The sequence below is a fragment of the Amycolatopsis sp. CB00013 genome (assembly GCF_001905755.1).
In the GTDB taxonomy this organism is placed as follows: domain Bacteria; phylum Actinomycetota; class Actinomycetes; order Mycobacteriales; family Pseudonocardiaceae; genus Amycolatopsis; species Amycolatopsis japonica.
In genome coordinates this window covers 57,022-113,512 of record NZ_LIWC01000004.1, presented here as the reverse complement: position 1 = coordinate 113,512, position 56,491 = coordinate 57,022, and the positions used below count along the sequence as shown (strand labels likewise).

57 protein-coding genes and 1 tRNA gene (2 of these 58 running past the window's edge) are annotated in these 56,491 nt (G+C 69.1%); 44 read left to right on the top strand and 14 right to left on the bottom strand.

Annotated elements, in window-relative coordinates; translation table 11 throughout:
* The 24 genes from AMK34_RS27070 to AMK34_RS26960 all read left to right on the top strand — a co-directional run.
* A protein-coding gene (locus AMK34_RS27070; protein ID WP_073847274.1) for a hypothetical protein crosses the window boundary here: on the top strand, nucleotides 1-28 show its 3' portion. 179 nt of this gene lie to the left of the window's left edge; the window shows 28 of its 207 coding nt (coding positions 180-207); the start codon falls outside the window, past its left edge; the stop codon is at nucleotides 26-28.
* Between the two features lie 11 nt (nucleotides 29-39).
* Entirely contained in the window at nucleotides 40-411 is a 372-nt protein-coding gene (locus AMK34_RS27065; protein ID WP_143202618.1) for a hypothetical protein, read from the top strand.
* 64 nt (nucleotides 412-475) lie between these two features.
* The gene (locus tag AMK34_RS27060; RefSeq protein ID WP_073847272.1) at nucleotides 476-1,000 is read left to right on the top strand and encodes a transglycosylase SLT domain-containing protein; all 525 of its coding nucleotides are present in this window, start codon (nucleotides 476-478) and stop codon (nucleotides 998-1,000) included.
* A 172-nt stretch (nucleotides 1,001-1,172) separates the two neighbouring features.
* Complete coding sequence (locus AMK34_RS27055; RefSeq protein ID WP_073847271.1) at nucleotides 1,173-1,352, top strand: hypothetical protein; 180 nt, start codon at nucleotides 1,173-1,175, stop codon at nucleotides 1,350-1,352.
* Nucleotides 1,353-1,456: 104 nt separating this feature from the next.
* Nucleotides 1,457-1,810, top strand: coding sequence for a hypothetical protein (locus AMK34_RS27050; RefSeq protein WP_073847270.1), 354 nt, complete (start codon nucleotides 1,457-1,459; stop codon nucleotides 1,808-1,810).
* A 38-nt stretch (nucleotides 1,811-1,848) separates the two neighbouring features.
* Nucleotides 1,849-2,031: a hypothetical protein gene (locus AMK34_RS27045; protein ID WP_073847269.1), complete on the top strand. Its 183-nt coding sequence runs from the start codon at nucleotides 1,849-1,851 to the stop codon at nucleotides 2,029-2,031.
* A gap of 6 nt (nucleotides 2,032-2,037) precedes the next feature.
* Complete coding sequence (locus AMK34_RS27040) at nucleotides 2,038-2,298, top strand: hypothetical protein (protein WP_073847268.1); 261 nt, start codon at nucleotides 2,038-2,040, stop codon at nucleotides 2,296-2,298.
* 28 nt (nucleotides 2,299-2,326) lie between these two features.
* Nucleotides 2,327-2,518, top strand: a complete 192-nt coding sequence (locus AMK34_RS27035) for a hypothetical protein (RefSeq protein WP_073847267.1) — start codon at nucleotides 2,327-2,329, stop codon at nucleotides 2,516-2,518.
* Nucleotides 2,519-2,653: 135 nt separating this feature from the next.
* Complete coding sequence (locus AMK34_RS27030) at nucleotides 2,654-3,553, top strand: hypothetical protein (protein ID WP_143202617.1); 900 nt, start codon at nucleotides 2,654-2,656, stop codon at nucleotides 3,551-3,553.
* 122 nt (nucleotides 3,554-3,675) lie between these two features.
* Nucleotides 3,676-4,869 (top strand): hypothetical protein, encoded by a 1,194-nt coding sequence (locus AMK34_RS27025; protein WP_073847605.1) that lies wholly within the window; start codon nucleotides 3,676-3,678, stop codon nucleotides 4,867-4,869.
* A 134-nt stretch (nucleotides 4,870-5,003) separates the two neighbouring features.
* Nucleotides 5,004-7,355, top strand: a complete 2,352-nt coding sequence (locus AMK34_RS27020; RefSeq protein WP_143202616.1) for an ATP-binding protein — start codon at nucleotides 5,004-5,006, stop codon at nucleotides 7,353-7,355.
* Nucleotides 7,356-7,697: 342 nt separating this feature from the next.
* Nucleotides 7,698-7,853, top strand: coding sequence for a hypothetical protein (locus tag AMK34_RS43035; RefSeq protein ID WP_158073308.1), 156 nt, complete (start codon nucleotides 7,698-7,700; stop codon nucleotides 7,851-7,853).
* Nucleotides 7,854-7,868: 15 nt separating this feature from the next.
* A complete protein-coding gene (locus AMK34_RS27015; RefSeq protein WP_073847265.1) occupies nucleotides 7,869-8,207 on the top strand; it encodes a hypothetical protein in 339 nt (112 codons plus the stop codon).
* Between the two features lie 22 nt (nucleotides 8,208-8,229).
* A complete protein-coding gene (locus tag AMK34_RS27010; protein ID WP_073847264.1) occupies nucleotides 8,230-9,039 on the top strand; it encodes a hypothetical protein in 810 nt (269 codons plus the stop codon).
* The gene (locus tag AMK34_RS27005; RefSeq protein WP_073847263.1) at nucleotides 9,039-9,317 is read left to right on the top strand and encodes a hypothetical protein; all 279 of its coding nucleotides are present in this window, start codon (nucleotides 9,039-9,041) and stop codon (nucleotides 9,315-9,317) included. The genes AMK34_RS27010 and AMK34_RS27005 overlap by 1 nt, the downstream gene beginning before the upstream one ends.
* Entirely contained in the window at nucleotides 9,314-9,526 is a 213-nt protein-coding gene (locus AMK34_RS27000; RefSeq protein ID WP_073847262.1) for a hypothetical protein, read from the top strand. Before AMK34_RS27005 ends, AMK34_RS27000 begins: the two co-directional genes overlap by 4 nt.
* Nucleotides 9,527-9,619: 93 nt before the next feature.
* The gene (locus AMK34_RS26995) at nucleotides 9,620-10,114 is read left to right on the top strand and encodes a hypothetical protein (RefSeq protein ID WP_073847261.1); all 495 of its coding nucleotides are present in this window, start codon (nucleotides 9,620-9,622) and stop codon (nucleotides 10,112-10,114) included.
* On the top strand, nucleotides 10,111-10,653 hold the full coding sequence (locus tag AMK34_RS26990) for an AAA family ATPase (RefSeq protein WP_073847260.1): 543 nt from the start codon (nucleotides 10,111-10,113) through the stop codon (nucleotides 10,651-10,653). The genes AMK34_RS26995 and AMK34_RS26990 overlap by 4 nt, the downstream gene beginning before the upstream one ends.
* Nucleotides 10,650-12,239, top strand: coding sequence for a DNA cytosine methyltransferase (locus AMK34_RS26985; RefSeq protein WP_073847259.1), 1,590 nt, complete (start codon nucleotides 10,650-10,652; stop codon nucleotides 12,237-12,239). The genes AMK34_RS26990 and AMK34_RS26985 overlap by 4 nt, the downstream gene beginning before the upstream one ends.
* Before the next feature lie 55 nt (nucleotides 12,240-12,294).
* Nucleotides 12,295-13,014, top strand: a complete 720-nt coding sequence (locus tag AMK34_RS26980) for a DUF4417 domain-containing protein (RefSeq protein WP_083650008.1) — start codon at nucleotides 12,295-12,297, stop codon at nucleotides 13,012-13,014.
* On the top strand, nucleotides 13,014-13,610 hold the full coding sequence (locus tag AMK34_RS26975; RefSeq protein ID WP_143202615.1) for a hypothetical protein: 597 nt from the start codon (nucleotides 13,014-13,016) through the stop codon (nucleotides 13,608-13,610). Before AMK34_RS26980 ends, AMK34_RS26975 begins: the two co-directional genes overlap by 1 nt.
* Nucleotides 13,611-13,723: 113 nt before the next feature.
* The gene (locus AMK34_RS26970) at nucleotides 13,724-15,307 is read left to right on the top strand and encodes a YfjI family protein (protein WP_083650007.1); all 1,584 of its coding nucleotides are present in this window, start codon (nucleotides 13,724-13,726) and stop codon (nucleotides 15,305-15,307) included.
* Nucleotides 15,308-15,738: 431 nt separating this feature from the next.
* Nucleotides 15,739-15,987, top strand: a complete 249-nt coding sequence (locus tag AMK34_RS26965; RefSeq protein ID WP_083650006.1) for a helix-turn-helix domain-containing protein — start codon at nucleotides 15,739-15,741, stop codon at nucleotides 15,985-15,987.
* A complete protein-coding gene (locus AMK34_RS26960) occupies nucleotides 15,984-17,351 on the top strand; it encodes a tyrosine-type recombinase/integrase (RefSeq protein ID WP_073847257.1) in 1,368 nt (455 codons plus the stop codon). The genes AMK34_RS26965 and AMK34_RS26960 overlap by 4 nt, the downstream gene beginning before the upstream one ends.
* A 133-nt stretch (nucleotides 17,352-17,484) precedes the next feature.
* Here AMK34_RS26960 and AMK34_RS26955 read toward each other — a convergent pair.
* Nucleotides 17,485-17,566, bottom strand: a tRNA-Tyr gene (locus AMK34_RS26955).
* A 119-nt stretch (nucleotides 17,567-17,685) separates the two neighbouring features.
* On the opposite strand from AMK34_RS26955, the gene AMK34_RS26950 reads away from it, so the two are divergent.
* Nucleotides 17,686-18,177: a YajQ family cyclic di-GMP-binding protein gene (locus AMK34_RS26950; protein ID WP_007030975.1), complete on the top strand. Its 492-nt coding sequence runs from the start codon at nucleotides 17,686-17,688 to the stop codon at nucleotides 18,175-18,177.
* Nucleotides 18,178-18,226: 49 nt separating this feature from the next.
* On the opposite strand, the gene AMK34_RS26945 is transcribed toward AMK34_RS26950, so the two are convergent.
* On the bottom strand, nucleotides 18,227-18,901 hold the full coding sequence (locus AMK34_RS26945; RefSeq protein ID WP_083650005.1) for a hypothetical protein: 675 nt from the start codon (nucleotides 18,899-18,901) through the stop codon (nucleotides 18,227-18,229).
* Nucleotides 18,902-19,085: 184 nt separating this feature from the next.
* Between AMK34_RS26945 and AMK34_RS26940 the strand changes: the two genes are divergently transcribed.
* Nucleotides 19,086-20,234 carry a sialidase family protein gene (locus AMK34_RS26940; protein WP_073847256.1) on the top strand — a complete coding sequence of 383 codons (1,149 nt, stop codon included), beginning with the start codon at nucleotides 19,086-19,088 and terminating at the stop codon, nucleotides 20,232-20,234.
* Between the two features lie 53 nt (nucleotides 20,235-20,287).
* Nucleotides 20,288-21,169 (top strand): glucose-1-phosphate thymidylyltransferase RfbA, encoded by an 882-nt coding sequence (rfbA, locus tag AMK34_RS26935; protein WP_038519953.1) that lies wholly within the window; start codon nucleotides 20,288-20,290, stop codon nucleotides 21,167-21,169.
* Here rfbA and AMK34_RS26930 read toward each other — a convergent pair.
* The 3 genes from AMK34_RS26930 to htpX all read right to left on the bottom strand — a co-directional run bounded on the left by AMK34_RS26930 (nucleotide 21,159) and on the right by htpX (nucleotide 24,608).
* A complete protein-coding gene (locus tag AMK34_RS26930; protein WP_073847255.1) occupies nucleotides 21,159-22,475 on the bottom strand; it encodes an NtaA/DmoA family FMN-dependent monooxygenase in 1,317 nt (438 codons plus the stop codon). The two genes, rfbA and AMK34_RS26930, sit on opposite strands and share 11 nt — an antisense overlap.
* Before the next feature lie 3 nt (nucleotides 22,476-22,478).
* Complete coding sequence (locus AMK34_RS26925; RefSeq protein ID WP_073847254.1) at nucleotides 22,479-23,549, bottom strand: LLM class flavin-dependent oxidoreductase; 1,071 nt, start codon at nucleotides 23,547-23,549, stop codon at nucleotides 22,479-22,481.
* A gap of 192 nt (nucleotides 23,550-23,741) precedes the next feature.
* Nucleotides 23,742-24,608 carry a zinc metalloprotease HtpX gene (htpX, locus tag AMK34_RS26920; protein ID WP_038519963.1) on the bottom strand — a complete coding sequence of 289 codons (867 nt, stop codon included), beginning with the start codon at nucleotides 24,606-24,608 and terminating at the stop codon, nucleotides 23,742-23,744.
* Between the two features lie 133 nt (nucleotides 24,609-24,741).
* Here htpX and AMK34_RS26915 point away from each other — a divergent pair, with 133 nt between their 5' ends.
* From AMK34_RS26915 to AMK34_RS42335, 17 genes are all read left to right on the top strand, one after another.
* Nucleotides 24,742-25,710, top strand: coding sequence for a YncE family protein (locus tag AMK34_RS26915; protein ID WP_073847599.1), 969 nt, complete (start codon nucleotides 24,742-24,744; stop codon nucleotides 25,708-25,710).
* 24 nt (nucleotides 25,711-25,734) lie between these two features.
* The gene (locus tag AMK34_RS26910) at nucleotides 25,735-26,922 is read left to right on the top strand and encodes a BtrH N-terminal domain-containing protein (protein ID WP_073847253.1); all 1,188 of its coding nucleotides are present in this window, start codon (nucleotides 25,735-25,737) and stop codon (nucleotides 26,920-26,922) included.
* Nucleotides 26,923-26,985: 63 nt separating this feature from the next.
* Nucleotides 26,986-27,447, top strand: coding sequence for an acyl-CoA thioesterase (locus tag AMK34_RS26905; RefSeq protein ID WP_228694745.1), 462 nt, complete (start codon nucleotides 26,986-26,988; stop codon nucleotides 27,445-27,447).
* A gap of 135 nt (nucleotides 27,448-27,582) precedes the next feature.
* On the top strand, nucleotides 27,583-29,508 hold the full coding sequence (locus tag AMK34_RS26900; RefSeq protein WP_073847252.1) for a S8 family serine peptidase: 1,926 nt from the start codon (nucleotides 27,583-27,585) through the stop codon (nucleotides 29,506-29,508).
* A 377-nt stretch (nucleotides 29,509-29,885) separates the two neighbouring features.
* Nucleotides 29,886-31,121 carry a class I SAM-dependent methyltransferase gene (locus AMK34_RS26895; protein ID WP_073847251.1) on the top strand — a complete coding sequence of 412 codons (1,236 nt, stop codon included), beginning with the start codon at nucleotides 29,886-29,888 and terminating at the stop codon, nucleotides 31,119-31,121.
* A complete protein-coding gene (locus tag AMK34_RS26890; protein ID WP_038519972.1) occupies nucleotides 31,118-31,909 on the top strand; it encodes a sugar phosphate nucleotidyltransferase in 792 nt (263 codons plus the stop codon). The genes AMK34_RS26895 and AMK34_RS26890 overlap by 4 nt, the downstream gene beginning before the upstream one ends.
* Nucleotides 31,906-32,559 (top strand): PIG-L deacetylase family protein, encoded by a 654-nt coding sequence (locus AMK34_RS26885; protein ID WP_073847598.1) that lies wholly within the window; start codon nucleotides 31,906-31,908, stop codon nucleotides 32,557-32,559. Before AMK34_RS26890 ends, AMK34_RS26885 begins: the two co-directional genes overlap by 4 nt.
* 5 nt (nucleotides 32,560-32,564) lie before the next feature.
* The gene (locus AMK34_RS26880; protein ID WP_016331014.1) at nucleotides 32,565-33,587 is read left to right on the top strand and encodes an NAD-dependent epimerase/dehydratase family protein; all 1,023 of its coding nucleotides are present in this window, start codon (nucleotides 32,565-32,567) and stop codon (nucleotides 33,585-33,587) included.
* Nucleotides 33,587-34,861 (top strand): DUF4910 domain-containing protein, encoded by a 1,275-nt coding sequence (locus AMK34_RS26875; protein ID WP_073847250.1) that lies wholly within the window; start codon nucleotides 33,587-33,589, stop codon nucleotides 34,859-34,861. Before AMK34_RS26880 ends, AMK34_RS26875 begins: the two co-directional genes overlap by 1 nt.
* A gap of 2 nt (nucleotides 34,862-34,863) precedes the next feature.
* Complete coding sequence (locus tag AMK34_RS26870) at nucleotides 34,864-36,138, top strand: membrane protein (RefSeq protein ID WP_038519978.1); 1,275 nt, start codon at nucleotides 34,864-34,866, stop codon at nucleotides 36,136-36,138.
* Nucleotides 36,135-37,085, top strand: coding sequence for a glycosyltransferase family 2 protein (locus AMK34_RS26865; protein WP_038519981.1), 951 nt, complete (start codon nucleotides 36,135-36,137; stop codon nucleotides 37,083-37,085). The genes AMK34_RS26870 and AMK34_RS26865 overlap by 4 nt, the downstream gene beginning before the upstream one ends.
* Nucleotides 37,082-38,269 carry a polysaccharide pyruvyl transferase family protein gene (locus AMK34_RS26860; protein WP_073847249.1) on the top strand — a complete coding sequence of 396 codons (1,188 nt, stop codon included), beginning with the start codon at nucleotides 37,082-37,084 and terminating at the stop codon, nucleotides 38,267-38,269. Before AMK34_RS26865 ends, AMK34_RS26860 begins: the two co-directional genes overlap by 4 nt.
* Nucleotides 38,266-38,814, top strand: a complete 549-nt coding sequence (locus AMK34_RS26855) for a dTDP-4-dehydrorhamnose 3,5-epimerase family protein (RefSeq protein WP_073847248.1) — start codon at nucleotides 38,266-38,268, stop codon at nucleotides 38,812-38,814. The genes AMK34_RS26860 and AMK34_RS26855 overlap by 4 nt, the downstream gene beginning before the upstream one ends.
* Nucleotides 38,815-38,818: 4 nt before the next feature.
* The gene (locus AMK34_RS26850; protein ID WP_073847247.1) at nucleotides 38,819-40,135 is read left to right on the top strand and encodes a glutamate-1-semialdehyde 2,1-aminomutase; all 1,317 of its coding nucleotides are present in this window, start codon (nucleotides 38,819-38,821) and stop codon (nucleotides 40,133-40,135) included.
* Nucleotides 40,132-41,631: a right-handed parallel beta-helix repeat-containing protein gene (locus AMK34_RS26845; RefSeq protein WP_241832872.1), complete on the top strand. Its 1,500-nt coding sequence runs from the start codon at nucleotides 40,132-40,134 to the stop codon at nucleotides 41,629-41,631. Before AMK34_RS26850 ends, AMK34_RS26845 begins: the two co-directional genes overlap by 4 nt.
* A 56-nt stretch (nucleotides 41,632-41,687) precedes the next feature.
* The gene (locus AMK34_RS26840) at nucleotides 41,688-43,124 is read left to right on the top strand and encodes a right-handed parallel beta-helix repeat-containing protein (RefSeq protein ID WP_083650004.1); all 1,437 of its coding nucleotides are present in this window, start codon (nucleotides 41,688-41,690) and stop codon (nucleotides 43,122-43,124) included.
* 491 nt (nucleotides 43,125-43,615) lie between these two features.
* Complete coding sequence (locus AMK34_RS42335) at nucleotides 43,616-44,221, top strand: hypothetical protein (RefSeq protein WP_241832871.1); 606 nt, start codon at nucleotides 43,616-43,618, stop codon at nucleotides 44,219-44,221.
* Here AMK34_RS42335 and AMK34_RS26830 read toward each other — a convergent pair.
* The 9 genes in view from AMK34_RS26830 to AMK34_RS26790 are tightly spaced (at most 15 nt apart) and all read right to left on the bottom strand, a layout consistent with a single transcriptional unit that may run on beyond the window.
* On the bottom strand, nucleotides 44,205-44,840 hold the full coding sequence (locus AMK34_RS26830; protein WP_073847245.1) for a phosphatase PAP2 family protein: 636 nt from the start codon (nucleotides 44,838-44,840) through the stop codon (nucleotides 44,205-44,207). The two genes, AMK34_RS42335 and AMK34_RS26830, sit on opposite strands and share 17 nt — an antisense overlap.
* Nucleotides 44,837-46,018, bottom strand: a complete 1,182-nt coding sequence (locus AMK34_RS26825) for a glycosyltransferase family 4 protein (protein ID WP_073847244.1) — start codon at nucleotides 46,016-46,018, stop codon at nucleotides 44,837-44,839. Before AMK34_RS26825 ends, AMK34_RS26830 begins: the two co-directional genes overlap by 4 nt.
* Nucleotides 46,015-47,223, bottom strand: coding sequence for an O-antigen ligase family protein (locus AMK34_RS26820; RefSeq protein ID WP_073847243.1), 1,209 nt, complete (start codon nucleotides 47,221-47,223; stop codon nucleotides 46,015-46,017). The genes AMK34_RS26825 and AMK34_RS26820 overlap by 4 nt, the downstream gene beginning before the upstream one ends.
* Nucleotide 47,224: 1 nt before the next feature.
* Entirely contained in the window at nucleotides 47,225-48,748 is a 1,524-nt protein-coding gene (locus tag AMK34_RS26815; protein WP_073847242.1) for a right-handed parallel beta-helix repeat-containing protein, read from the bottom strand.
* On the bottom strand, nucleotides 48,745-50,691 hold the full coding sequence (locus AMK34_RS26810; RefSeq protein ID WP_073847241.1) for a heparinase II/III family protein: 1,947 nt from the start codon (nucleotides 50,689-50,691) through the stop codon (nucleotides 48,745-48,747). The genes AMK34_RS26815 and AMK34_RS26810 overlap by 4 nt, the downstream gene beginning before the upstream one ends.
* Nucleotides 50,691-52,871: a bi-domain-containing oxidoreductase gene (locus AMK34_RS26805; protein WP_073847240.1), complete on the bottom strand. Its 2,181-nt coding sequence runs from the start codon at nucleotides 52,869-52,871 to the stop codon at nucleotides 50,691-50,693. Before AMK34_RS26805 ends, AMK34_RS26810 begins: the two co-directional genes overlap by 1 nt.
* Before the next feature lie 15 nt (nucleotides 52,872-52,886).
* Nucleotides 52,887-54,782 carry an asparagine synthase (glutamine-hydrolyzing) gene (gene asnB / locus AMK34_RS26800; RefSeq protein ID WP_073847239.1) on the bottom strand — a complete coding sequence of 632 codons (1,896 nt, stop codon included), beginning with the start codon at nucleotides 54,780-54,782 and terminating at the stop codon, nucleotides 52,887-52,889.
* Nucleotides 54,783-54,797: 15 nt separating this feature from the next.
* On the bottom strand, nucleotides 54,798-56,396 hold the full coding sequence (locus tag AMK34_RS26795) for a Wzz/FepE/Etk N-terminal domain-containing protein (RefSeq protein WP_073847238.1): 1,599 nt from the start codon (nucleotides 56,394-56,396) through the stop codon (nucleotides 54,798-54,800).
* Nucleotides 56,393-56,491, bottom strand: partial view of an exopolysaccharide biosynthesis protein gene (locus tag AMK34_RS26790; RefSeq protein ID WP_073847595.1) — the 3' end only. The gene runs 1,182 nt beyond the window's last position; 99 of the gene's 1,281 nt are visible here — the last part of the coding sequence; the start codon falls outside the window, past its right edge — the gene reads right to left on this strand; its stop codon occupies nucleotides 56,393-56,395. Before AMK34_RS26790 ends, AMK34_RS26795 begins: the two co-directional genes overlap by 4 nt.

The following is a 56,491-nucleotide window of genomic DNA, read 5'->3' as shown; positions in this document are numbered from 1 at the left end:
CGTCCCGGCCCCGCAGGAGACCGGGTGAAGGGAGAAACGATGGCAGACAACGAGATCCGTCACCGGGACCGCGGTGACCTGGCCGCCCCGGAGCTGGGCGGGCCGAGGGTGGACCGGGCGATCGCCCGGGTCGGATGGTGGCTGCCCGAGGCCGCCGCCGCCGGGCTGCTGGCCGGGCTCGCCGCCTGGGCCGGATGGGACTGGGCACTCTGGCCGATCGGGTTCGGCCTGGCGGTGCGGATCGGGTGGGAGTGGGCCCCGGCGCGGCGCTCGGCCCGGTTCATCACCACGGTGATCGGCTGGCTCGCCGGCCACATCCGCCGCTGGCGGCAACGCCACCACGACCGCTCCAGCTCGCTCGCCACACCGGACGCGCGCGACGCGGAACAGCGGGACGAGGTCGCCTCATGACCGCCCGCACACCGCACTCCGCGCCGGATGCCGGTTTGAGACGCAGGACGGGAGGTGAATACCCATGACCCTGTTGGGGAAAGTTGGCGCGGCCGCCGCGCTGTTCGTGATCGCCGCGGTCGCCGTCGGCTACACCAAGGACGAAGGCCTGTTCGGCGATGACGTGGGCCTGGCCGCCGAGGCCGGGCCCGGGGTCGCGGACATCCCGCCCGCCTACCTGGCCCGCTACCGGGCGGCCGCCGGAACCTGTCCCGACCTGGACTGGGCGCTGCTGGCCGCGATCGGGAAGGTCGAGACCAACCACGGCCGCCTCAAAGCACCGGGCGTGTCGTCGGGGGCGAACTTCGCCGGGGCGGCCGGTCCGATGCAGTTCCTGCCCGCCACCTTCGCCGGAGTCCGCAAGCGCCACCCCGGCCTCGGCGGCAACCTCTACGACCCCGACCATGCGATCCCCGCGGCCGCGCACTACCTGTGCGACTCCGGCCTCGCCCGGGGCGATGCCTATCGGGCGATTTTCGCCTACAACCACGCCGACTGGTACGTCGACAAAGTGCAGGCCCAGGCCGCCGCCTACCGCCGCGCCGCCTGACCCTGCTCGGTTCACGCCGAACGTCTTCCGGCACCTGTACCGGCGCTGTTCTTGCGCCGTAGCAACCGTTCCACTGTTTCAGCCGCTTCACCGCTCGACGGGGCGCGGTCGCATCGTGGCGCCCGCATCCCGGCTCCATCCCTTGTGTCACAACAACCCTTGGAGAAATCCCATGAAGCTCCTCGCCTTCGTCGTCGCCGTCATCACCGCGTGGCTCACCTGGGGCGCGACCAGCCTGCACCAGAAGAACCCGGCCGAGTACGGCCTGACCCTGCCGCTCGTCCTCGGCGCGATCACCGTGCTCGCGCTGGCGGTCACCTTCTCCGGCAAGGCCAAGGCCAAGGCCAAGTAACACCGCTTCACCACGTTCACGGGACCCGGGTTCCGGGCGGCCGCACACCGATGCCCGCCCGGAACCCGACCCGCCAACACACTGACCTGCAAAGGAAAGCCTCTATGCCCTCATCCGCACCTGCAGCCCGTCGGGGCGCGCTGCGCTGGCTGGCGCTGCTGGCCGTGCCGATCACGGCCGCGTCGCACGCCGCCTGCACCGCCACCGGTGACACCCGCCCCGACGGTCCGGCCTCGCCGGCCACCGCCGGGCCGTGGCTGATCGACCACTTGACCGGCGAGGAAGACGCGACCACGTCGCTGGAGCGCTACGTCGCGTTCTGCGCGCCGCCGGACGCGTTCGGCCCCACCCGCACCCCGGCCGCCGACGAGCTGGTCCCGGTGGCCATCACCGCGGCCGACTTCACCCGGCTCCGACCGGGCGTCCCGTGTCCGGCCGACCTGCGCGGCACGCGATGACCGGATCCGAGCAGGTACCGGGCGATGGTGTTCCTCCGGTGGCCGAGCCCGCGAGGGCCTACCCGATCACCCCGGAGGCGTCGGACACGCGGTTCACGTTCGGGCTGGTGCTCGACGTCGCCGCCGTGCTCACCGCGCACGGCTACCCGCCGCTGGCCGGGGGCGCCGATCACGTGGACCTGCAACAGGCGCTGTTCTCGTTCCTGTACCGAAAGGACTGATGCCCGGTGCGCATCATCATCGGCCTGGTCGTGTTCGTCGCCCTGTGGGCGATGTTCTTCCTCGGCTACCGCGTCACCCCGCCCGCCGTGAGCCCGCCGCCCCCGCGCACGTCGGCGCCGTGCCCGACACCGCGCACGGATCCCGACGGCACCGCTCCGATGGTGCCCGGCACGACCGCCGGGCCGACGGCGAACGCACGTCCGGCGCGAGACGCGGCCTGCACGGCGACCACCACCGTCACCGTCACCGCGGCGCCCACCCCGTGACACACCCTGACCCCGCGGGGAGTGCCTGATGCCGTGGTGGCTGTGGCTGCTGCTGGTGCTCGCCATCGTCACGGTCGTGTGTGTCGCGACCGTGGCGGTGGCGGTGTGGCGGATGTTGTGGCGGGTCCGCAATCAACCCGAGTTCGCGCCGTATCGGCCGACCGGAGTGGTTGGGGACGCGGCCGCCCGTGTCGCTGAGCAACGCCGCAACGACATCTGACGCAATCCCCGCTCGCTCCGTGATCCCGGCCGTGATCCAGGCCAACCCCAACAGCCCCACACGAAATGAGTCAGTGACCACTGTGGACACCCGGCCCCTTTGCCGCTGGTGTTTTCCGGCCACGAGAGGTTGATCATGTTCGAGATCTTCAAGAGGAAGACCAAGTCCGCCAAGAAATCCGGCACACGCAAGGCCGCTCCCAAGCGCGCCGTCCCCCGCAAGACCGCCAGCGCGAAAAAGGCCACCACCGCCCGGAAACCGGCCACGCCGCGCAGGACGCGGGCGCTGTGCGTGGTGTGCAGGGAACGGTTCCAGACCAACCCGGCACTGCGGATCTGTGGCCGGAAACGCTGCGCCGCCGAGCTACGGCAGCGGTCGCGGACCACGTCCACACCGGCCAAGCCGCCCGCGCCGCGTCGGGCGCCGCGCCGCCGGGCGGCACCGTCCACACCGGCCCGATCGCAGACCGCGTCTGCCCCGGGCGCCGCGCCGAAGATGACCGCGGCTGACCTGGCCGCCTGGTGGGGGAAAGCCAAGGCCAGCGGCCAGCAGTCCCAGATCAGGGACTGGAACCACCACCACCCCCGGTGGCGGGACGAGATCGTGCGCAACGCCGCCGCGCTCAACCAGGCCGCCGCGCTGCTGTCCGGGCCCGACCGGGCCGCGCTCAACGACATCGCCCGCGCCGCCTCGGCCATCACCGACGACCAGATCCGCCGGGCCGCCGAGGCAGACACTCACGCCAACCGACCGAGCAGCATCGCCCACCGGCTCATGGCCCTCGGCGACCAGCTCACCGCGCTCACCACCAAGTACGAGCGTGCCGGGGTCATCCAGGTGAAGCGCTCCGGCGCTGCCAGGACGACCCCGCCGGCCGGGACCACGGTCACCAACGTCAACCACGCCGCCCCCGGATCCACGGTCGGCTCCCAGCACGACGTGACCACCGACCGCACCCGAGTCACGCGCAACGTCGCCGACGGCAACGACGTCGTGGACCGGCAGGTCGGCATCGACCTCCGCCGCGACCAGTAGGCCACGCACCCACCGACGCCCCGGCGCCACGGTTGCCGCGCGCAGCAACAGAAACACGTCACTGCCCACTGTGGACACCCGGCCCCGTGCCGCTGGTGTTCCCCGGCGAAGAGAGGTTGACCATGAGCTGGCAGGAAGAGATCCGGGCCAACCGCAAGGCCAAGGCCGAGGCTGCTCGGTTGGACGAGACCGCGCGGACCGGGAACGAGATCGCGCTGATGAAGGCGGCGGCGGATGTGGCCCGCGCCGACCGTGACCAGGACGCCGCCCACGCCGAACGCGAACGGGAGATCCGGGAGAAGGAGCGGGAGAAGCGCCGCGCCGACCGCAAGGCCAAGTGGGGCAAGGTCACCGCGTTCGCGAAGGCGCATGTGGTGGACGGGCTGATCTACGGGATCGCGCTGGTGTCGTTCGCGATGGCGGCCCCGGCGATGTCCGGCTACGGCGAGGACGTCTACCGGTCCCCGCTCGGCGGGTTCCTGCCGCTGATCACCGAACTCGGGATGTGGGCGTTCGCGATCGCGGTGCTCGTCGCCCGCGTGAAGGCCCCGGATCGGCCGGTGTGGGGATTCCAGGCCGGGGTGTGGGTGTTCGGGACGCTGGCGTTCCTCACCAACGCCGTCCACGGCTGGTCCCGCGGCTTCGACGCCGCGCTGATCATGGGCGTGGTGTCGGTGGCCGGGGTGGTCGCGCACCAGCTGGCGATCGCGACCCCGCCGAGGTCGAAGGCCCAGCGGGCGGCGGACAAGCTCACCGCCGCCCGGGTCGCGAAGACCCACGCGGCGGCCCGCGCGGCGCTCAAGGCCGCCGCCGCGCAGATCGACGCCGACGGCAACGCCCGCCTCACCTACGCCCCCGGCACCTTCGAGATCCGCCGGTTCCGCCGCCGTCTGATCCCTGTCGCGCCCGATCTGGACGTCGTCGGCCCGCCGGACGCGTTCGATGCCGAATTGGCGAACCTGCTCGGTTCGAGCCACCTCGACCCCGAACCGGGACCGGGTGGTGGGGTCGCCACCGATCCCGGGCCGCCGGACGGTGTCCCGGGCCCGGCATCCGAGGGCCCGCCGGCCGCACCGGATCCCGCAGCACCCCGCCCGGCCGGTTCGCCGGGGCCGGGGAAGAAGACCGGGAAGCGGTCGCGCCCGGCGGCTCGCAAGGCGGGACGGGACGCGCACTGGGAGTCGGTGCAGGCCCGGTTCAGCGAGGCCGTCGCGGCCGGTGACCTCGACCCCGGAACCGACTCGATCTACAAGATCGCGAAACAGCTGCGGTGCGGGAAGACGTTCGCCAAGCGGCTCAAGCAGACCGGCGGCTGATCCCGGCCCGATCCGGCCCGTCCCGCACCCCGGCCCGTCGATGGGCGGGTGCGGGACGGGACCGGTCCGCGCCGGGGTCGCGCCGTCCCCTTCACTCCCCGCCCGGCGCGAGTTCGAGAAAGGAACAACCGATCATGAGTCACGACACCCCCGCACCCCCCGGGACCGGGGACAACAGCACTGACGGGCCGGTCTGGACCGGCCCGCTGAACGAGGGTTCCGGACCGGCCGGAACCGGGCCCGGGACGGGCACGACCGTCGTCCCGTTCCGCCGTCCCGAGACGCCCGCCGACCCGGACACGATCGACGGGGAAGTGATCGAGGACGGACGATGGATCGAGCGGTCCGAGACCCGGCAGACGTGGGGCACCCGGGTGCTGCACGGCACCGGGCGGGTGCTGGCCGGACCGTCGGACGAGACCCGCGCACGGCTGGCCATCGCGACCGTGGATGCCGCCCACGTGACCGGGTCCGGGATCCGGTCCGGCGCGCGGGCGCTCAAGCGCGGCGGCCGGGTCCTGCACCGGCACGCCTCGATCATCGGCGCCGGGATCGAGGCCGCCCGGCAGCGTCGCCGTGCCGACCACGACCACACCGACCTCAAGGCCGCCCGCGCGGCGGCCAACGAACGCGGCGACGCCACCGCGGTCGAGGCCCTGACCCGGCAGCACAACGAATCCCGCCACGTCGGGGTGGACGCGGCCGCGAAGAAGTTCGCCCTGGCCTGGTCGATCCTGTGGCGCGGCAGTGCCGCCCTGGGAGTGCTGTTCGTCGTCTCGGTGATCGTGGGCGGGATCAACGGGTTCGGCCGGTGGCTGGGGGTGTTCAACGCCAACGACGTGCTCGCCGTCTGGCGCGACGCCCTCGCCATCGTCTACACCATCGCGGTGGTCATCGTGACCTGGTGGTGGGCCGTCCCCACCGGCTGGATGCTGCTGAAGCTGTCGCGCTGGTGGCGGGACGGGAACCGGCTCGGGGAACAGGTTCTGCCCGTTCACCTGCGGAAACAGGCCGTGGGGAATCTGCGGGTGGAGCTGTCGGAGTCCGCGATCGTGCAGGCCTTGGGCAACATCGGCAACAGCAAGCTCAACTCGGTGATCAAGGCCGGGTGGCCCAACCGCGAGACCGAGAACCCGTGGGTGCAGCCGCCGATGGTCGATGGCAAGGGCTGGTCGACCAAGATCCGGCTCCCGCAAGGGGCGCCGGTGTCCCAGGTGGCGAAGGCCAAGGAGATGCTCGCGCACAACCTGGCCTGCCGCCCGATCGAGCTGTTCATCCGGCCCGACGCCGAAGACCCCACCGTGATGGACCTGTTCCGGCTCAACCACGGGGTGTTGCGTGAGCCGGTCGATCCGTATCCGCTGCTGCATGACGGTGCCACCGACTACTGGAACGGAGGTTTCCCGGCTGGAGTGAACCTGCGCGGTGAGCCGATCACCACGACCATGCTTGAGCGGAACTTCGCGTTCGCCGGGGCGCCGGGGTCGGGCAAGTCCACGCTGATGATCGCCCTGACCGCCGGGGCGATCCTCGATCCGCTGGTGGACGTGGATGTGTTCGTGTTCGCCCAGAACAACGACTACGAAGCGTTCAAACCCTGCCTGAACACGTATTCCGCCGGTGTGGAGCCGGAAAAGGTGGATGCCGCGCTGGAACACCTGCAGGCCCTCTACGACGATCTCACCGTGCGGGGCCGTCTGCTGCAGAAGCACAACGTGAGCAGCGTCCAGGAGGCCGGCCGGGCGATCGTGGCGAAGGAGCCGGGGTTGCGGCCCCGGATCGTCGTGCTGGAGGAGTGCCAGAAGCTGTTCCGCCAGGACAAGGCCGAAGATCGCCGCAAGGTCGTGAACCTGGTGGTGAACCTGTTCATGGCGGCCCGGAAATACGCCGTCCACATGGCGTTTCTCACCCCGAGCCCGTCGGATCAGTCGTTGCCGCGGGACCTGATCGCGGTCACCACGAACAAGGCGTGCGGGGCGATCGGCGACAAGACCCGCAACAACGTCGTGCTCGGGGAGAAAGCCCACGAGAACGGCATTTCCGCGCTCAGCCTCAAACCCAAGACCGAGACCGCACTGAACGACGTCGGGACGCTGGTCACGGTCGGGTTCATGGACGAGCCCGGCGCGCTGCGCTCTTACCACCTCACGTCCGCGCAGCGTGAACAGATCGCGGCCCGGGCGGCCGAGGCGCGCGGCGCCAGCGCCGTCACCGAGATCGAGGTGGTGCGCGATCCGCTGGCCGACATCCTCACCGTGATCGCCGACATCACCCCGCGCGAGGGAGAGCAGCACCCCCGCGCGGCGGCGATCGCCGCCGCGCTATCCGCCCGCTGGAACCACTACAGCAAGTGGAAGAGCAAGCAGGTTCTCGACGTCCTCGACGCCGCGAACTACAAGGTTCCGACTACCGACCGTATTTTCCCGGTCGACCCGGTCCGGGTCGCCGACGCTCTCGCCGCCCGGGAGACCCTCCCGGGCGAATGAGCCCCGGCCCGGGGCCGCTCACACCCCGAAACCGGGGCTTCGAGCGGCCCCGGGACCGGCGACTCATCCCGCTCATTCACTTCATTCCCGCTCATTTTCGCTGATCAGCGCCCCGACCTGCGAAGTCGCCCCGAAAATGAGCAAGCTCATTCGCTTTCGCAAAACTCATCCGGAAACTCATCCCGGACTCATTCGCCCGCCCGCCCCGGCGCGGGCGGGTTCCCCGATGCCGCGACCCGCCAGAAAGTCACGATCAGTGACCAACCGGCGGGTGCGCTGCGTTCTCACCCGGCGGGCCGTCGACCCGCGTGTCGCTCACTCACCGTGAAGGGAAGCCCCGTCATGACTTCTCCCGTTTCGCTGCGCCTGCCCGCTCACGGCACCACCGGTACCCGCCTGCCGCCCCGGACCCGGTGGGCGTGCCGCTCGTGCGGGGCCCGCAACCGGATGCGGCAGCGCTGCTGCCACCACTGCCGCCAGATCCGCCCCCGCCGCTGAAAGGAGTGATATCGCGTGGACGAGACCGACACGGTCCGCGTGCCGATGCTCGAATATCGGGCGCTGATCGCGGACGCGGGCGCCTGGCGGTTGCTGAACACCAGCCCGCATGTGGCGCACCTGCTGGCCGAGTGGGTCGAGTGGGACCGCCGCGCCACCGCCCGCGCCACCTCGAACGCCATCTCCGGGGGCGCGGCCTGGCGGGCGATCGCCGGCGGGCCCAGCTACGCCGAACTCGCCCGCCGCCGCGCCGTGCACACCACCGAACCGCTGACCCCGGACCAGATCCGGGCCCGCGCCACCGCGTCCTGGGCCCGGGTCGAGCACTGGATCGCCGCCCGTACCGCCGCCTGACAACAGAGAGGACTTCTTCGCCATGACCATCACCGCACCGCCCGCCGCGAACACCAGGCGGGCCCGTCGCGACCAGTTCCCGCGCCATCCGATCCCCGCGGCCGAGACCGCGCTCGCCGAGCTCGCCCTCGCCAACAGCAACGGACTGGCCCCGATGGTCGGGGAACGCGGCTCGCTGCCCGGGCTGGTCCTCACCCCGCACACCGCCGGGAAAGTGCTGCGCTACACCGGCAAATGGGTCCTGACCCACGTCCGGTCGGGGCGGCGGGTGTCTCCCTCCGCGAGCTTCCTGCACACCCACGAAGCCATGGCGTGGCTGGAAAACCAGGACGTCGACTGGGACCGGCCCACCGAGGACATCCTCGCCGACCCGGCCGCCAAGTCCGCCTTCCACGATCTGTACTTCGCGATGCGTCGCGCTCAGGACGACGGCCGCCCGCTGGTGTACGCCCGTTCGTCGTGGCTGTTGCGGCCGCCGCTGTGGCGGATCCGTCACCGCTACGTGGTCTCGGCCGAAGGGTTCGAGACGTTCGAGGACGCCGCCGCGCTGGCCGAGGCCGCGTGTGAGTACCCGGGCAGCGAGCCGCTGTTGTACCCGGCCGCGGTCATCCTCCGCGATCTCCAGCCCGCCGGGTGGGGACTGCGGTGTTCCTCGATCGGCTGTGCCGGTGGCGAGACGTGGATCCCCGACGACTGGACCGGCAACGCCGCCACCGGGACCCGCGCCGAGCTGGCCGCCCAGGCCCGTGCCCGGGGATGGGCCGAACACGACCCGGGGCACTGGACCTGCCCGGCCTGTGCCTGCCACTACCCGCAGACCTGGGAGGCGTGATGGCCGCGATCGCGCACCGCTGTGCCTGCGGGCACCTGGACTTCTTTCACAGTTCGGTCACCGGCGCGTGCACCACCGGCGGGTGCCCGTGCCAGACGCTGAACTCCGGGCCGCCGGAGGTCATCGCGACCTGGCGGGCCGACGGGTCGCCGACCGGGCCCACGGTCGAGGAACCGGCCGTGATCGTGCCGGGCACGCGCGGCGCCGGGATGGGCGAGCTGTGCGGCTGCGACGCGTGCCAGACCCTCTACGCCTCGGTCGCCGGGAACGCCGCGTGATCCGCACGACCGCCCGCCGAGCCCGCACGTATCACCGGTGCGAGGGCTACTGCCACCGTCCGATCACGCCGGGCGAGGTCTACGTCGAACACGTCGTCCTGCCGAACCACGACGTCCTCCCGGCGTGGTGGCGGTTCGCCGAGTGTTGCCACTGCGCCGCCTCGGCCAACCGCGGCGGCCTTGTCGACGCCAGGGAGGCGGCTCCCTGACTGACCACTTCGGACAGACGAGTAGGGCCGGACACCACCGAGTGTCCGGCCCTGCTCTGTTCGCGCCACATGCCCGTGAAAGCGAGTGTTGCCATGACCACCAACCCCGTGGCCAACCCGGCCACGTTCCCCGTGCTGATCGAGGTGGCCGCCGAACGCGGCCGCCAGGACGCCAAGTGGGGCCGCCAGGACCACGCCGACGGCACCGGCCCGGACGAAGCGAACCAGGTCCGGTTCTGCGTGACCACGGCCGAAGCCGCCGACTTCGCCCGCTGGCGCACCGACCTCGCCGCCCGCCACGACGGGCCGACCTTCGCCGACCTGCTCACCGAAGAGACCTTCGAGGCGCTCGCCGAGGCTGACCCGGCCGCACTGCGCGCCGAGCTGGTCCAGGTCGCCGCCGTGGCGGTGTGCTGGATCGAGGCCATCGACCGTGGCACCCAGCGGTCACGGCTCGGGTTCGCCCCGGGTGACGTGGTGCGCGACCGGGACACCGGCGAGCTGCTGACCGTCACCGGCGACCCCGACCCGTGGGACACCCGCGACTACGAGCCCGCCGACACCGCCGGTGGCGGGGAGGTCGCGTGAGCCCCACTCTGATCGCCACGATCGGCCCGTGCGGGGCCGGGAAGACCAGGTGGCGCACACGGCACGCACCGCCCGGGGCGGTGGTGGTGTCGCTGGACGAGTCTCGCGCGGCGCTCTCGCCCTGTGGCTGCTCGGGAAACCCGGCCGTCAACGCGGCCGCCGTCGCCGCCGGGTACGCCACGACCCGCGCAGTGCTGGCGGCCGGGGGCACGGTGGTGTGGGACGTCACGAGCTTCCTGCCCCGATTCCGTGCCTCGCTGCTCGACATCGCGGCCGCCTACCGCGCCCGCACCGTGGGGTTGGTGATCTTGCCGCCGCTGTTGCGCGTGCTCGCGCAGAACGGCCGCCGCGACGGGAACCGTTGCCCTGACTGTGGAACCGCCCGCCGTGTCCCGGAACCGGTGGTGTGGCGGATGCACCACGACATCACCGCGGCGCTTCCGCGCCTGCACACCGAGGGCTGGACCGAGCTGCACTACCTGGCCCTGCCGCCCTACCTCCGTCCCCACACGCACCGACGATTCGAGGAGGCACGATGACCTGGACCACCTATCACGAGTTCGCCGGGTTCGGCGGGGACACCATCGGTGTGCTGCGGGTGCCCGGCACCCGGGGCGTGCTGGCCGCCAACCACAACGCGGCCGCGATCGCCACGCACGAGCTGAACCATCCCGACATGGACCACTACTGCGGGGACATCGCGAAGGAGGACATCGGGAAGTTCCCGCGCGTGGACTTCTTCGCCTCCACGCCATCGTGTCCGCCGTGGACGGACGCGCGCGGGGTCAAGCGGGACTTCGACCAGTCGACGCAAGGCGTGCTGTTCGACCCGGTGCGCGGGCCGAAGGCGCTGAACCCGGACACCGCGCGGGCACGAGCCCTGATGGAGGAGATCCCGCGCTACCTGCAAGCGATGAACCGGCGCGGCAAGCCTGTCCTCGGCGGCCTGGTGGAAAACGTCGTGCAGGTCGTGAAATGGGACCAGTTCAAACGCTGGCGCCAGGAGATCGTGGCCGAGGGCTACCGCACCCGCATGATCGCGCTCAACGCCATGCACGTCACCGGCCCCACCCTCGGCAAGATCGCCCAGTCCCGCAACCGGTTCGTCCTCGCCTACTGGCACGAGATGCTCGGCCGCGACCCGGACTGGGACAAGTGGCTGCGTCCCAAGGCGTACTGCCCGGTGTGTGACGAGATGGTGGCCGCGGTGCAGGTGTTCAAGAACCCGCGCACCAAGATGGGCGTCTACGGGATCCGGCACGGCCAGTACGTCTACCGATGCCCGCACCGCTCGTGCCGCCACCAGATCGTGGAACCCGGCGTGCTGCCCGCCTCGTCCATCATCGACTGGTCGCTGGATCCCGGCCCGAAGATCGGCGAACGCGCCAGCTACGGCAAGGACCCGCTCCAGCCCACCACGATGGCCCGCATCGAGGCCGGACTCGCCCGCCACGTCGGCGCCCTGCTCACCCCGGCCGGCGGCACCTGGCGCACCGACGCCACCAGCGTCGATGTGCCGCTGCCGACCAGGACCACGCGGGACAACGACGCGCTCGTGTGCCCGCCCCTGCTCGTGTCGTGCGCGGCGCGGGCCGGGATCGGCACCGCCACCACCGTGGAGGATCCGATGCGGACGCAGACCTGCCGCCGGGAGACCGCGGTGGTGGTGCCGCCGTTCATCTCCATCCAGCGCAACGGCGGATCCGCCACCGCCGCCTACCCCGTCCACGGGCCGATCCCGACCGTGTCGGCCGAGGGCAACCACCACGGCCTGGTCGGCCCACCGACCCAAGCCGAGCAGGTCGAGTTCCTCATGGCCTACTACGGCAACGGCGGCACCCAGCAGACCGACCGTCCGATCGGGACACTCACCACCCGCGACCGCTACGCGCTCATCGGCGGCACCCCGCCGGTCGAGCAGTGCACGTTCCGCATGCTCGAACCGCACGAGATCGGCGCAGGGATGGGCTTCCCGCCCGGCTTCAAGATCCCGCCGCACGTCGCGAAGTCCAAACGCAAGGTCGTGCGCGGCTTCGGCAACGCCTTCCCTCCGGCCATGTCCGAAGTGATCGCCTCGGCCGTAATCGAGACGTTCTCCGGCGAACCGCTCGATCCCGCCGCCTGACCCGCCGGTGACACGGCACCGGTACGTCCCTTCCACCCTTTGACGGAGGCAACCGATGACCCTCTCCACCCCCGGCCTGGACCACCCCGACGTCCTCGCGGACACACCCCCGCCGGAACTCGGCGGCGGGACCCGCACCAGCCACCGGTGGGCGACGATGCCCGGCAACTGGGACAAGCTCAACTGCCGCGCCCTGTGGCCCACGGACAACCTGTGGGGCATCCCCGCCCTGCCGAGAGCCACGTTCGAACCTGCTCGGTTGGTGGCCTACACCGACCGGCACGCGGCCGCCACCGCCGGGCCCGGGGCCGCGGTGCACTTCTTCCTCGACGACTACCGGTTCGAGGTCGTCTGGTCCAAACCGGAACGCGGGCTGTCCCGATGCCGCACCGTCGGTGCGGCGCTGACCCCGGATTTCAGCCTGTACCGGGACATGCCGCTGGCGATGCAGCTGTGGCAGGTCTACCGCTCACGCTGGTGCGGGGCGTGGCTGCTGCACCACGGCGTCACCGTCGTCCCCACCGTCAGCTGGTCCACAGCGGACTCCTTCGACTTCGCGTTCGCCGGGATCCCGCCCCGGTCGGTGGTCGCAGTGTCCACCGTCGGCGTGTGGCGCGACCCCGTGGCGCGCAGACTGTTCGCCGCCGGGTACGCCGAAATGCTGCTCCGCCTGGAACCGACCCTGGTCCTGGTGCACGGCAAACCACCAACCGAGCAGGTTCGCGGGGCGACACCGATCCGGTGCTACCCGTCGCGCTGGGACGGTGACCACTGATGGGCGGACGAGGAGCAGCCTTCGGGAAAGGCGGCGACCACGGTGGCGGTGGCGGATTCACCGGCGGGAGCCCGGCGCAAGTGGAACCCGCCGTGCCCGCGACCGAGCAGCCCAAGGCCGAGCCGGAGACTGACGCCCCGGAGCCGCCCATGCCCGTGCCGGAACCGGCCGCCGACCGGGCGCGGTCGACCGAGGACCGCATCCGCGACGCCGTGGCCGAGCTGACCAGAGGCGATGGCGGCTGGGCCGGGATCACCGACATCCGCAAGGCCCTCGCCGACGTCGACCACGACGAAGTCACGCAGACCCTGCGGGACATGGCGCGCAACAACCCCAACATCCACCTCGCCCCGGAATCCAACCGCAAGACCCTCCAGGAGGAAGACCACGCCGCCGCGATCCCCGTCGGCGGTGAACCACAGCACCTCATCGTCATCCAGCCGGTGCAAGACCCGGACGCACTCGGACGCGTCCAGGCGGCGGGCTTCGCGAGTGCCACCGACGCAGACCTCGAAGCCGCACGCGTCCACCACGGCACCCCGTCCACGGTCTACGACCAGATCCGGGCCGAGCAGAAACGCCGCGCGCAGCAGTGACCAACCCTGCTCGCTTCGGTCACTGACCAGCCGGGCGCGGCCGCCCGTCCCACAGCGGCCGCGCCCCCGGCTGTCAGCACCCGTTCCACACGAAGAGATCGCGGAGGTACGTCATGTCCGCAGAACCCGTCACCAACATCCGGGACTTCCCGGAACGTCCCCCGGCCGGAAACCTTGAGCCTCCCAGCGACGACGGACCGTCGCCCTGGCCGGACCGGCCCGCGCCGCTCTCGACCTTGCGGGCGTTGTCGAAGTTCCCGAGCGAGGCGCTACCGGGGTGGCTGGCGGACTTCACCGACGCGGTCGCCGAGACCATGCAGACCCCGGTCGACCTTCCCGGCGCGCTCGCGCTCGCCAGCTTGTCGACGGCGGCCGGCGGCCGGGTGATGGTCAAGGTTCGCGACGGCTGGGCCGAGCAAACCACCCTGTTCACAGTCGTGATCATGGAACCGTCAGCGCGGAAGTCACCGGTGTTCACGCTGATGACCGAACCCATCCGGACCCTCGAACGGATGCTGCGGGAGGAAGCCCGCCACAGCATCGAGACCGCGCGGATGCAGCAGCAGATGGCCGAATCCGCCCGCGACAAAGCACAGAAGAAGGCCGCCACGATCACTGGGGAGGAACTCACCGACCAGCAAGCCCAAGAGGAAGCCATCGCCGACGCGGTCGACGCCGCGCTGCAGGCCGACTCGATCGCGATCCCACACCCACCCCAGCTGATCGCCGACGACGTCACACCCCAGAAGGTCGCCACCATCCTCGCCCAACAGGACGGCCGGCTGGCAGTCCTCTCCGATGAAGGCACCATCTTCGAGATCGTCGCCGGACGCTACTCCGGCAACGTCAACGCCGAAGTGTTCCTCAAGGGCTACAGCGGAACCGAACTCCGGGTCGACCGCGGCGACCGCTCCGAATACGTCGCCCGCCCCGCGCTCACCCTCGGCCTGACCATCCAGCCCACCGTGATCGAGGACCTTCCGCCGAAACTGCGCGGAAACGGGTTCCTCGCCCGCATCCTGTTCGCCCGCCCCGCCCCGCTGTCCGGCCGCCGCAAGATCCGGCCCGACCCAATCCCGCAGGACGTCGCCGACTCCTACACCGCCAATATGCTCGCCATGGCCACCGCGCTGCACGGCTTCGAAGAACCCGTGACGCTCACGTTCTCCCCGGCCGCCGACGACCTCATGGCGAAGATCGAAGAACAGATCGAGCCCCGGCTCGACCCCCAGGGCGGGGAATGGGCCGACATCGCCGACTGGGCCGGGAAACTCGCCGGGCAGACCGCCCGCATCGCCGCCCTGCTCCACCTCGCCGAATATCCGCGCACCGCGTGGAACAACCCGCAAATCTCCGACACCACCGTCGCGAACGCGTGGCGCATCACCCAGTACTACGCCACCCACGCCCAAGCGACCCTCGAATACATCGGGCAGGACGACACCATCCGGATCGCCCGCCGCATCCTCGACCGCATCAGCCGCCGCGACTGGGAACTCGGCGACCGGTTCACCATCCGCCAGGCATTCCAGAAGATCCGCACCAAACAAATGAAGACCGACGAATTCAAACGCGGCCTCGAACTGCTCGCCGACCTCGGCCACGTCGCCGCCGAAACCCAGCCCGAACGCGCCAGCAAAGGAGGACGACCACCCAGCCCGCACTACTGGCGCCACCCGATCTACCGGACCACCTGACCCGAACCCGCCAAAGACGGGGTGCTCACAGAACCCACAAAACCCTCACAACCTCCCGGACGGCCAGTTTTCGCAGGTCATAGACCCACCCGGGCGGCGTGCCGACGTCACACAGAACCTCGCACAGAACTTCTGTGCGCACACAAAACCCCCGCCAACCGCCACGGCACCGACACGATCAGCCACCACCGACAGTCACCAAAACCGCCCTCGGGGCCGAGTCCGCCGACCCGGCCCCGAGGTTCTGTGTGCGCACAGAAGTTCTGTGCACGGTTTTGTGCACGCAACCACCTCACGACAGAAACCGGCCCTGAACTGCACGGACCCGCCAGTCCCGGAGGTTCTGAGGGTTTTGTGCGTTCTGTGCGCACCCCATTCCGCAGGGTCGGCCCGCCGACCACGAACCGTAACGCCCGAGAGGACCACCTGTCATGGCCGCCAAATCTCGTGCGACAAGTCGCACCCCCCGCACGCACCGGGCGATCACCACGTCGGTGGTCGACGACGAACAGCTGACTATTAAGGAGGTTTGCGACCTGCTCAAGATCGCCCGTTCCACGTTCAGCGATTGGCGCGACAGGGGCGAGGCTCCGCCGTGCACCCGACTTCCGAACAACCAAATCCGTGTTTCTCGATCGGCCTTGAACGGCTGGCTCGCCAGCCGTCTGGAGGCTGCATGACGGCCCAGGTTTCCTACGACGTGAAGATCTGGGCGCTGAAATCACGTCGGCACCGCAGCGGAAAGGTGTCCTATCGGGTGCGGTGGTCGGTGGCCGGCCGGGAGTTCGGCGAGCCGTTCCAGAAGTTCAAGCTGGCCGACAACTTCCGCAACGACCTGATCGCTGCCACCAAAGCGGGTGAAGGGTTTCTGGTCGAGAAACCCGGGTTGCCGACATCGATGATCCGCAAGGAGGCCACGAAGCTATCCACGTTTCAGCTGGCCTGCGCGTACATCGATATGAAGTGGCCGGACGCGTCACCGAAGTACAGACGATCGTTGGCGAGTTCCTTGACCGGTATCACGGTGTCGATGTTGAAAAGCCCGACCGCGGTGGACGGCAAGGTTCTCAGAAGGGCACTCACACAGGCGTTCAACACCACGCAGCGAAACGAGGGTCTGCCGCCCGACGTTGCCGCAGTACTCGACGAGATCGCGGCCATATGTCGGCGCGCGGACGAGTTCGCGGAACCGGACGTGCTGCGCTCGGTGCTCAGTGGGATCGATCGCAACATCGACGGCTCGAAGGCGGCGCCGGACACAGTCCGGATCAGGCGAGTGGCCTTACGGGACCTGCTCGATTTCGCCGTAGAACGGGAGGTCTTCGACGCAAACCCCCTGGAGGAGATCAAGGTCAAGAAGCGCAGCTACGAAGTCCAAGAGGTTGACCCGGGTGTAGTGGTGAGCCCGATCCAGGGGCGGATGCTGCTCGCGGCGGTGCGCGAGACCCATCCCGAACTGGTCGCGTTCTTCGCGCTCATGTACTTCGCCGGCCTTCGCCCCGAGGAAGCCGCCAACCTCAAGAGGTCGAATCTGCCCGTGTCACTCAACGGGGCAGGTTGGCTCACGCTGGAAGGTGCACGCCCCGAGGTCGGCGGGGAGTGGACGGATTCCGGCGAGGCATCGGAAGCGGGGCCGCTCAAGCACCGGAACGACGGGGCGACCCGCCAGGTCCCGTGCGCTTCGGAGCTGGCTGCCCTGTTGCATGCGCACCTCGTGATCTTCGGAACCGCCCCGGACGGCCGCCTCTTCCGTGGCGTACGCGACGGCGGGCGGCTGAGTAGCTCTGTCTACGGACGAGCGTGGGCGACCGCCCGCGCGGCGGTTTTCACGCCTGAAGTGGCCGCTGGCCCGCTCAGCAAACGACCGTACGACCTTCGTCACGCGGCGGTGTCGACGTGGCTCAACAACGGCGTGGAACCCACCCGGGTCGCGAAGTGGGCCGGGCACAGCCTGGCGGTGCTCCTGCGCGTCTACGCCAAGTGCAGAGCCGGAGGGGAGGTAGCCGCCCTGCAGAAGCTCGAACAGGCCTACAGCCTGACCTGAGCAGGTTCGGCCGTGCGCCCGTAATGCGCCCGTGGATTGACCCGCACAGCCGGTTGCAGCCGTACAGAACCGGACAACACAAGATCGGCCCGGTGACCTGTTCTTGCTGGTCACCGGGCCGATCTTGCTGGTGTGGCGAGTGAGGGATTCGAACCCCCGAAGGCAGTGCCGTCTGATTTACAGTCAGATCCCTTTGGCCGCTCGGGCAACTCGCCGTGGCCGGGTGTCCCCGGCCGAGACGAAAGAATACCCAATGCCGTGGCGGGCCGGTCAACCGGGTTCCGCAGGGCTAGGGTGGAAGCTCCTGACAAGCGAGTACGAGGTGTGAGAACACGTGGCGGATCCCTCTTTCGACGTGGTGAGCAAGGTCGATCGCCAGGAGGTGGACAACGCCCTGAACCAGGCCAGCAAGGAACTCGGTACACGGTTCGACTTCCGGGGTACCGGGACCAAGATCGACTGGTCCGGTGAGGAGGCGATCGCGATCGAGTCCGAGACCGAGGAGCGGGCGCTGGCGGCGGTCGAGGTGTTCAAGGAGAAGCTGATCAAACGCGGCATCTCCCTGAAGGCCTTCGAGGCGGACGAGCCGGCGTTGTCCGGCAAGATCTACAAGATCGGCGGCAAGATCCTCCAGGGGATCGCGTCGGACAAGGCGAAGCAGATCGCCAAGTTCATCCGCGACGAAGGCCCCAAGGGCGTCCAGGCGCAGATCCAGGGCGACCAGCTGCGGGTGTCCGGCAAGAAGAAGGACCAGCTGCAGGACGTGATCGCCTTGCTGAAGGGCAAGGACTTCGAGATCGCGCTGCAGTTCACGAACTACCGCTGAGCACGGCGACGACGAGGCCACCTTCGGCAGAAGGTGGCCTTCGTCATGTCTAGGACGCGGTGACCGTCCAGCTCCCGTCGCCTTCCACCGACACGAAGGCCGGGCCGGACACGGGAACGCTGCCCTTGTAGTCGCCGAGTTGGTTCACCGGGAGCTCCGAGTAGTCGCCACTGTGCACCCACACCGCCGTGCGACCGCTGTTCTTGGTCGTGATGGCGACCGCCGAGACTCCATCAGGCGCGGCGAAGACCGCTTCGCTCTTGCCCGACAGGGGCTTGCCCGGCGTGAGTGCGGGCAAGCCGCTTTCGTCGGTGATGGTCAGCGTCCAGGCGGCGTTGGCCTTGACGGTGAACGTCTTCGCCTGACGGCCGGGCATGTCGTTGATCCACTGCGTGCCCTTGTACGGGCCGATGTCGTTGACGATCAGCTCGTTCTCGGTGTTGACCGCGACGTGCCCGGAACACTTCGGACACTCGAAGGTCACGAAGCCGATGCGCGACGGCCAGGCCATGGCGACCGACGCGTTCCCCTTCCCCGAGTGCTTCTCCTCCGGCTGCGGGCCGGGCTTCGGGGTGGTGGTCGGCGTGGGCGTCGTCGATGGTGAACGCAGCCCTTCCGGGGCGGCCGCACGCGGGACGACACGGCCCAGAGCCGGCGGCGAGCAGGCCATCAGGCCCGCGGTCAGCAGCACGGCACTCGCGGCCGCGCACAAGCGCCTGATCACGTGTTTCCCCCTAGTCGAACCCGTCATCCGATCTTCGCCGACCGATAGCCCAGCGTTACCGGATCACTCGGCCGAGCGATTCAGGCCACTCGGACGTGGGTTTCCGCCGCAACGCCTCCGCGAGAGTCCGAAAGGGACAAAAGCCCGTGTTGTAATCCGGCGATCGCGTTCGAGGAAGGTCACGATGAGACGCCGTTTCAGCTCCGCACTCGCCTTCGCGCTGTCACTCACGGTGATCGCGTCCCTGTTCACGTCCGCGCAGGCCGCGGAGCGCCAACAGCTCGTGCCCGGCTACGGCTCATACCCGCGGCTGATCCGCCTGGAGCATTCCCCGATCGGCCGCGGCCGCATCCTCGCGTCGCTGACCAGCGAAGACGCGAGCGGCAAGTTCACCCCGATCATGGAGAGCACCGACGAAGGCCAGACCTTCCACAAGATCGGCGAGGTCCGCGACCGCGACGGTCGCCGCGGCATGTGCTGCGGAACGCTGTACGAACTGCCGCAGCGGGTCGGCAGGCTGCGCGCCGGCACCCTGCTGTGGGCCGCGAGCTACCGGCAGGACGCCGGTCCGCAACGGCGGATCGGCATCAGGATCTGGTACAGCCGCGACGCCGGCCGTTCGTGGGCCTTCCTGTCCGAGGCCGCGCGCTCGCACAACCACGACGGCATCTGGGAGCCGGAGTTCGTCGTCGACGCGGGCGGCACGCTCTGGCTGCACTACGCCGACGAGACCGAGGCGCCGCAGTTCGCGCAGGTGATGAACCGGGTCGCTTCCACCGACGGGGTGAACTGGGGCACCAAGCAGCGCACGATGGCGATCCCGCCGCATCGGGTGCGGCCCGGGATGCCCATCATCCGCCGCCTCCCCGACGGCCGGTACTACCTGGCCTACGAGATCTGCAACTACCGCGATCGCTACTGCGATCCGTACTTCAAGATCTCCCCCGACGGCGCCAACTGGGGCGATCCCCTCGATCCCGGGACCCGCGTCACCACCGCCAGCGGCAACTACTTCCAGCACGCGCAGACGATCACGTTGTTCCCGGGTGGCCCGAACGGGGTGCGGCTGGTGATGGTCGGGCAGATCTACACCAACGCCGCCGGGGTCCCGCAGGCCAAGAACGGCCAGGTCCTGCTGGCCAACGACAACTTCGGTTCCGGGCACTGGTACGAACTGCCCGCGCCGGTGCATGTCGTCGGGATCCACAACAACTTCTGCCCCAACTACAGCTCGACGCTGCTGCCGGTCGACGGCGGCAAGAACGTGTTGCAGATCTCCACCGAGTACAACCTCGGCTGCAAGGCGTATTTCGCGAAGGGCCCGGCGTTCTGAGCCACCCGGTAGTGTGAGGTCCCGAGCGATCGGCTACGAAGCGGGGGCATCGCATGAAGGGCATCGTGCTGGCCGGGGGCAGTGGGACGCGTCTGCATCCCATCACCCAGGCGATCTCGAAACAGCTGCTACCGGTCTACGACAAACCGATGATCTACTACCCGATCTCGGTGCTGATGTTCGCCGGGATCCGCGAGATCCTGATCATCTCGACCCCCGTCGACCTGCCGCATTTCCGGCGCCTGCTCGGCGACGGCAGCCAGTTCGGGCTCAGCTTCAGCTACGCCGAGCAGGCCGCCCCGAACGGGCTGGCCGAGGCGTTCGTCATCGGCGCGGACTTCGTCGGCGAAGACGACGTCGCGCTCGTGCTGGGCGACAACATCTTCTACGGCCAGGGGTTCTCCAGCAGGCTGCAGGCGGCGGCGTCCGCGCTCGACGGCTGTGTGCTGTTCGGGTACCCGGTCAAGGACCCGCAGCGGTACGGCGTCGGGGAGATCGACGCCGACGGCAAGCTCCTCTCCATCGAGGAGAAGCCCGAGAAGCCGAAGTCGAACAAGGCCATCACCGGCCTGTACTTCTACGACAACCAGGTCGTCGAGATCGCCCGCGACCTCAAGCCCTCCCCGCGCGGCGAGCTGGAGATCACGGACGTCAACCTCACTTACCTGCGGCAGGACCGCGCGACCCTGGTCGACCTCGGCCGCGGGTTCGCCTGGCTCGACACCGGAACGCACGACTCGCTGCTGGAGGCGGGCCAGTTCGTGCAGGTCCTCGAGCACCGGACGGGTGTCCGGATCGCCTGTCTCGAAGAAGTCGCGCTGCGCATGGGCTTCATCGACGCGGAGCAGTGCTTCGCGCTCGGGGCGAAGCTGGCGAAGTCCGGCTACGGCGAATATCTGATGAACGTCGCGCGCACCCAGGGTGCTACCGGCTGAACAGGTGTTCCCGCAGGGTGTCGCCGGTGTAATCGGCCCGGAAGACACCCCGTTCCTGAAGCCGCGGGACGACGTCGTCGATGAACGCGTCGAGCCCACCCGGGGTCAGATGCGGCACCAGCACGAAGCCGTCGGCGGCGTCGCTCTGGACGTACTCGTCGATCGATTCCGCGACCTGCCGGGCGGTGCCGACGAACTGCTGGCGCGCGGTCACCTCGATGACCAGTTCACGGATGGAGAGCTTCTTCTCCTCCGCGATCGCTCGCCATTTCGCGGCCACGGCCAGCGGATCCTTCTCGTGCCGGACCCGGCCCCAGGTCAGCGGCTCGGCGTCGGGGTCCGGGTCGATCTCGGGGAGCGGGCCGTCGGCGTCGTAGGCGGAGAGGTCGCGGCTCCAGACCTGTTCGAGGAACTGGATCGCGGTCGCCGGCCGCACCTGCTGATAGCGGATCTCGCGGGCCTGCTCGTGCGCGTCCTCCTCGGTGTCGCCGAGGACGAAAGTGGCGGCGGGCATGATCAGCAGCTCGCCGGGCTCGCGGCCATAGGCGGGTAGCCGTCGCTTGACGTCGGCGAAGAACTCCTTGCCGCTCTCGAGTGAACCGTGCCGGCTGAAGATGACGTCGGCGGTCTTCGCGGCGAACTCCCTGCCCTCGTCGGAGTCCCCTGCTTGGATGACGATCGGCTGCCCCTGCGGGGTCCTCGGCACGGTGAATTCGCCGCGGATGTCGAACTGCGGTCCACTGTGGACAAAGCGCTCGATACCGCGGGCGAAGACGCCGTTCTCCTTGTCCCCCACCACCGCGTCGGGCGCCCAGCTGTCCCAGAGTTCGCGCACGGTGGCGAGGAACTCCTCGGCGCGGCGGTAGCGGTCCTCGCGTTTCAGGAAGCCGCCGCGGCGGAAGTTCTGGCCCGTCCACGCGTCCGGTGAGGTGACGACGTTCCACGCGGCGCGGCCGCCGGAGAGGTGGTCGATGCTCGCGACCTGCCGCGCGACCTCGTACGGCTCGTTGAAGGTGGACGACAGCGTGCCCGCGAGGCCGAGCCGGGTGGTGACCGCGGAGAGCGCGGCCAGCACGGTGGTGGTGTTCGGCCGCCCGACGACGTCGGAGTCGAGGATCTTGCCCGCGTGTTCGCGCAGGCGCAGGCCCTCGGCGAGGAACAGGAAGTCGAACTTGCCCCGCTCGGCCGTGCGCGCGAGATGCTCGAAGGACGAAAAGTCGATTTGACTACCCGAACGCGGGTCACTCCACACGGTCGTGTTGTTGACGCCGGGGAAGTGCGCGGCGAGTTTGACCTGTTTGGGCATTTGTCACGCCTCCGCGTACTGGTTGGCGGCGACCCCGAGGCCGAGATGGTCGCGCAGGGTGGCGCCGGTGTAGGTCTGCCGGAACGCGCCCGCGGCCTGGAGCGCGGGCACGGTCTCGGCGGTGAAGAGCGCCAGGTCGTCGGGCAGGACCGCGGGCCGGATGTGGAAGCCGTCGAGGCTGTTGGACGCCGCGAGGCGGGGCAGCTCGGTGGCGAGGTCGGCGGGAGTTCCGGTGAAGCTCGGACCCGGCGGGAAGGGCGCGTAGGCCTCCAGCGTCCGACGGCGTTCGATGGCCGCCTGCTCGGTCTCGGCGAGCACGATCGACAGGCCGGCGAGGAGTTTCGCGTCCGGGAAGCGCTCGCGGGCGCCGCGGATCTCGTCGACCAGGACGACGTCGGCGCCGTGCGCGTACGGCGAGTCGCCGTACACCGCGACGACGGGGTGGCCCTGCGGCGGGCGCGGTGTGATCGAAGGTCCCTTGATGCTGAAGAAGCGGCCTTCGAAGTCGACGTAGTGCAGCTTCTCGCGGTCGATGAAGCGGCCGGTCGGCTCGTCGCGGATGATCGCGCCGTCCTCCCAGCTGTCCCAGAGGCGGGCGATGACGTCGACGACCTCGGCGTTCTCCGCTTCGGCGTCCACCTCGGACGGCAAGGTGCGCCTGCCGAAGTGCGCGACCTCGGCTTCGGTGCGCGAAGGCACCGCGAGGACGCCTGCGCGGCCGCGGCTCGCGAAGTCGAGCGAAGCGACGGCCGTCGAGATGTGGAATGGCTCGGTGTGCGTGGTGGTGACCGTGGGAACGAGGCCGATCCCGCTGGTCACGGGGGCGAGTGCGGCGAAGGTGAGGAGCGCGTCCAGTCGGCCTCGGACGACCTCCTCGCCTCCGGGTTGGAGCGCGAGTGTGTCGTCGAGGGTGACGAAGTCGAGCGAAGCCGCTTCGGCGAGCTTCGCGTGGGCGAGGTAGTGGGCGGCGGTGAACAACGCGGACGGGCGGACGTCGGAGACCCGCCAGGCGGCCGGATGCTGCCCGGCCCCGTCGAGCGCGACCCCGAGGTGCAACTGCTGTGCGGAACCCATGCCCGGGGAACTCACGCGCCCGGCCCTCGATTCCCGCTCCCACGAGGTGAGATCCCCGGCCCGACCTGCGTTTCGCGGGCTAAACGCGATCCGGAGGCGCGCGCGTCGCGATTAGCCCGCGAAACGCAGGTCGGGGGGCGGGGCCGGGAGCGGATCGCGTTTAGCCCGCGAAACGCGACCTGGGGGGCGGGGTCAGTAGGGGCGGCGGGCCATGTCTTCCAAGCGTCGGATGCGTTCGGCCATGGGCGGATGGGTCGAGAAGAGCTTCGAGAGGCCTTCGCCCGGACGGAACGGGTTCGCGATCATCAGGTGCGACTGCGAGACCAGCTTCGGCTCCGGCACGAGCGGCGCCGCGCGCGTCCCGCTGTCGAGTTTCCGCAGGGCGGAGGCCAGCCCGAGCGGGTCACCGGTGAGTTCCGCGCCCGACGCGTCGGCCTGGAACTCCCGCGAGCGGCTCACCCCGAGTTTCACGACGGCGGCCGCGATCGGCCCGATCAGCACCAGCAGCAGCCCGACCAGCGGACTGTCGCCGTCCTCCCGGTTGCCGCCGCCGAAGACGCTGGTGAACATCGCGATGTTGGCGATCACGCTGATCACGCTCGCCAGCGCGCCCGCGACGCACGAGATCAGGATGTCGCGGTTGTAGACATGGGACAGTTCGTGCCCGAGCACCGCCCGCAGTTCGCGTTCGTCGAGCAGGTCGAGGATGCCGGTGGTGCAGCACACCGCCGCGTGCCGGGGGCTGCGGCCGGTGGCGAAGGCGTTCGGGGCGACGGTGGGGCTGATGTAGAGCCGCGGCATCGGTTGCCGCGCCGTGGTCGCCAGCTCCCGCACGATCCGGTACATCGCCGGCTGCTCGGCCTCGGACACCGGCCGCGCGCGCATGGCCCGCAGCGCCAGCTTGTCGGAGTTGAAGTAGGCGTACGCGTTGACGCCGAGCGCCACCACCAGGCCGATGACCAGCGCGCCCCGCCCGAAGAAACCGCTGATCCCGACGATCAGCGCGGACAGCAGGCCGAGCAGGACGACGGTCTTCAGCCCGTTCTGGTGCTTGTGCACGGCGTCCTGCTCCTTTCTTTCTCAGGGTGGGGGTTACTCATCGGAAACAACGCGATCGGGGGACGCGAAGTTCCTTCGCGTGCTCGGATCGCGGGTTATCGTCGAAGCCGGGAACGATCATCGGGAGGCGCCTGTGCGAGGACCCGAACTGAGCCGCCGAGCCCTGCTCACGCTGGCCGCGGCCGGTGCCTCCGCGGTCGCCTTCGCACCGGCGGCCAGAGCCGAAAAAGTGCTCCTCGTCGAGGTCGGGGGCACCCCGGAGGCGGTCGCGGTGAATTCCGTCACCGGCTTCGCGTACGTTTCGGACCCGTCCACCGGCACGATCGTCGTCCTCGACTCGCGGTCCGGCACGGTCGGTGACGTGATCCCGGTCGGCGGCGAGCCCGCCGGGCTGGCCGTGGACGCGGTGACCAACCGGGTCTTCGTGGCGAACCCGCCCGCCGGGACGGTCCTGGTCTTGGACGGACGGACCAACGACGTCGTCAGCGTGGTGCCGGCCGGGCCCGGCGCGTCCAGTGTCGACGTCGACGAGCAGGCGAACCGCATCTACGCGGTCAGCGATCTCACCGGGACGCTCGCCGTCATCGACGGCGTGAGCTGCCGCCTGCTGGACCTGGTCCCGGGCCCGACACGGGGGTTGTCCTCCACAGCGGTCGACAGCGGGCGCAAGCTCGCTTACTGCACCAGCACGACCACCGATTCGCTGGAGGTCTTCGACATCGGCGCGGGCGAGTTCACCGGCGGGATCCCGGTCGGCAAGTCGCCGACCGGCGTGGCCGTGCACGGCGCCACCGGCACGGTGTTCGTCGCGAATTCGGCCATCCATCATCTGTCCATCGTGGACACGGGCACGCGCAAGGAAAAGGCGACCGTGCTGCTGCGCTCGGAGTCTTCGGCGCTCGCGGTCCACGAAGGATCGAACACCGTTTACGCCAACGGCGGCCCCAACGGCATCGCCAGGATCGACGGCAGGACGAGCCTGCTCACCGGCGACCTGTCACTCGGCGTGAACCCCGGCGCGGTCGCGATCGACCAGCGCACCAGGACGGTGTACGTGGCGGATCCCTTACGCGGCAGGGTTTCCCTCATCAGGGACTTCTGACGCCGGAACGGGCATGATGGCGGGGTGAGCGAGTACGCATTGCGTGGCGGGCTGCAACCCGACGTATCGGCGGTCACCGCCGTATTGACCCATCACGGTGTCGAAGGGCCGGACGGTCAGGCACCCGGCGAAGCGCTGGTCTTCGCCGCGTCCGGTGGGATCGGCGCCGGCTACATCCTGTGGGACTTCGCGCACGAGACGACGTCGACGATCGTGTTCGGCTTCCGCGCGCGCTGGCAGTATCCGCAGGAATGGCTCAAGTCCACAGTGGACCGTCTTGGGCTCGCCGCCGACATCCACACCACCGGCGGCAAACGTGCCGCCGCGAAACGGCTTTCCGCGAATCTCGAAGCGGGACGGCCGTCGATCGTCCTCCCCGACCGCGAGTCGCTCGGGTACTGGCGGCTGCCGCCGGAGATGTCCGGCGGTGGCGGCCACTTCATCGTCGCGTACGGCGAAGAGGACGGGCGGGTGCTGGTCGACGACCGGAACCTCGCCCCGCTGACGGTCGACCGGAAGACGTTCGACGCCGCGCGGGGCCGGGTCGGCTCGTACAAGAACCTGCTCGCCACGATCGAGCCCGGCGAGGTCCCCGACTGGCGGGCGGCCGTGCGCGGCGGGCTGACGGACTGCGCGCGGAACCTCTCGGAGCCGTCGAAGTCGTTCTCACTGCCCGCCTGGGGGCGCTGGGCGAAGGCGATGACCGACGAACGTGACCCCAAGGGCTGGCCGCGCGCGTTCGGTGAGCGGCGCGGGCTCGTCGGAGCGCTGTTCAACGTATGGGAGAGCGTCACTCCGGCGGGGATGGAGGGCGGGCATCTGCGCGGGCTGTTCGCCGACGCGCTCACCGAGGCCGCCGCCCTGCTCGAACTCCCGGCGCTGGCCGAACAGGCGTCGACCTGGCGCGGGATCGCCGAGCGCTGGGCGGAGCTGGCCGAGGCGGCCGTTCCGGTGGCGAACGCCGAATTCGCCTGGATGCGCGGGCTCGTCAGCGCGGTTTCCGCGGGTGTCCGCGAGGGCGACGCGGGGCAGGAAGCCGCCGCAGCCGCCGGTGAGGAGATGTGGAAACTGCGCGCGCACTACAACGACGAAACGCCGTTCACCGACGTCGAAGCCCGTGAGCTTTTCAGCACGATGGGCACCCTGCTCCGGGACATCCACACCGCCGAGACCGCCGCGATCCGCGAGCTCTCCGAAGCCCTGATGGAGTGAACCGGGCCGGTGTCCGTTGCGCCGCGCGGCCGGAACACCACGCGATCATTCAAGATCCACTTCGTGCACGCACATCCGCTGGGGACGACCAGTGCGCGTCCCGCTCCCGAGATCCACCTCCACCGCCATCGCCTGCGTGTCGCCGACCTGGACCATCTCGGCCACGTGGGGAATGTGCGGTTGCTCGACTATTTCCAGGAAGCCCAGGTCGCGATGCTCGACCCGCGGCGTGAGCACCTCTTCCAGGCCAAGGGACCGGCGTATCTCATCGCGAAGCACAACGTCAGCTACCTGCGCAGGCTGACCTTCCGCGACAGCCCGGTCGAGGTGGAGACCGTGGTCGGCCGGATCGGGACCTGCGACGTCGTGGTGAACAGCAGGCTGCGTGACGAGCGGGCCGTTTACGCGCGCTGCCGCACCATCTGGGTCGCGTGCGTCCTGCCCGAGGGCAGCACGCGAAGACTCGGCGACGAGGAACGCGAGCGGTTGACACGGTTCAGCGGCGCGATCGACGAGCTCTCCTGAATCAGTTTTTAACCGTTTATGCTCCATTTCCCGCAGCACCGGAAAACGGCTGGGCCGTTCAGCGGCTGATCATCCCGCTTTTCGGCCGGTACCTTCGGAAGACCTCTCCCCTGCAGAGCTCCCCGGAGGTATTTCATGCCACGGTCGAAGTCTGTCCGCTTTCTCGCGCCCTTGGTCGGCGCGATGCTACTGACGAGCGGGGTGGCCGTCGCCGCCCCGGCCGCCGAAGATCCCCAGTTCATCCGCCTGGCCAGCAGGACCTTCGATCCGCTGAGCCAGCGCACGGCCGCGAGCCAGGACTGGAAGGGCGCCTACCTGCTCCAGGTCCGGAGTGCGCTGACCGACGAACAGCGTGGGCGATTGCGTTCACTCGGCGTGCGGATCGGGACCTACATTCCCGATTTCGCCTACGTGGTCCGGCTGAAGCCGGAGAACCGCGAATCGGTCGCGAAATTGAATTTCGTCCGCTGGCTCGGCGAATACCGGGCGGACGACAAGGTGGAGATCTCACTGGCCGCGACGGGCGGTTACCTGGTGACGCTGGTCGAATCGGACGCGCGGGATCAGCGCGTGGTCGCCGAGCGGATCCTGCGGCTCGGCGGGAGCATCGAGGCGATCTCTCAGAGCGGGCAGCACATCGTGGCGAAGCTCGGCCCCGGTCAAGCCGCCACCGTGGCGCAGGGGGCCGAGGTGCTCGCGGTCGGCGCGATCACCGCGCCCGAGACCGACATGGCCAACGCCAGGGAGAGCAGCGGCGCGAACTACATCGAGAGTGTCGGCGGCTATCGCGGCCAGGGCGTGCGCGGCGAGGTGATGGACGGCGGACTGCGCGTCACGCACCAGGAATTCAAGGCCCGGCCGACGGTGATGCACGGGTCGAACTCCACCAGCACCAGCCACGGGACTTCCACATACGGCCAGATCTTCGCGTCGGGGGTGAGCGCGCCGCAGCGGGGGCTGCTGCCCGAGGCGCAGGGGATCTTCGCGACCTACAACAAGCCGGACCGCTACGCCCACACCAAGGAACTGGTCGACCCGGCCGGCAAGTACCGCGCGGTGTTCCAGAGCAACAGCTGGGGCGGCGGGCTGACCACGGCCTACAACTCGGTCTCCGCCGAGCTCGACAAGATCGTCTTCGATCACGACTTGCTGATCTGCCAGTCGCAGAGCAACGCGGGCACCCAGCAGTCGCGGCCGCAGGCCTGGTCGAAGAACGTGCTTTCGGTCGGCGGGCAGTACCACTACAACACGCTCGGCCGCACCGACGACAAGTGGAACGGCGGCGCCAGCATCGGCCCGGCCGCCGACGGCCGGATCAAACCGGAACTTTCGAACTACTACGACCGGATCGACACCACGTCGTCCGGCAGTGACACCTCGTACACGACGTCGTTCGGCGGCACGAGCGGGGCGACCCCGATCACCTGCGGAAACGCCGGACTGCTGTTCCAGATGTGGGCCGACGGCGTGTTCGACGGCGGCCCCGGCAAGGGCCGCGACGTCTTCGCGAGCCGCCCGCACGCCGCGACCGCGAAGGCGCTGCTGATCAACGGGGCCGACCAGTTCGCGTTCAGCGGCACCTCGCACGACATGACCCGGACGCATCAGGGCTGGGGCACCGCGAACGTGCGGTACCTGCACGAACAGGCCAAGGCGAACGGGTGGAAGCTGCCGGTGCTGGTGAACGAGACCGACCTGCTGGGCACCGGGCAGTCGAAGAAGTACACGGTCGCGGTGAACGGGACCAAGCAGTTCAAGGCCACGCTGGCCTACACCGACCCGGCGGGCTCGCCGAGCGCGTCGGTCACCAGGGTCAACGACCTGACGCTGAAGGTCACCGCGCCGAACGGGACCGTCTACTACGGCAACAACGGGCTGAAGGCGGGCAACTTCTCGACCGCGGGCGGGTCGCCGAACACCGTCGACACGGTGGAGAACGTCATCCTCGAGAAGCCGGCCGCCGGTACGTGGACGGTGGAGGTCGTGGCGACCCAGGTGAACGCCGACGGTCATCCGGAGACGTCGGCGACCGATGCGGACTACGCGTTGGTGGTTTCTTGACGGTGTGACGGGCCGGATCGCGTTTAGCCGGCTAAACGCGATCCGGGCCGGGGGCACGTGGCGATGGGATGTCGCGAAAGCCACTTTCGGGACATCAGACGTCGCGAAAGTGGCTTTCGCGACGTCTGCGGAGGCCTGACGAGTCGCGTTTAGCGGGCTAAACGCGATCCGGGCCGGGGTCTGGCGGGTCGCGTTTAGTCGGCGGAACGCGATCGGGCGGGGTTGCCCGCGCCCGGATGGCGGAGACGTCTGCGCCGATGGCCGAGACGACAGGTTTCGGTTGTGAGACGGAAGCGTGAGACCCCTGGAAGGCATGTAACGAGGCGACCCGAGGTGCCGACGTCTGGGATACGTGACGCGAGCCAAGGAGCCTCTCGATGACCACCTGCCGACTCTGCGGCTCGGCCCATCTCGCCAGTGTCGTCGACCTCGGGGCGACGCCGCCGTGCGAACGATTCCTGACCGCGGAACAGCTGCAGGAACCGGAGCCGACCTACCCCCTGCACCTGCGGGTCTGCACGGAATGCTGGCTGGCCCAGATCCCGCCGCTGATCACCCCGGAAGAGACTTTCACCGAATACGCGTACTTCTCGTCGTATTCCGCCTCTTGGGTCGACCACGCCAAAACGTTCGTCGACGGCGCCGTCGAGCGGCTGGGGCTCGACGAGTCCTCGTTCGTCGTCGAGGTCGCCAGCAACGACGGTTATCTCCTCAAACACGTTGTGGCGCAGCAGATCCGTTGTCTGGGCGTGGAACCTTCGGTGAACGTGGGCCAAGCCGCGCGTGACGCCGGGGTGCCGACGAAGACCGCCTTCCTCGGTCCCGAAACCGGACGTGACGTCCGCGAGGAGCACGGTCCCGCCGACCTCGTCGTGGCGAACAACGTTTACGCGCACATTCCGGACATCATCGGTTTCACGCACGGGCTCCGCGCCCTGGTCGCCGATGACGGCTGGGTCAGCATCGAGGTCCAGCATCTGCTGACGCTGATCCAGGAGAACCAGTACGACACGATCTACCACGAGCACTTCCAGTACTACACGGTGGAATCCGCGCGCCGGGCCCTCGCGCGCGGCGGATTGTCCGTTGTGGACGTCGAACTCCTGCCCACCCACGGCGGTTCGATCCGGTTGTGGGCGCGCCCGGACGCCGTCGCCGGTGAGCCGAGCGAGCGGGTGATGCAGGTCCTCGACGCCGAAAAAGCGGCCGGACTGCACGAAATGTCCGGCTACACCGAATTCTCCGAGCGGGTCACCAAGGTCCGGCTCGAGCTGAACAAGTTCCTCACGGACGCCGCGCTCGAAGGCAAGACCGTCGTCGGTTACGGCGCCCCGGGCAAGGGCAACACGCTGCTGAACCACTGCGGCATCCGCCCGGACGTCCTGCGGTACACCGTCGACCGCAATCCGTACAAGCACGGCCGGTTCACCCCCGGCACCCGGATCCCGATCCTGCCGCCGGAACGCATCGAAGCGGACCGGCCCGATTACGTGCTCGTCCTTCCGTGGAACCTCCGGAAGGAACTGACCGCCCAATTGTCCTTTGTGGACGAATGGGGCGGGAAACTGGTCTTCCCCATCCCGCACCTGGAAATCGTCGAGGTGAAGTCGTGAAGGTAGTCCTCTTCTGCGGCGGCTACGGCATGCGGATGCGCAACGGTGACGCGTCCGACGTGCCCAAGCCGATGGCCATGGTCGGCCCCAGACCCCTGATCTGGCACGTGATGCGGTACTACGCGCATTTCGGGCACACCGAGTTCATCCTCTGTCTCGGCTACGGCGCGCACCACATCAAGGAGTTCTTCCTCAATTACCAGGAGACCACCTCCAACGATTTCGTCCTGCGCCGCGGCAAGGCCGAACTGCTGTCGACCGACATCGCGGACTGGTCGATCACCTTCGTGCAGACCGGTCTCGAATCGGCCATCGGCGAACGGCTGCGCCGGGTGCGCCCGTATCTCGAGGGCGACGAGATGTTCCTCGCCAACTACGCCGACGTCCTCACCGACGCCCCGTTGCCGGAGATGATCGAGCGGTTCACGGAATCCGACGCCGGCGCGTCGATGATGGTCGTGCCGCCGCAGTCGTCGTTCCACTGCGTCGAAATGGGTGAGGACGGCCGCATCGGCGCGCTGACCCCGGTCAGCGAGATGCCGCTGTGGGAGAACGGCGGGTACTTCGTGCTGCGCCAGGAGGTCTTCGACCACATCCCCGAGGGCGGCGACCTGGTGGCCGACGGCTGCGGCGAGCTCGCCAAACAGGGCAAGCTGCTCGCGTACCCGTACCGCGGGTTCTGGAAGCCGACCGACACCGTCAAGGAGCGCGTCCAGCTCGACGACGCGTACGCGCACGGAGACCGTCCGTGGGCACGCTGGGAACGCGAAGCGGCGAGCACGGCGTGATCGAGCTCGGCACCGGCGGCGTCCAGCGGATCGTCGCGCTCGGCGCGCACTGTGACGACATCGCCATCGGGGCGGGCGGCACGCTGCTGACGATCTGCGCCACCAATCCGGGTGTCCGGGTGGACGCCCTCGTCCTTTCCGGCGGCGGCACCGAACGGGAGACCGAGGAACGCGCGGCGCTCGCGGCCTTCTGTCCGGGCGCCGACGTCGAGGTCACCGTGCTCAAACTGCCCGACGGCCGTCTTCCCGCGCATTGGGAGGAGGCCAAGAACGGGCTGGAGGAGCTGCGTCGCCGCACCGATCCGGACCTCGTCCTCTCCCCGCGCACGGCGGACGCGCACCAGGACCACCGCGGCCTGGCGAAGCTGGTGCCGACGGTGTTCCGCACCCATCTCCAGCTGGAGTACGAGATCGTGAAATGGGACGGCGACCTCGGCAAGCCCACCGCGTACGTCCCGCTTCCCGCGGAGCGCGCCGAAGAGAAGGTCCGTCTGCTCCAGGAGCATTACGCCTCCCAGCGGCACCGGCCCTGGTACGACCGGGAAGCCTTCCTCGGCCTCGCCCGCATTCGCGGCATCGAATGCGGGCAGCGCTATGCCGAGGCCTTCGACCTCAAGAAACTGACGCTCGACCTCACTCCGAAAGGCTGAAAGCCATGCGTGTGCTGCTGACCGGGCACAAGGGTTACCTGGGCACGGTGATGGCCCCGGTGCTGGCCGCCGAAGGCCACGAGGTGATCGGCCTCGACTCCGGTCTCTACGACACCTGCGTCCTGGGCCCGAAGCCCGAAGATCCCGAAGGCTTCGAGGTCGACCTTCGTGACGTCACGGCCGAGCACGTGGCCGGTGTGGACGCGGTGATCCACCTGGGCGCGCTGTCCAACGACCCGCTCGGTTCGCTGGCGCCGGAGCTGACCTACGACATCAACCACCACGCTTCGGTCAAGCTCGCGAAGCTGGCGAAGGACGCCGGAGTCAAGCGGTACCTGTACGCCTCGACGTGCTCCGTGTACGGCGCTTCGGGCGGCGACGGCCTGGTCGACGAGGACGCGCCGCTGCGCCCGGTGACGCCGTACGCCGAGTCGAAGGTGCGGGTGGAGGACGACGTCCAGGAGCTCGCCGACGACGACTTCAGCCCGGTGTACATGCGCAACGCCACCGCGTTCGGGTTCTCGCCCCGGCTGCGCGGCGACATCGTGCTCAACAACCTGACCGCGCACGCGCATCTCTCCGGCGAAGTGCTGGTGCTCTCCGACGGCACGCCGTGGCGGCCGCTGGTGCACGCCAAGGACATCGCGCGTGCCTTCGCCGCGGCCCTGGTCGCGCCGAAGGAAGCCGTACACGGCAAGGCGTTCAACATCGGCACCGAACGCAACAACGTGACCGTCGCCGAGATCGCCGAAGAGGTCGTCGAGGCCGTTCCCGGCTCGACGCTGCGGATCACCGGCGAGGCTGGCGCGGACCCGCGTTCGTACCGGGTCGACTTCTCCCGGTTCCGCGCGGCGATCCCCGGCTTCGACTGCGACTGGTCGGTCAAGGACGGCGCGCTCGAACTGATCGAGGCCTACAAGACCCACGGCCTGACCGAACACGGCTTCCAGCGCCTGTTCACCCGGCTCGCGCGGCTGCAGGACCGCACCGCCGCCGGCGAACTCGACGACACCTTGCGGCGTCGCTGATGTCGCACGGGGACCTGGAGACGAGCGCCGACCTGCGAAGGCTGGTCGAGCGCCTGTATCCGCTGTGCCGCAGCATCACCGGCGACGGCGTCCGCCGCACGCTGGAGATCGTCGGCGAGCACGTCCCGCTGGAGATCCACGAGGTCCCCACCGGCACCCAGGTACTGGACTGGACGGTGCCGCAGGAATGGAACATCCGCGACGCTTACATCAAGGACGCCGCCGGCCGCCGCGTGGTCGACTTCCAGGAGTCGAACCTGCACGTCGTCGGCTACAGCGTCCCCGTGTCGCGGAAGATGCCGCTCAGCGAGCTGCGGGAACACCTGCACACCCTGCCCGACCAGCCGTCCTGGGTGCCGTACCGGACCAGTTACTACGCGCCGACGTGGGGTTTCTGCCTGGCGCAGGAGACGCTCGACGCGATGCCGGACGGCGAGTACGAGGTCCGCATCGACTCCACGCTGGCCGACGGGAGCCTCACCTACGCCGAACACGTCGTGCCGGGCGAGGTCACCGACGAGGTGATCATCTCCTGCCACACCTGCCATCCGTCGCTGGCGAACGACAACGTCGCCGGGATCGCGATCGCCGCCGCGTTCGCGCGGACGCTGGAGAAGCCGCACTACACGTACCGGTTCCTGTTCATGCCCGGCACGATCGGCGCCATCACCTGGCTCGCGCGCAACAACGACCGCGTCGGCCGGATCAAGGCCGGGCTCGTGCTGGCGTGCGCCGGTGACCCGGGATCGTTGACCTACAAGCGAAGCCGCCGGGGCGACGCCGAAATCGACCGCGTGCTCGCGTACGTCCTCGCCGATCGCGCGCACAAGATCGTGGACTTCTCGCCGTACGGCTACGACGAGCGCCAGTTCTGCTCCCCCGGCTTCAACCTCGGCGTCGGCTCGCTGACGAGGACGCCGTACGCGGGCTATCCCGAGTACCACACCTCGGCCGACAACCTCGATTTCGTGTCCACGGAGGCCATGGAGGAAACCCTTCAGACCTTGAAGGACACCTTCGCCGTCCTCGACCGCAACCGCAGCTACGTCAACCTCAGCCCCTTCGGCGAGCCACAACTCGGCAAGCGCGGGCTGTACGACTCGCTCGGCGGGCGAAGCGACGCCAAACAAGCCCAGATGGCGATGCTCTGGGTGCTCAACCTCTCGGACGGCGAGCACAGCCTGCTCGACGTCGCCGAGCGGTCCGGGCTGCCGTTCGATTCCGTCGTCGCCGCCGCTCGGGCGCTGCACGACGCCGGATTGCTCAAGGACTAGAGATGCGATCACTTCTGCGTTCCCAAGCCGTCCGGGCCATGGCCGGACGGCTCAGCTGGGGCCTCGGCGACCAGGCCGTTTCCAGTATCACCAACTTCGTGGTCGGGCTGTTCGTGGCGCGCTCGCTCGGCACGTTCGCCTTCGGCATGTTCAGCCTCGCTTGGGTCAGCTACGGCGTGGTGCTCAACCTTTCGCGCGGGCTGACGACGGATCCGCTCATGGTGCGGTTTTCCGGGGTGTCCACGGAATCCTGGCGGACCGCGACCGCCAAGGCGACCGGGACGGCGCTCTCCGCGGGTGTCGCCGCCGGAGCCGTCAGTGTGGTCGCCGGTCTCGTGGTGGGTGGCCCCATCGGCGGCGCGTTCGTCGCGCTCGGCTTCGTGATTCCGACGTTGCTGCTGCAGGACGCCTGGCGGTTCACCTTCTTCGCCGCGGGACACGGGAAGAAGGCGTTCGTCAACGACGTCGTCTGGGGTATCGCGCTGATCCCGGCGCTGTTCATCGCGCACCGGTGGTTCGACACGGTCGTCGCTTTCATCCTGGCGTGGGGCATTTCCGGGGCGGTCGCCGCCGGCTACGGCTGCCTGCAGGCCGGGGTCCGGCCCGCGCCGCGCGGCACGCTCGACTGGCTCAAGCACCACCGCGACCTCGGCACCCGCTACCTGATCGAGAACGTCAGCAACAGCGGCTCGACCCAGCTGCGGATGTACGGGCTCGGCGCGATCGCCGGGCTCGCGAGCGTCGGCGCGGTCCGCGGCGCCGAACTGCTGCTCGGACCGTTCTTCGCCCTTCTGATGGGACTTTCCCTGGTCACGGTGGCGGAAGGCGCGCGGGTGCTCCAACGGGCCCCGCATCGCCTCCGCCACTTCTGCGCCGTACTCGGCGCCGGCCAGGCGGCCGCGGCCCTGCTCTGGGGTCTCGCCTTGCTTCTGGTACCCCACGACGCCGGCCGGTTCGTCCTCGGCGACGTGTGGGATCCCGCCTCCGAACTGATCCTCCCGGTGACCATCGGTATCGCCGCGGCGGGATTCAACACCGGGGCGGCCGCCGGATTGCGTGCGCTCGGCGCTGCGAAAAGGAGCCTTCGCGCCCAGCTGATCAACTCGGCCGGCTACGTCGGTTTCGGGCTCATAGGCGCCTTCTTGGCCGGGGCGTCCGGGTCCGCTTGGGGGGTCGCCTTGGCGATCACCAGCGGGTCCGCGGTGTGGTGGCTGCAACTCCACTCCGCTCTCAAAGAGCATCTGACTTCGGAGAAGGAAGAAATGAGGACGTCATGAGCACCGCTCCTCGGCTGAGCATCGGGCTCCCGGTCTACAACGGCGAGGATTATCTCGCCGAATCGCTGGACGCACTCCTCGGCCAAAGCTACGAGAACTTCGAGCTGATCATCTCGGACAACGCGTCCCTGGACCGCACCGAAGAGATCAGCCGTGAGTACGCGAAGCTGGACTCCCGTGTCCGGTATGTCCGCCAGCCGGTGAACATCGGCTGCGCGCCCAACCACAACTACTGCGTCGACGTCGCCCGCGGCGAGCTGTTCAAATGGGCGTCCGACGACGACCTGTACGCGCGCGACCTGCTGGAACGCTGTATCGAGGCGCTGGACGAGCATCCCGAGTTCGTCCTTTCGCACTCGTGGACGGCGATGATCGACGAGAAGGCCGTCGTCACGCAGGCACTGGAATACCCGCTCAACACGGTCTCGCCGCACGCCGCGGAACGCTTCCGCAGCACCCTGTTCGCGCCCGGCGGGGACGACGACGGCGCGGTCATCCGCACCGAGGTGCTGCGCCGTGTCGCACCGCTGGACAGCTACCACCACGCCGACCGCACGATCATCTCGGAACTGGCCCTGCACGGCCCGTTCCACCAGGTGCCCGACTGGCTGTACTTCCGGCGCGACCACCCCGGCCGCTCCGAACACGAGCACCCGACCGTGCGCAGGCGTGCCACCAACCTCGACCCGAAACGGGCCGACAAGCTGCGGCACCCGATGGTCCGGCTGCTCGGCGAATACGTCCTCGGCTACGTCAAGGCGATCCGCAACGCGCCGATCTCCGGCGCCCAGAAGCGGGAATGCTTCCGCTACCTGCGGCAATGGATGCTGAACCGGGCGGGGAACCCGGCCATGGGGCGGATGCCCGTCCAGGCCGAGGCCGAAGTGGGCCCCCGTGAAGTGTCCGTGGCCTCGGTCGTCGCCGGCCAGGAGGGACGAGTCCCTTGACCCCGCCCGTGAGAATCGGGCTGTTCGGGCTCCTCGGATCAGGGAACCTCGGCAACGACGGTTCCTTCGAGGCGGTTCTCGGGTATTTGCGCGCGGAGCATCCGGGCGCCGCGCTCAGCGTGATGTGCGGCGGTCCGGACGTCGTCGCGTCGCGCTACGGACTCGAAACGACCGCGTTGAACTGGTACGAGGGCGAGTACCGAACGGCATCGGGACCCTTGTCCATCGCCATGAAGGGCTTCGGGAAACTCGTCGACGTCTTCCGCACGGCGGCCTGGGTACGACGGCAGGACGCGGTGATCGTGCCGGGGATGGGTGTCCTCGAATCCACCCTTCCCTTGCGCCCCTGGGGATTCCCGTACGCCCTGCTGCTGCTTTCGGTGTCCGGCCGCCTGGTCGGTACCAAGGTGGCGCTGGTGAGCGTCGGTGCCAGCGTGAGCACGCACCGGGCCACCCGGTCCGTGATCGGCTGGGCCGCGCGGCTCGCGGCGTTCCGGTCCTATCGGGACGAACCGTCACGCGACGCGATGCGCACGATGGGCGTCGACGTCGCGAACGACCGCGTCTACCCCGACCTCGCCTTCGCGTTGCCCGCGCCTTCGGAACCGGTGCTGCCCCGATCCGTCGGCGTCGGGGTGATGGCGTACCACGGCGGGAACGACGACCGGCACCGCGCCGCCGAGATCTACGAGTCCTATGTGGACAAGATGACCCGGTTCGTCGCCGGGCTGATCGCCGACGGCCGCCCGGTGCGGTTGTTCATCGGCGACCGGGCCGACGCGCAGGTCGTCGACGAGATCATGCGGGAACTGGAATCCCCGCTGATCGCCGCCGCCGACACGGCCACCTTGGACGAGGTGATGCGGGCGATGTCGGCGGTCGAGACCGTCGTCGCCACCCGGTACCACAACGTCCTGTGCGCGCTGAAGCTGGCGAAACCGACGTTGTCCATCGGGTACGCCCGCAAGAACGAGGTCCTCATGACCACGCTGGGACTCGGTGAGTTCTGCCAGTCCGCCAAGGAGATCGACTTCGACGCGCTGGTGCGCCAGTTCGCCGAGCTCGAGTCCAGGGCGGGCGAACTGACCGAGATCGTCGCGAAACGAAGCGCGGAGCAGGCGCGGCTGCTGGACGAACAGTTCGCCGCGCTGTCGGCCGCCTTCCTGCCGATGGGAGTCCGATGAAGGTTGTCCCGGTGCCCGCGATCGCGGGCGCGTACCTGTTCGAACCGACCCCGCACGCCGACGAACGCGGCTTCTTCAGCCGCACCTTCGACGCCGACGTCGTCCGATCGGCCGGGATCGACCCGAACGGGTTCCTCCAGGACAGTGTTTCCCGCTCCCGCAAGGGAGTGCTGCGCGGGATGCACCTCCGGTCGGGGCTCGGTGAGGCGAAGCTGGTCCGTTGCTCGTGGGGCGCCGTCTTCGACGTCGTCGTCGACCTGAGGCCGGATTCGCCGACGTACCTCGGCAAGGAGACGTTCGAACTCTCCGGGGAGACGCAGGTTTCGCTGTACATCCCGGCCGGGTGCGCGCACGGGTTCCAGGCACTCACCGAGTACGCCGACGTCTCCTACCGGATCGACCGCGCGCACGACCCGGCCGAGGACGTCGCGATCGCGCACGACGACCCGGAACTGGCGATCCCGTGGCCGCTTCCGGTGGCGCTCATGTCGGAGCGGGACCGGCGCGCGCTCCCGCTTTCCGCGGTACTACAGAACACGAGGTGAGAGCATGACCCGTCAGCTGCCCAAATCCATGCGGGCCAACGAGCGCCTCCACGCGATGATCCCCGGCGGGGCGCACACCTACGCCAAGGGTGACGACCAGTATCCGGAGAATCTGGCGCCGGTCATCTCGCACGGGCTCGGCGCGCACGTATGGGACGTCGACGGGAACGAATACATCGAGTACGGCTCGGGGCTGCGCGCGGTCAGCCTCGGGCACGTGCACCCCCGGGTGAGCGAAGCCGCCCACCGCGAGATCGACCGGGGAGCCAACTTCGCCCGTCCGTCCATTGTGGAGGAACGGGCGGCGACGAAGTTCCTCGAAACCGTGCCGACCGCCGAGATGGTCAAATTCGCCAAGAACGGCTCGGACGCCACCACGGCCGCGGTCAAGCTCGCCAGGGCGGCCACCGGCAGGCCGCTGGTGGCGATCTGCCGCGACCACGCGTTCTTCTCCATCGACGACTGGTTCATCGGCACCACCGCGATGTCTTCGGGTATCCCGGACGGGATCACCGATCTCACCGTGTCGTTCCCCTACGGCGACCTCTTGTCGACGGAACGGCTGCTGCGGGAGAACGCGGGCCGGATCGCCTGCCTGATCCTGGAGGCGTCCACCCAGCTCGAACCGCCCACCGGCTACCTCGTCGGCCTGCGGGAACTCGCCGACCGGTACGGCTGCGTGCTCATCTTCGACGAGATGATCACCGGTTTCCGCTGGTCCGAGGCCGGCGCGCAGGGGCTCTACGGGGTGACGCCGGACCTCTCGACGTTCGGCAAGGCGCTCGGCAACGGGTTCGCCGTCTCGGCGCTGGCGGGCAAACGCGAACTGATGGAGCTCGGCGGGCTGCGCACCGGCGAGGATCGCGTCTTCCTGCTGTCGACCACGCACGGCGCCGAGACGCATTCGCTGGCCGCCGCGATCGCGGTCATGGAGACCTACACCGAAGAAGGCATCGCCGCGCGGCTGCACGCGCTCGGCGACCGGCTCGCCGCCGGGGTCCGCGAAGTCGCGGACTCGGCCGGGGTCGGGGAACACGTCGTCGTGCGCGGCCGGGCGAGCAACCTCGTCTTCGCCACGCTCGACGCCGAGAAGAACCCGTCGCAGGACTACCGGACGTTGTTCCTGCGGCAACTGGTCACGGGCGGGGTCCTCGGGCCGTCGTTCGTGGTCAGCAGCGCGTTGTCCGAAGAAGACATCGACCGGACGGTCGAAGTGGTCTCGCAGGCCTGCCTCGTGTACCGCAAAGCGCTCGACGCGGATGATCCGGCACCGTGGCTGGGTGGCCGTCCGGTGAAGCCGGTATTTCGGAGAAGGGTATGAGTTCAGGGATCGCATATCGCTCGACCGGCACGCGGGTGTTCTGCGCCGCGTTGTCCGTACTACTGCTCCAGGTCGTCGTTGAAACAACAGCGGCGGCGTCCGAAGAGCCGGCTCGAGGGGTGTGCGGCACGACCGTCGGCGTCCCTTCCGCCCCGGAAGGCGCCCAGGTCGTCGATCCGGGCACCGACCTGACCGACAAGACCCGGTTCAGCCCGCCGGGCACCACGTTCTGGCTGTCACCGGGCGAGCACACGCTGAGCCCCGACCAGTTCGGCCAGGTGATGCCCAAGGACGGCAACGTCTACCTCGGCGCGCCCGGCGCCGTGCTCAACGGACGCGGGATCAACCGCGCGGCCTTCACCACGTCGGCCAAGGACGTGGTGATCCGCGGGCTGACCATCCGCGGCTTCGTCGCCGAACGCGACCAGGGCGTGGTCAACCACGACTCCGGTGAACGCTGGACCATCGAAGGCAACGTCATCGAGGACAACGACGGCGCCGGGATGATGACCGGATCCGGCCAGCGGGTGATCGGGAACTGCCTGCGGAACAACGGGCAGTACGGCATCAACGCCTACCGCTTCGGCGGCGGGCTGACCGATCTGGTGATCGAGGGCAACGAGATCACCGGGAACAACACCGGTGACTGGGAGACGAAGATCCCGGGCTGCGGCTGCAGCGGCGGGGCGAAGTTCTGGGCCGTGAACGGCGCCGACGTCACCGGCAACTGGGTCCACCACAACCACGGTGTCGGGCTCTGGGCGGACACGAACAACAACGACTTCCTCATCCAGGACAACCTGATCGAGGACAACGCGTCCGAGGGCCTGTTCTACGAGATCTCCTACAACCTGGAGCTGATCGGGAACACCTTCAAGCGGAACGCGCTGGTGCAGGGCCGGAAACGGGCCGCCAAGGGCGACAACTTCCCGGTCGCCGCGGTGTACCTCAGCGAGTCCGGCGGCGAACCGAGGCTGCCCGCCCGGACCAGCCGGATCGACATTCGGGGCAACATGTTCTCCGACAACTGGTCGGGGATCACGCTGTGGGAGAACGCCGACCGGTTCTGCAACAGCCCGGCCAACACGTCCACGCTCTCGTGCACGGCGCTGGTCTCCCCGACGTCCTCCTGCTCCGATCCGGGCATCGCGACCGAACCGCTGTACGGCGACTGCCGCTGGAAGACGCAGCGCGTTTCGGTGCACGAGAACACCTTCGAGTTCGACTCGGCCATGGAAGGCTGCCTCGGGATGTGCGGGCGGATGGCGGTGCTCTCGAACTACGGGACCTTCCCGGCCTGGTCTCCGTACCGGGGTGCCGTGATCTCGGAGGCGATCACGTTCCGGCAGGAGAACCGGTGGTACGACAACCAGTACTACGGGCCGTGGACGTTCGTCGCCCACGACACCTCACGGCGGCTGACCGCGGCACAATGGCAGGCGGCGCCCTATCTGCAGGACAACTGCAGCGGCTTCGGGGAGACGGTGACCTGCTGAAGTTTCACCTGTAAGTGTCCACCTGGGACCGTCCATACTGGCTTACCGTTTTCAGTATGCCCGCGTTCCTCGTTGTACTGCTGCTGCTCGCGACAGGAGTCGTCCCGGCCTCGGCGGCTCCTGTCGCGGCCTGCGCCGCGGGACCGGTGAGCCCGGGGAAACCGGACGGTGCCGTGGTCGTCTCCCCGGGAACGGACCTTTCCGCGAAGACCCGCGAACTCCCGGCCGGCACGACGTTCTGGCTGACCGACGGCAAGCACACGCTGGGCCCGGACGAGTTCGGGCAGATCATCCCCAAGGACGGCAACGCCTACCTCGGCGCCCCCGGTGCCGTGCTGGACGGCGGTGGCGTCAACCGCTACGCGTTCACCCAGCAGGCTCGCGACGTCGTCATCCGCGGCCTCACGATCCGCGGTTTCGCGGCCCCGCGCGATCAGGGCGTGGTGAACCACGACTCTGGTGAACACTGGACCATCGAGGGCAACACGATCGAGGACAACCGCGGCGCCGCGATGATGGCGGGGCCGCGTCAGGAGATCCTCCGGAACTGCCTGCGGAACAACGGGCAGTACGGCATCAACGCCTACCGGGCGGGCGACGGGATCACCGGGCTGCTCGTCGAGGGCAACGAGATCACCGGCAACAACACCGACGACTGGGAGACGAAGGAACCCGGCTGCGGCTGCACCGGCGGCGCGAAATTCTGGGCGGTGGACGGCGCCGACATCCGCGGCAACTGGGTGCACCACAACCACGGCGCCGGGCTGTGGGCGGACACGAACAACAACGACTTCCTCATCGAGGACAACCTGATCGAGGACAACGAGGCGGAGGCGTTGTTCTACGAGATCTCCTACAACGTCGTGGTCCGCGGGAACACCATCCGCCGGAACACGCTCGTGCAGGGCCGGGCTTTCGCTGCACGCGGCGACGACTTCCCGGTCGGGACGGTGTACATCTCGGAGTCCGGCGGTGAGCCGCGGGTGCGGGCCAGGACTTCGCTGGTGGAGATCGTCGACAACGTCTTCGAGGACAACTGGTCCGGAATCACCCTGTGGGAGAACGCGGACCGCTTCTGCAACAGCCCGGCGAACACGTCCTCCGGCTCTTGCACGCTTCTCGTCCCCTCGGTCTCTTCGTGTTCCGCGCCGGGCATTTCGTCGCGTCCGCTGTACGACGACTGCCGGTGGAAGACGCAGCGGGTTTCGATCCATGGCAACAAGTTCTCCCACGGTTCTTCCTGCTCGGGATACTGCGGGCGGATGGCGCTTTTGGCGAACTTCGGGACTTATCCGGAGTGGTCGCCTTATCGGGGCTCTTCCGTTTCGGACGCGGTGACGTTCCGACAGGAGAACCGGTGGTACGACAACGCTTATTCGGGTGGGTGGCGGTTCGTGGTTCATGACACTTCGCGGACTGTGGGGGTTTCGGGGTGGCAGGGGGCTCCTTACTCGCAGGATGCTTGTAGTTCTTTTGGGGACGGTGGGTGCTGAGCGGTCCGCTGGCGGTCTCCGCGTTTCATGATCAACGGAAGATCGGGGACGTTGAGTGTCCCCGATCTTCCGTTGATCATGAAGACTCGCCGCGAAAGGTCCGGTCACGCGGAGAATGAGTGGATCTTCGCTATGGAAGAGCGCATCGTGAGCCCGTGCGAAGAGGAACCTGGTCGGACGACCCACTCCTGACCCACGCCGACGTGGCTCGCGTCGCCGAACTGAAGGCAGCCGGTGTACCCGGCCGGACCATTTCACGCCGGAGCACCACCGGCGGCCCTTGGCAACGCCTGCTCCCGGGGATCGTGCTGCTTCACTCGGGGCCGCCAACCAGGGAACAACGGATCCGGGCCGCGCTTCTGCACGGCAGGGACCGGTCGGTCCTTTCCGGAATATGGGCTCTACACCTTCAGGGGCTGGAGAATCTGCCACCCGCCAAGGATGTTCACATCCTCATTCCCGAGGAGCGCCGAATCGCCTCCGCAGGATTCGTGCACGTCGAGCGCACCACACGGCTGCCGCGGCCCCACTTCCGCGGCGACCTCCCCGTCGCCCCCGTCCCCAGAGCCGTCATCGACGCCGCCCGAAGACTCACCGACGAAGACGAGATCCAGGCGATGATGGCCGAGTCCGTCCAACGCCGCTTCTGCACCACCGACATGCTCACCCACGAACTGGACCAAGCGGGTCGAACCGGCACCGCATTACCGAGAAGGGCCCTGACCCCGCTCCTCGCCGGCGCGAGATCGGTCGCCGAGGCCGACGCTTGGCGGCTCTGGCGAAGATCCGGCCTCCCGCCGGGCCGGTGGAACGTCCCGGTCTTCGACGCCAACGGCACCTACATCGCCACCCCGGACTTCTGGTGCGACGAGTGCGCGTTCGCCTGGGAGATCGATTCCTACCGCCACCACGCCGACCTCGACGGTCATCGCGCCACCGTCGCGCGCAACGCCCGTTATGTCGCCGCGGGGATCGTCGTGCTCCAGACGCTTCCGTCCCGGCTACGAGCCGAGCCGGAACGAGTCGAGCGCGAGTTGAAAGCAGCGTTCCGGACGGCACAGGCACGGCCTCGGCCGAACGTCAAGCTGGCCGCGTGAACCGGTCCACCGCCCACCCCACCACCGGCACCACCGCGACAGCGACCCCGAAGCCCCCGAACGTGTCCGTCGGATAGTGCGCCCCCAGCGCCACCTCGGCCCACCCCATCGCGAGCCCCGCGAACGCGATCAGCCCCACCAGCACCGAAGCGCCGCCGACCGGCCCGAGCCCGCGCACGTCGACCACCAGCAACCCCACGACGGTCGCGACGGTCACCGCGAAGGCCGTGTGCCCACTCGGATACGACAGGAACTCGCCGTGGATCAGCCTGCCGACCAGGGGTTTCAGCCCGGTGGTCAGCGCCACCGTCACCGCGCTCGCGGCCACCATCAGGATCGCGATCCGCTGCCGCCGGTGCCGCAGGCACAGCCAGCCGAACAGGGCGATCACCACGACCGCGCCCACCGGTTCCCCCGCGAAGTCGATGGCGGTCGCGAGGTACCAGAGCGGGCCCTCGACGCGGTCGACGACGGGGAGCACGAGGGCGTCCAGTCCGGCGGTGTGCGAGCTGCCGGCGTAGCGCAGGCCGAGGACGAGGGCGACGACGAAGCCGAAGGCGCCCAGGGTCCAGAGCGGGATTCGCGCCCGCGGCGGAATCGCGGGCGGGCCGGTGATCACGCGTCGATCGCTGCCTGGTAGCCACCGACCAGCCGTTCGAGACCGACCTTCGGCGTGAACTCCTGCTCGTACACCAGCCGCGCCGCCCAGCCCATCTCCTGGTTCCGTTCGGCGTCGCCGACGATCTCCCGCAGGCGGGCCGCGAGCGACTCGGGGTTCCCGGGTTCGTGCAGCAGGCCGGTCACGCCGTCCTCGACGAGTTCGCGGAAGGCGCCGTGGGCCGCGGCGACGGTGGGGACGCCGGCGGCCATCGCCTCGACCACGACCAGCCCGAACGCCTCCAGCCATTCGGACGGGGCGATGACGGCGTTCGAGCGGACGATCAGGTCTTGACACTCCACTTTGGACTGAAGGCCGACGTAGCGGACGTCGTCGCGGCCGTGGGCCCAGCGCGCGACCTCGTCCTGCATCGGGCCGGTGCCGGCGATCACCAGCGGCGGCAGCGGACCACCCGCAGCAGCGAGCTGATCCCAGGCCTTCATCAGCAGGCCGATGCCCTTTTCTTCGGTGATCCGGCCGAGGAACAGCAGGTGCTCTCCCGCGCCCTTGCGCGTCTTGCCCGGGTCGGTGACGTAGTTGTACTTCACCGCGAGCCGGTCGGCCGGCATCCCGGCGGCGATCAGGATCTCGCGTTGCGCGCGTGAGATGCAGAAGAACTTCGAGACGCCGGACCACCAGCGGTTGCGGTTCAGCATCATGCTCGCCGCCATCGGCACGGTCGCGAGCCCCGAACCGCGGTAGCACCCGTGCCGCACCGCCGGGATCGGCTTGCGTCCCACGCAGTCGGTGCAGATGTAACCCTCGCGGTACAGCGTGCCGGGCGGGCAGATCAGCGTGTAGTTGTGCACGGTCGCGACCGTCGGCACCCCGGCGTCCGCGCACGCGGCCAGCACGGACGGCGAAAGCAGCGGGAACGTGTTGTGGATGTGGACGACGTCGGGCCGGTCGTCGGCGAGGCGCCGGGCCAGTTCCGCGCGCACGGCCCGGTTCCACGGCACCTGCAGCGGGACGACGGCCTTGCGCGGCAGCGACATCTCCGCGATGTCGTCGCTGCGCCGCTCGAACAGGTCCACCTCGTGCCCGGCCTCGGCCAGCAGCGCGGTCTCTTGGTCGACGACGTTGTTCTCGCCGCTCGGCTGCTCGGATCGGTACCGGTTGTGGATCACGAGGACCTTCACACGGGCTCCTTGGAAAGCTCAGAGTCGCCTCGCACCAGCAGCGACGCGGCCAAGGCCAGGTGCAGCAGGTACGGCGACGCGTCGCCGAGGCCCGCCTCGGTGTAGGAGGCGGAAAGACAGTAGGTGATCAGGAAGATCGCGCAGGCCCTGGCTGGCGACGGCGGCCGCAGCACCGCGACCACGACCAGCACGAGCAGGAAGGCGGCCACGATCGCGATCCCGACATAGCCCTGCTCGTGGTAGACGGCGAGCCAACTGCTGTCGATCGGGAGCCCGTCGTAGGACTTGTCGGTCAGCCCGACGCCGAACAGGTACTCCAGCGTCGTCCGCGGCGCGTCGAGCAGCGCGTCCCACACCTTCGCGCGGCCGGTGAGGCTGGAGAAGTTCTCCTCGGACTGCCCTCGCAGGAACCAGGTCTGCAGCAGCCCGCCCAGCGCCACCACGCAGAACACCCCGGCGAGGACCAGCCCGGTGAACACCTTGCGCGCGCGGGCGCTGGACATCCACTGCGACATCAGCGCCACCACGGTCCCGGCCACCAGGCCGAGCATCGCGGTGCGGGTGTGGGTCAGCAGCAGGACCGCGAACGACGGCACGATGACCACCAGCGCGTTCCGCCGCTCCAGTTTCCCGCCGAGCCACAGCAGCACCGTGAGGCCGATGACGATGGCCGCGTACTGGCCGACCTGCGGCGGCGTCAGCGGCCACAGCGTGCCGGTGAGCCGTCCGCCGTATTCGAACGGCAGCGCGTTGCCCGGGCCCAGCGCGAGCCCGATCACCACCGTCACCAGCACCACGCCGTAGGCCCGGATATGCGTGCGGACGAGGTCGAGGCCGCCGTTCCACCAGCGGGTCAGCAACCACAAGGTGCTGATGAACAGCGCGAACCGGAAGCAGCGGAACAGCGCGCCGAAGCCGCCTTCCAGGTTCAGGCTCGCGACCACGCTCAGCACCAGCAGCACCGTGAGCAGGAAGAGATAGGCGCTCGGCCTGATCTTCAGCCTGGCGTTCAGCGCGAGCGCGATCACGAACGCGGCGCCCAGCGCGCCCATGGTGATCAGCTGGCTGACCGACCTCGGCAGCGGGATGACCGTCTTCGCGCCCGTCGAGCCCAGCGTGTTGATGATCAGCAACGTCCAGGCGATGCCGACCGCCTTCGGGGTGCTGCGGATCGCCACCGCCGGACGGACCGCGGGTTCGAGCATGTCAGCCACCTCCCGCACGGGTCAGTTTGCTGCCCTGGTCCTGTTTGTAGGGCGCGCCCTGCCACTCGCCGAAGCCCAGCACGCGGCTCGGCTCGAACGCGACGAAGTTCCACGGCCCGGAGTAGACGTTGTCGTAGAGCCGGTTGCCCTGGTGGAACGTGATCGCCTGCTGGACGACCTCGCCCTTGTACGGCGACCACTCCGGGAACGTGCCGAAGTTCGCGAGCATCGCCATCCGCGCGCAGCTCTCCTCGCACCCCGCGACGGCCGGGTCGAGCACGAACCGGTTGTGGTGGATCTCGACGCGCTGGGTCTTCCATCGGCAGTCGGCGTTCAGTCCGCCCGACGCGATCGCCGGCTGCGCGCAGTTCGCCTGCTCCGGCACCAGCCGGGTGCAGGAACCGGACGACGTGTTGGCCGGGCTGTTGCAGAACCGGTCGGAGTTCTCCCAGAGGGTGACGCCGTTCCAGTTGTTTTCGAACGTGTTCCCGGAGATCTCCAGTTTGTCCGTCCGCGCCTTCACCCTCGGCTCGCCGCCGGATTCGGACACGTAGATCGACGCCACCGGGAAGCTGTCGCCGCGGTCGATGTAGCGCTTGCCGTCCACCCAGTTGTTGCGGCGGATGGTGTTCCCGGCGATCACGGCGTTGTAGCTGGTCTCGTACATCAGCGCCGAGCCGTCGTTGTTCTCGATGACGTTGGCCTCGATGCGGAAGTCGTTGTTGTTCGTGTCGGCCCACAAGCCGACGCCGCGGTTGTCGTGCACCCAGTTTCCGGTGACGTCCGCGCCGTCGACCGACCAGAACTTGATCCCGCCGGAGCAGCCGCAGCCGTCGATCTTGGCTTCCCAGTCGCCGGTGTTGTTGCCGGTGATCTCGTTGCCCTCGACGACGAGTCCGGTGATCTTGTTGTTCTGCGCGTAGGCGTTCATCCCGTACTGCCCGTTGCGCCGCAGGCAGTTGCCGCGGACCTGCTGCCGCGCGCCCGCCATCAGCGCCGCGCCGTCGTTGTCCTGGACGGTGCTCTGCTCGATCACCCAACCGTCGGCCGAGTCGTGGTTGACCACGCCTTCGTCGTGCGGCGCGGCGAAACCCTGCACGGTCAAGGTGCGGATCTTGACGTCGGCGGCGTTGCCGGAGAAGGCGTACTGGTTGATCTTGCGGCCGTCGAGGATCGCCTTCGGACCGCCGATGTAGACGTTGCCCGGCTTCGGGTTGACCTGGTCGTAGCGGTCGTCGCCGAGCCGGTGCGTGCCCGGTGCCAGCCAGAACGTCGTCCCGGCCGGGTTCGAGCGGGTCTTCGTGGCGAGATCACCCGGCACCGCGGGGTCGATCTTCACCGCCCCCGCCGGCGCTTCGGCCGGGCCCTCCGGCAGCTTGTCGCACACTTGCGCGACGGAACCGGACGGCGGCTTGGCCGGATCCGGTCCCGGCTCGTCGGCCGGGGTCGTGCAGGCGGTGAGCGTCAACGAGCCGAGCAGCACCAGAAGCGCTGCCCGGCGGAGGCGGTGCGGTCGTGCGATCACAATGGTGGATCCTCGTTACCCGATTCGAAGGTGAGCACGCTGGTGAACGCGGCACCGTCGGCGGCGGTTCCGCCACCGAGCAGGGTCCACGCGGGCTCGCGGCGGCCGAAGCCCGCCGAGTACCAGCCCATCGGCGGCGTGGTTTCGCCGCGATGCGCCGACCAGGTGAGCTCCGGTGGGAGCTCGAACGTGGCCGACCTGTCCTGGCCGTCGACCGTCCACGACAGGACGGCCCTGCTCCCGGTCAGGGCGACCTCGACGGCGGGGCCGAGGTGGAACGCGAGACGGCAGTGCCGCGCCTCGCCGCCTCGGACCTCGTCCAGAATCCTCAGTTCGGTGCCGTCCAGCTCCACCGAACGCTGGTGCACCGACGGCGCGTAGCCGTCGTGTTCCGCGCTCCAGCGCGACGGCGTCCCCGCCGCGATCACCGTGGTGACCGCGTGTTTCGTCCACAGGAACGGCCCGCCGGAGACGGACTGGTCGGTGCGGGAGAGTTCGAGCGTGTTGTGCCCGGCCGTGGACCGGAAGTACGACCGCCAATTCGGTTCGCCGTGGTAGCAGTACGTTCCCGGGTCGGCGAGGATGTCGACGCCGTCGTGCCGGACCTCCACCGAAAGCGCGTCCGCGTGCGCGTGGGCGGCGATGGACAGGAACCCGTGCGGCCCGCCGTCGCACCGGCACCAGATCCCGCCGTCGCGCAGAATGGTCATCCCGGCGTCGGCGAAGTCGTCCCGCCGCCGCGCCGGACGCCGCGCACCGACCTGGATATCCTTGGCCAGCGCGGAGAAGAGCTGGGTCCGGACGTCTCCGCCCGGAGTCTCCGGCCACCAGTCCAACCGTCCGAAAAGGACGGATCCGGTGTCGATCAGCGAAGCCCAACGGCTGGTCTCGTCGCCGTCGACGATGAGCCCGAAGCCATCATCGGCGTCGCCTTGCCGCGGCGGCCGCAGCTTGTTGTCCACAATGGACGCCAGCGCGTCGGTCATCCGGAGCAGCACGAGCCAGATCGACTCGGGCACCGTGACCCCGGCGGCCTTCGCCTCCAGCGCCCCGGCGAGCCCGAGCTCCAGGACGAGCCCGTGGTACTCGGTCGCGAGTTCACGATTGAGACCGGAGTCGAAGGTGTTGTGCCGCAGCATCTTGTCCAGCGACGCGAGCGCCGAATCCCGCCACTGGCCGGACTCGGGGAACCAGGCGAACGCGCAGGCCGCGGCGAGCTGTCCGGCGTCCTCCGCGATCACGTGGTTGTTCGCCGACGAACCCCGGCTGGGGAACGCGGCCAGCCAGCGCTGGTGATGCCAGATCTGGTTGAGCGCCACGGGGTTGTCCTCGAACAGCGCCGAAACCCGCGACCAGCCGTCGAGCAGCCGCCGGACCCACACCCACGACAGCAGCCGGATGCCGAGTTCGATCCCGCTGACCCAGTGCACCCCGCGCATGGGCGGGTTGGCCGCCCACCACGACGCGAGATGCGCGGCCACGCGTTCGGCGTATCGGTCGTCGCCGGTCAGGGCGTACGCGGCAGCCAGCACGGTGAGGTGCTGATGCCGCGACGGCTCCCAGATCTGCTTGATGTCGCCGACGGTCTCCTCGCTCCGGTACTGGATGTCGAAGGAGTACACATCGGACGGTGCGCGACGGCCGGTCTTCGGGTCGTACGACCAGTCCGGATCGACGAGGTCGTCGCGCTCGACGCCGAAGTACTCGGCGCGCCCGTCCATCAACCGGTCGGCGGTGACGAGCAGATCCTTCACCGCTTCGCCCGAGACGGCGGCGAGGACGTCCTCACCGGGCACCGTCGCGAACCGGCGGTCCGGCAGCCAGGCCGCCTTCTCCCCCGCGACCCCGCGCCACTGGCGTTTGCGCACGACGTCGGTGACCCGGCCCGCGATCTCGGCAGGCCCCATCCTCGACAGTCTTCGCAGGTACCAGGACGGATCCATCAGCCCAGCCCCTCCTTGGCGTTGATCCGCACCGGTGCACCGGTTTCGAGACTGCGGTTGACCGCGAGCGTGGCCAGCGTCGTCGAAACGAGCGACTCGACGGAAACCGGCATCGAGACGCCGGTCGTCAGCGCGTTGACGAACGCTTCGAGCTCGGCGGCCTGCCCCTTGTCCCGGCCCTTCGGGATACGGGAGCTCGCCCACTTCTTGCGGCCGAACACCGACGCGCGCGCGAAGTCGTCGAACTTCAGCACCTTGCCGTCGGCGGTGACGTCGATCGTCTCCTTGGGGAACGCCGGCGAACCGCTGGTGGTGTACGCGATCGACGCGGTCGAGCCGTCCGGGTAGCGCAGCAGGATCTGCAGGTCCTGGTGGCCGGGGGTCGCGGTGGCGTACACCGACACCGGGTCGGAGCCGAGCAGCCAGCTGACCGTGTCGATGAAGTGGCCGCCCTCGCCCGCGAACCGCGAACCCTCGCTGTCGGCCTGGTTGTACCAGCTGTTCGCGTCGAGCTGACCGGCGTTGACCAGGTACCGCACGGAGGCCGGACCGATCCGCGGTCCGAAGTGGAGCATCGACTCGTTCAGCAGCGGCGCGAACCGGCGGTTGAAGCCGACCTGCAGCCGGTCGTTGCCGGATTCCTCGATCGCGCCGAGCACGATCTCCAGTTCCTTCTCCGACAGCGCCAGCGGCTTCTCCACGAAGACCGCCTTGCCCGCGAGCAGCGCGCGCCTGGTCAGCTCGGCGTGCGAGCTGTGCCTGGTCACGATGAACACGGCGTGGATCGAGTCGTCTTCGAGCATCGCGTCGACGTCGGTGGAGGCGCGGGCGAAGCCGAACTTGCGTTTGGCGTTCGCGCCGGAGAGCGCGGACGTGGTGACGACTTCGAAGAGGTCGAGGTACTCCATCTCCGCCAGATGCGGGAGAAGCATCGAGGACGCGTAGTTGCCGGCGCCGATGAAGCCGACCCGCAGAGTGTCGATCTTCGGCACCGCGCGGGTGGTCACCGGCGCCGGGAGCGCGACCTCGGCGACCTGCTCGGTGGCCGCGACGGCGCGCTTCTCGTACTCGAACAGCACCGCGACGGCCTTGAGCTCGCCCTCGTTCAGCTTCCGGTACGTCTCGACGGCGTCGGAGAATTCCGAGACGTGCGAGATCAGCGGCTCGACGTCGAGACGGCCGCTGCCCATCAGGTCGACGACGCAGGCGAGGTTGCGGCGCTCGGTCCAGCGGACCTGGCCGATCGGGTAGTCGCGGCCCTCGAGTTCGTACTCCGGGTCGTACCGGCCGGGGCCGTACGAGCGGGAGAACCGGACGTCGAGTTCCTTTTCGTAGTAGGCGTTCCACGGCAGGTTCAGCGAGCATTTGCCGATGTCGATCACGCGGCCGCGGTCGCGCGCCAGCTTCGCGGCCAGCTCCACCGGCTCGTTCGTGCTGCCGCCCGCGGCGAGGTACACCTGGTCGACGCCGTGCCCGGAACTGATCTCCGCCACCGCTGTGTCGACGACGCCGGACGCCGGATCGCCGCACTTCAGGGCGCCGAGCTGCTCGGCCAGCGCGCACCGGGACGGGTCCGGGTCGACACCGACCACGCGGACCCCGGAAGCGACCAGGAGCTGCACGACCAGCTGGCCGATCAGGCCGAGCCCGATGACCAGCGCGATGTCGCCGATCTGCGGTTCGCCCTGGCGGACACCCTGCATCGCGATCGAGCCGACCGTGCCGAACGCGGCGTGCCGCGGGTCGACGCCGTCGGGCACCTTCGTGTAGAGGTTCTTGGGCACCCAGTTCAGTTCCGCGTGCAGCGCGTGCTCGTTCCCCGCGCACGCCACGTAGTCCCCGACGGCGACGTCGTCGATGCCCGCACCGACCTCCTCGACCACGCCGCACAGCGAGTACCCCAGCGGCGTGTACGAGTCGAGTTTGTTCATCGCCTTGCGATAGGTGGCACCCAGCCCGTTCGTGGCGACGCTCTGCATCACCTTCGCGACCTGATCCGGCCGGGCCTTCGCCTTGCCCACCAGCGAAAGACTCGCCTCGGACACCTTCATCATCTCGGTGCCGGTGGAGATCAGCGAATAGGCGGTGCGGACCAGCACACCCCCCGCTTTGCACGCGGGCACTTCGACGTCGAGGAGCGCCAGCTCCCCGCTCTTGTAGTTCTGCACTACCTGCTTCACGTCGCTCCTCAGCGATCAGGTGGTCCGGGCCGAAACGGCGCCGCGATACCAGTACTCGAGGGTCAAGATGTGCCAGAGATGCTTGGACCGGTCCTGCTGCCCGGACGCGTCTTCGTCCACGAGCTTCCGCAGGGCCTCCCGGCGGAGGAACCCGGCCTTCACCAATTCACCTTCGTTCGTCACCTCGCGCACCAGCGGCGCGAGGTCGCGGCTCATCCAAGCCCGCAGCGGTGCGCTGAACAGCCCCTTCGGCCGATGCACGATCTCGGCGGGGAGAATGGACAGCGCCGCTTCCTTGAGCGCCATCTTCCCTTGGCGCTTCACGATCTTCTTGTCCCCGGGGATCCGGAACGCGGCCTTCACGACCTCGATGTCGACGAACGGCGTCCGCACCTCGGTGGAGGCGGCCATGCTGGACCGGTCGGTGTAGGCGAGGTTGAGCCCGGGCAGGAAGAGCCGGGAATCGGCGAGGCACATGCGGTTCACGAAATCCGACAACGTGTTGTCGTGATAGGTGTCCGCGTGTTCGGTGATCACGTCGTCGACGGCGCCCGCGAGGTCCGGGTTCAGCAGACCGGCGAGTTCGGCCTGGTCGTACATCGTGTAGCTGCGCCGGAACGCGGTCTCCTCGGGCAGCTCCGCGAACGAGAGGAACCGCTTGGCGAACCGGACCGACCGGAACCCGCGCTTCGAGGTCGCCACCGGCAGTCTGTCCACAAGGGACTCGACGGGCCGCCGCACGAGACCGGGGACCCGTTGGTACTGGACGGCGATCTTGTTCGCGAGATGCTTGCGATATCCGGCGAACAGCTCGTCGGCGCCCATCCCCGAGAGCATCACCTTGACCCCGGCCTCGCGGGCGGCGGTGCAGATCAGGTAGCTGTTGATCGCCGCCGGATCGCCGATCGGCTCGTCGAGGTGATACGTCATCCTCGGCAGCAGGTCGAGCACCTGCGGCGCGATCTCGATCTCGTGCAGGTCGACGCCGAACTTCGCGGCGACCTTCTTCGCGTACATCAGGTCGTCCGGCATGGCCTCGAACTTCGCGTCCTCGGCCCGGAAACCGATGGTGTACGCGGAGATCCCCGGCCGCTCGCGCGCGGCGAGCGCGGTCAGGTAGCTGGAGTCGAGCCCGCCGGAAAGGAACGTCGCGACCGGCACGTCGGCGATCAGGTGCTTGCGCGTGGAGTCTTCGATGACGGCGTTGAGGTCGAACTCGCCCTCATAGGCGGCGCCCTCTTCGGCGACCTGGCGCAGCGACCAGAAGGTGCCGCGTTCGACGTCGCCGTTCGGCCGGAACCGCGCCCAGCTGCCCGGCGGCAGCTTCTCGGCCTCGCGGAACGCGCAGCGGCCGTCCGGGACCCAGTAGTAGAGCAGGGAAGCGACGAGCGCGGTGTCGTCGACGGTCAGCGAACCGCCCAGCTCGGCGGCCAGCGCCTTCAACTCGGACGCGAACGCGACCCCCTTGCCGCGGCGCACCAGGAAGAGCGGTTTGATGCCCAGCTGATCGCGGACCAGCACCAGCTCACCGGAACGCTCGTCGAAGACACCGAACGCGAACATGCCGCGGAGCCGGTGCAGCCCCTCGGTGCCCCATTTGCGCCAGGCTTCCAACAGGACCTCGGTGTCGGACGTGCCCCGGAAGCGCACGCCGGCGGCTTCGAGTTCCTTCCGCAGCTCTGGCGCGTTATACAGCTCGCCGTTGTAGGTGAGCGCGAGCCCGTCCTTGACCATCGGCTGCGCGCCGGTCTCGGTCAGGTCGACGATCGACAGGCGCCTATGTCCTAAATGGACCTCTCCGTGGTCGTACCTGCCGGAACCATCCGGTCCGCGGTGGGCGAGTGTCTTCGTGAGCCGATCGGTGAGCGGTCCCCCGTCCGGCCAGAAGTAGGCCCCTGCGATGCCGCACATCTGCTTTCGCTCCCCCTACAACGCTTCCGCGTTATCCGGTGACACAGGCGAGAATCGTTTGGTCGGCGCATCGGCGTTGTCGTCGGCGCGTTTGTACGGGGTCGGATGCCGCCGCGCGGTCTTCTTCTCCCGCGGGAACATCTCGACCGGCTTCACCACCGGCCTCGGCGTCCGTCGTTCCGGCGGGGCCTTGCGCTCCGGCACGGCGCCGGCGCGACCGCGCAACGCGGTGTGCAGGCCGTCCCACAGCGTCCCGTCGGTGTGGTCGCGCGGATCCGGGTCCACCACGACGACGCCGATGATCGGGATCCGCCGGTCCGCCAGCTGACGGGCGACGGTGTGCAGCCATTCGGTGTTCGCGTGCCCGGTGCGCACGACGAGGATCGTCTCCTGGCCGAGGGATTCGAGGTCGGTCCACGCCGTGCCGGGCTCGATCGAGCCGACGCCGATGCGCCGTTCCTGCGCGGCCATCGGGGCGTCGCCGCGGTCCAGCACCTGGATCGGGCCTTCGCCCGCCAGCTCGCGGAGGTTCGTCTTCGGCAGGTCGTCGACGAGCGACACCGGCCCCTTTTCGGCCAGCTCGCCCGCCATGTCGACGGCGAGCGCGGCGGTGACCTGGCGGGCACCGAGATCGAGCAGCGACACCGAACCGCCCTCCTGGCGGACCGCGCGGACCAAGGTCGCCGCGACCCGCCGCCGCCGGGTCACCGCGCGCGAGCGGCGCAGGAACCGGGGCGGCTTGGGCAGCTGCGCGATCACGGAGGCACCGAGGTGCTGCGAGATCTCGCGGCGCAGCACCGGCCGGTCCTTCACCACGCTCGTGATGGCCGCGAGCCCCAGCCCGGCGAGCAAGCCCAGCGCGAAGCCGATCCCGGCGTCGGTGGCGAGGGTCTTGAGCAGCGAACGCGGCAGGATCCGCGGCGCGTCCACGATCTGCGTCCCGGCGGCCACCTTCGGCGTGCCGATGCCCGCTTCCTGCGCGCGGCCGTCGTAGTCGGAGATCTTGGACGTCAGCTCCGCGCGGCGCGAGTAGAGCCGCTCCAGCTGGGCGGGGTTGGCGTTGCGGCCCTTGGCCTCTTCGGTGACGATCGACGCTTCGATCGGGGTGAGCTCGTTCTGGGCCTGGTTGCGCTGGTCGAGCAGGGCCTTCTGCTGTGCCGCCGCGGCCGCCTGGTTGCGGCCGATGTACTCGGCGATGAAGGCGTCCGAGATCGCCTGCGCGCGGGCCAGCGCCTCGTCCTTGGTCTTGCCCTTGACCGTCAGCTGGAGCACGTTGTTCGTCAGGCCGAGCCCCTCGTAGTCCTTGAGGAACTCCTCCGGCGCCTGCGTGCTGTTCAGCTTCTTGAGCGCCTCGCCCGCGGTCTTCGTCGTCTCGAGCACGGCGACGTCGGTCCGCATCAGCGTTCCGCTGTCGGTCGGCGAGTCGTCGGGGTGGATCACGAGGATCTGCGCGACCGCGGTGGGCGGCGACGGCAGGAGCATCGCGACCAGCCCGCCGGCGATCAGCCCCAGCAGGGCGGTGGCCACCCACATCCGGCGTCGTCTCCGTACCGAGACGACCAGCCGCTGCAGATCGATGAGCGGTTCTGACTTCGCTTTTTCGGCGCTGGTCACGCGGTACCTGCCAGTGCTTCGTGGTCGGACGGGGTGGGCGCGCCGGGCCGGGCGCGGGTCGGCCGGACCGGCCGGATCAGCACGGTGCCCACCAT

Excerpts from the sequence above, each read along its gene's own strand:
- AMK34_RS27025 (WP_073847605.1), top strand. The coding sequence starts at position 3,676 with ATGAGCTGGCAGGAAGAGATCCGGGCCAACCGCAAGGCCAAGGCCGAG.
- AMK34_RS26980 (WP_083650008.1), top strand. The coding sequence starts at position 12,295 with ATGACCCTCTCCACCCCCGGCCTGGACCACCCCGACGTCCTCGCGGAC.
- AMK34_RS26845 (WP_241832872.1), top strand. The coding sequence starts at position 40,132 with ATGAGTTCAGGGATCGCATATCGCTCGACCGGCACGCGGGTGTTCTGC.
- AMK34_RS26960 (WP_073847257.1), top strand. The coding sequence starts at position 15,984 with ATGACGGCCCAGGTTTCCTACGACGTGAAGATCTGGGCGCTGAAATCA.
- AMK34_RS26895 (WP_073847251.1), top strand. The coding sequence starts at position 29,886 with ATGACCACCTGCCGACTCTGCGGCTCGGCCCATCTCGCCAGTGTCGTC.
- AMK34_RS26870 (WP_038519978.1), top strand. The coding sequence starts at position 34,864 with ATGCGATCACTTCTGCGTTCCCAAGCCGTCCGGGCCATGGCCGGACGG.
- AMK34_RS26995 (WP_073847261.1), top strand. The coding sequence starts at position 9,620 with ATGACCACCAACCCCGTGGCCAACCCGGCCACGTTCCCCGTGCTGATC.
- AMK34_RS26855 (WP_073847248.1), top strand. The coding sequence starts at position 38,266 with ATGAAGGTTGTCCCGGTGCCCGCGATCGCGGGCGCGTACCTGTTCGAA.
- AMK34_RS26925 (WP_073847254.1), bottom strand. The coding sequence starts at position 23,549 with ATGGGTTCCGCACAGCAGTTGCACCTCGGGGTCGCGCTCGACGGGGCC.
- AMK34_RS26810 (WP_073847241.1), bottom strand. The coding sequence starts at position 50,691 with ATGGATCCGTCCTGGTACCTGCGAAGACTGTCGAGGATGGGGCCTGCC.
- AMK34_RS27050 (WP_073847270.1), top strand. The coding sequence starts at position 1,457 with ATGCCCTCATCCGCACCTGCAGCCCGTCGGGGCGCGCTGCGCTGGCTG.
- AMK34_RS26820 (WP_073847243.1), bottom strand. The coding sequence starts at position 47,223 with ATGCTCGAACCCGCGGTCCGTCCGGCGGTGGCGATCCGCAGCACCCCG.
- AMK34_RS26970 (WP_083650007.1), top strand. The coding sequence starts at position 13,724 with ATGTCCGCAGAACCCGTCACCAACATCCGGGACTTCCCGGAACGTCCC.
- asnB (WP_073847239.1), bottom strand. The coding sequence starts at position 54,782 with ATGTGCGGCATCGCAGGGGCCTACTTCTGGCCGGACGGGGGACCGCTC.
- AMK34_RS27035 (WP_073847267.1), top strand. The coding sequence starts at position 2,327 with ATGCCGTGGTGGCTGTGGCTGCTGCTGGTGCTCGCCATCGTCACGGTC.
- AMK34_RS27005 (WP_073847263.1), top strand. The coding sequence starts at position 9,039 with ATGGCCGCGATCGCGCACCGCTGTGCCTGCGGGCACCTGGACTTCTTT.
- AMK34_RS26985 (WP_073847259.1), top strand. The coding sequence starts at position 10,650 with ATGACCTGGACCACCTATCACGAGTTCGCCGGGTTCGGCGGGGACACC.
- AMK34_RS27055 (WP_073847271.1), top strand. The coding sequence starts at position 1,173 with ATGAAGCTCCTCGCCTTCGTCGTCGCCGTCATCACCGCGTGGCTCACC.
- AMK34_RS26940 (WP_073847256.1), top strand. The coding sequence starts at position 19,086 with ATGAGACGCCGTTTCAGCTCCGCACTCGCCTTCGCGCTGTCACTCACG.
- rfbA (WP_038519953.1), top strand. The coding sequence starts at position 20,288 with ATGAAGGGCATCGTGCTGGCCGGGGGCAGTGGGACGCGTCTGCATCCC.
- AMK34_RS26965 (WP_083650006.1), top strand. The coding sequence starts at position 15,739 with ATGGCCGCCAAATCTCGTGCGACAAGTCGCACCCCCCGCACGCACCGG.
- AMK34_RS27030 (WP_143202617.1), top strand. The coding sequence starts at position 2,654 with ATGTTCGAGATCTTCAAGAGGAAGACCAAGTCCGCCAAGAAATCCGGC.
- AMK34_RS26900 (WP_073847252.1), top strand. The coding sequence starts at position 27,583 with ATGCCACGGTCGAAGTCTGTCCGCTTTCTCGCGCCCTTGGTCGGCGCG.
- AMK34_RS26930 (WP_073847255.1), bottom strand. The coding sequence starts at position 22,475 with ATGCCCAAACAGGTCAAACTCGCCGCGCACTTCCCCGGCGTCAACAAC.
- AMK34_RS27065 (WP_143202618.1), top strand. The coding sequence starts at position 40 with ATGGCAGACAACGAGATCCGTCACCGGGACCGCGGTGACCTGGCCGCC.
- AMK34_RS27060 (WP_073847272.1), top strand. The coding sequence starts at position 476 with ATGACCCTGTTGGGGAAAGTTGGCGCGGCCGCCGCGCTGTTCGTGATC.
- AMK34_RS26850 (WP_073847247.1), top strand. The coding sequence starts at position 38,819 with ATGACCCGTCAGCTGCCCAAATCCATGCGGGCCAACGAGCGCCTCCAC.
- AMK34_RS27020 (WP_143202616.1), top strand. The coding sequence starts at position 5,004 with ATGAGTCACGACACCCCCGCACCCCCCGGGACCGGGGACAACAGCACT.
- AMK34_RS27010 (WP_073847264.1), top strand. The coding sequence starts at position 8,230 with ATGACCATCACCGCACCGCCCGCCGCGAACACCAGGCGGGCCCGTCGC.
- AMK34_RS26880 (WP_016331014.1), top strand. The coding sequence starts at position 32,565 with ATGCGTGTGCTGCTGACCGGGCACAAGGGTTACCTGGGCACGGTGATG.
- AMK34_RS26840 (WP_083650004.1), top strand. The coding sequence starts at position 41,688 with ATGCCCGCGTTCCTCGTTGTACTGCTGCTGCTCGCGACAGGAGTCGTC.
- AMK34_RS26865 (WP_038519981.1), top strand. The coding sequence starts at position 36,135 with ATGAGCACCGCTCCTCGGCTGAGCATCGGGCTCCCGGTCTACAACGGC.
- AMK34_RS26975 (WP_143202615.1), top strand. The coding sequence starts at position 13,014 with ATGGGCGGACGAGGAGCAGCCTTCGGGAAAGGCGGCGACCACGGTGGC.
- AMK34_RS43035 (WP_158073308.1), top strand. The coding sequence starts at position 7,698 with ATGACTTCTCCCGTTTCGCTGCGCCTGCCCGCTCACGGCACCACCGGT.
- AMK34_RS26875 (WP_073847250.1), top strand. The coding sequence starts at position 33,587 with ATGTCGCACGGGGACCTGGAGACGAGCGCCGACCTGCGAAGGCTGGTC.